This window comes from Polynucleobacter necessarius (assembly GCF_900095205.1).
Taxonomy (GTDB): domain Bacteria; phylum Pseudomonadota; class Gammaproteobacteria; order Burkholderiales; family Burkholderiaceae; genus Polynucleobacter; species Polynucleobacter necessarius_E.
The window spans coordinates 1,884,259-1,934,415 of record NZ_LT606951.1 but is presented as its reverse complement, the minus strand read 5'-3'; the positions used below and the strand labels follow the sequence as shown (position 1 = coordinate 1,934,415).

The 50,157-nt window shown below is 45.6% G+C and carries 59 protein-coding genes, 1 tRNA gene and 1 pseudogene (1 of these 61 only partly in view); 51 read left to right on the top strand and 10 right to left on the bottom strand.

Annotated features, from left to right (window positions below):
• The first annotated feature begins 14 nt into the window (after positions 1–14).
• From tuf (DXE37_RS10680) to dsbD, 45 genes are all read left to right on the top strand, one after another.
• Positions 15–1,205 (top strand): elongation factor Tu, encoded by a 1,191-nt coding sequence (gene tuf, locus DXE37_RS10680; protein ID WP_114637476.1) that lies wholly within the window; start codon positions 15–17, stop codon positions 1,203–1,205.
• 13 nt (positions 1,206–1,218) lie between these two features.
• A tRNA-Trp gene (locus tag DXE37_RS10675) sits at positions 1,219–1,294 on the top strand.
• Positions 1,295–1,314: 20 nt separating this feature from the next.
• Entirely contained in the window at positions 1,315–1,692 is a 378-nt protein-coding gene (gene secE, locus DXE37_RS10670) for a preprotein translocase subunit SecE (RefSeq protein ID WP_114637485.1), read from the top strand.
• Positions 1,693–1,701: 9 nt separating this feature from the next.
• Positions 1,702–2,274, top strand: a complete 573-nt coding sequence (nusG, locus tag DXE37_RS10665) for a transcription termination/antitermination protein NusG (protein WP_114637484.1) — start codon at positions 1,702–1,704, stop codon at positions 2,272–2,274.
• 169 nt (positions 2,275–2,443) lie between these two features.
• Positions 2,444–2,875 carry a 50S ribosomal protein L11 gene (rplK, locus tag DXE37_RS10660; protein ID WP_114637483.1) on the top strand — a complete coding sequence of 144 codons (432 nt, stop codon included), beginning with the start codon at positions 2,444–2,446 and terminating at the stop codon, positions 2,873–2,875.
• Between the two features lie 2 nt (positions 2,876–2,877).
• Complete coding sequence (gene rplA, locus DXE37_RS10655) at positions 2,878–3,579, top strand: 50S ribosomal protein L1 (protein ID WP_114637482.1); 702 nt, start codon at positions 2,878–2,880, stop codon at positions 3,577–3,579.
• A gap of 237 nt (positions 3,580–3,816) precedes the next feature.
• Entirely contained in the window at positions 3,817–4,359 is a 543-nt protein-coding gene (rplJ, locus tag DXE37_RS10650; protein ID WP_114637481.1) for a 50S ribosomal protein L10, read from the top strand.
• Between the two features lie 96 nt (positions 4,360–4,455).
• Positions 4,456–4,830, top strand: a complete 375-nt coding sequence (rplL, locus tag DXE37_RS10645; protein ID WP_114637480.1) for a 50S ribosomal protein L7/L12 — start codon at positions 4,456–4,458, stop codon at positions 4,828–4,830.
• A 230-nt stretch (positions 4,831–5,060) separates the two neighbouring features.
• Complete coding sequence (gene rpoB / locus DXE37_RS10640; RefSeq protein ID WP_114637611.1) at positions 5,061–9,161, top strand: DNA-directed RNA polymerase subunit beta; 4,101 nt, start codon at positions 5,061–5,063, stop codon at positions 9,159–9,161.
• A gap of 1 nt (position 9,162) precedes the next feature.
• Entirely contained in the window at positions 9,163–13,425 is a 4,263-nt protein-coding gene (gene rpoC / locus DXE37_RS10635; protein ID WP_114637479.1) for a DNA-directed RNA polymerase subunit beta', read from the top strand.
• A gap of 176 nt (positions 13,426–13,601) precedes the next feature.
• Positions 13,602–13,982: a 30S ribosomal protein S12 gene (rpsL, locus tag DXE37_RS10630; protein ID WP_114637478.1), complete on the top strand. Its 381-nt coding sequence runs from the start codon at positions 13,602–13,604 to the stop codon at positions 13,980–13,982.
• A gap of 160 nt (positions 13,983–14,142) precedes the next feature.
• A complete protein-coding gene (gene rpsG, locus DXE37_RS10625; protein WP_068320103.1) occupies positions 14,143–14,613 on the top strand; it encodes a 30S ribosomal protein S7 in 471 nt (156 codons plus the stop codon).
• 29 nt (positions 14,614–14,642) lie between these two features.
• Positions 14,643–16,745: an elongation factor G gene (gene fusA, locus DXE37_RS10620; RefSeq protein ID WP_114637477.1), complete on the top strand. Its 2,103-nt coding sequence runs from the start codon at positions 14,643–14,645 to the stop codon at positions 16,743–16,745.
• Positions 16,746–16,795: 50 nt separating this feature from the next.
• Positions 16,796–17,986, top strand: coding sequence for an elongation factor Tu (tuf, locus tag DXE37_RS10615; protein ID WP_114637476.1), 1,191 nt, complete (start codon positions 16,796–16,798; stop codon positions 17,984–17,986).
• A gap of 123 nt (positions 17,987–18,109) precedes the next feature.
• A complete protein-coding gene (rpsJ, locus tag DXE37_RS10610) occupies positions 18,110–18,421 on the top strand; it encodes a 30S ribosomal protein S10 (RefSeq protein WP_011901899.1) in 312 nt (103 codons plus the stop codon).
• Positions 18,422–18,619: 198 nt separating this feature from the next.
• Entirely contained in the window at positions 18,620–19,276 is a 657-nt protein-coding gene (rplC, locus tag DXE37_RS10605; RefSeq protein ID WP_114637610.1) for a 50S ribosomal protein L3, read from the top strand.
• 11 nt (positions 19,277–19,287) lie between these two features.
• Positions 19,288–19,908, top strand: coding sequence for a 50S ribosomal protein L4 (rplD, locus tag DXE37_RS10600; RefSeq protein ID WP_114637475.1), 621 nt, complete (start codon positions 19,288–19,290; stop codon positions 19,906–19,908).
• Positions 19,905–20,219: a 50S ribosomal protein L23 gene (gene rplW, locus DXE37_RS10595; protein WP_068947693.1), complete on the top strand. Its 315-nt coding sequence runs from the start codon at positions 19,905–19,907 to the stop codon at positions 20,217–20,219. Before rplD ends, rplW begins: the two co-directional genes overlap by 4 nt.
• 2 nt (positions 20,220–20,221) lie before the next feature.
• A complete protein-coding gene (rplB, locus tag DXE37_RS10590; RefSeq protein ID WP_114637474.1) occupies positions 20,222–21,052 on the top strand; it encodes a 50S ribosomal protein L2 in 831 nt (276 codons plus the stop codon).
• Positions 21,053–21,071: 19 nt separating this feature from the next.
• Positions 21,072–21,350, top strand: a complete 279-nt coding sequence (rpsS, locus tag DXE37_RS10585; RefSeq protein WP_011901904.1) for a 30S ribosomal protein S19 — start codon at positions 21,072–21,074, stop codon at positions 21,348–21,350.
• A 7-nt stretch (positions 21,351–21,357) separates the two neighbouring features.
• The gene (gene rplV, locus DXE37_RS10580; RefSeq protein WP_197713239.1) at positions 21,358–21,690 is read left to right on the top strand and encodes a 50S ribosomal protein L22; all 333 of its coding nucleotides are present in this window, start codon (positions 21,358–21,360) and stop codon (positions 21,688–21,690) included.
• An 8-nt stretch (positions 21,691–21,698) separates the two neighbouring features.
• On the top strand, positions 21,699–22,526 hold the full coding sequence (gene rpsC, locus DXE37_RS10575) for a 30S ribosomal protein S3 (RefSeq protein WP_114637473.1): 828 nt from the start codon (positions 21,699–21,701) through the stop codon (positions 22,524–22,526).
• Between the two features lies 1 nt (position 22,527).
• Complete coding sequence (gene rplP, locus DXE37_RS10570; protein WP_011901907.1) at positions 22,528–22,941, top strand: 50S ribosomal protein L16; 414 nt, start codon at positions 22,528–22,530, stop codon at positions 22,939–22,941.
• 14 nt (positions 22,942–22,955) lie between these two features.
• Positions 22,956–23,150 carry a 50S ribosomal protein L29 gene (gene rpmC, locus DXE37_RS10565; RefSeq protein WP_114637472.1) on the top strand — a complete coding sequence of 65 codons (195 nt, stop codon included), beginning with the start codon at positions 22,956–22,958 and terminating at the stop codon, positions 23,148–23,150.
• A gap of 12 nt (positions 23,151–23,162) precedes the next feature.
• Complete coding sequence (gene rpsQ / locus DXE37_RS10560) at positions 23,163–23,432, top strand: 30S ribosomal protein S17 (RefSeq protein WP_114637471.1); 270 nt, start codon at positions 23,163–23,165, stop codon at positions 23,430–23,432.
• A gap of 183 nt (positions 23,433–23,615) precedes the next feature.
• Positions 23,616–23,984, top strand: a complete 369-nt coding sequence (rplN, locus tag DXE37_RS10555) for a 50S ribosomal protein L14 (protein ID WP_011901910.1) — start codon at positions 23,616–23,618, stop codon at positions 23,982–23,984.
• A gap of 9 nt (positions 23,985–23,993) precedes the next feature.
• Positions 23,994–24,302: a 50S ribosomal protein L24 gene (gene rplX / locus DXE37_RS10550; RefSeq protein WP_114637470.1), complete on the top strand. Its 309-nt coding sequence runs from the start codon at positions 23,994–23,996 to the stop codon at positions 24,300–24,302.
• Positions 24,303–24,318: 16 nt separating this feature from the next.
• Positions 24,319–24,861: a 50S ribosomal protein L5 gene (gene rplE / locus DXE37_RS10545; RefSeq protein ID WP_062307046.1), complete on the top strand. Its 543-nt coding sequence runs from the start codon at positions 24,319–24,321 to the stop codon at positions 24,859–24,861.
• Between the two features lie 9 nt (positions 24,862–24,870).
• Entirely contained in the window at positions 24,871–25,176 is a 306-nt protein-coding gene (gene rpsN / locus DXE37_RS10540) for a 30S ribosomal protein S14 (RefSeq protein ID WP_071464445.1), read from the top strand.
• 24 nt (positions 25,177–25,200) lie between these two features.
• Positions 25,201–25,596: a 30S ribosomal protein S8 gene (rpsH, locus tag DXE37_RS10535; protein ID WP_114637469.1), complete on the top strand. Its 396-nt coding sequence runs from the start codon at positions 25,201–25,203 to the stop codon at positions 25,594–25,596.
• 10 nt (positions 25,597–25,606) lie between these two features.
• Positions 25,607–26,140, top strand: coding sequence for a 50S ribosomal protein L6 (gene rplF / locus DXE37_RS10530; protein ID WP_068320122.1), 534 nt, complete (start codon positions 25,607–25,609; stop codon positions 26,138–26,140).
• A gap of 13 nt (positions 26,141–26,153) precedes the next feature.
• A complete protein-coding gene (gene rplR, locus DXE37_RS10525; protein WP_114637468.1) occupies positions 26,154–26,507 on the top strand; it encodes a 50S ribosomal protein L18 in 354 nt (117 codons plus the stop codon).
• 19 nt (positions 26,508–26,526) lie between these two features.
• A complete protein-coding gene (gene rpsE / locus DXE37_RS10520) occupies positions 26,527–27,045 on the top strand; it encodes a 30S ribosomal protein S5 (RefSeq protein ID WP_114637467.1) in 519 nt (172 codons plus the stop codon).
• Positions 27,046–27,069: 24 nt separating this feature from the next.
• On the top strand, positions 27,070–27,258 hold the full coding sequence (gene rpmD, locus DXE37_RS10515; RefSeq protein ID WP_114637466.1) for a 50S ribosomal protein L30: 189 nt from the start codon (positions 27,070–27,072) through the stop codon (positions 27,256–27,258).
• A gap of 27 nt (positions 27,259–27,285) precedes the next feature.
• Positions 27,286–27,726, top strand: a complete 441-nt coding sequence (gene rplO, locus DXE37_RS10510; RefSeq protein ID WP_114637465.1) for a 50S ribosomal protein L15 — start codon at positions 27,286–27,288, stop codon at positions 27,724–27,726.
• A 17-nt stretch (positions 27,727–27,743) separates the two neighbouring features.
• On the top strand, positions 27,744–29,081 hold the full coding sequence (gene secY / locus DXE37_RS10505) for a preprotein translocase subunit SecY (protein ID WP_114637464.1): 1,338 nt from the start codon (positions 27,744–27,746) through the stop codon (positions 29,079–29,081).
• Positions 29,082–29,085: 4 nt separating this feature from the next.
• Positions 29,086–29,304: a translation initiation factor IF-1 gene (infA, locus tag DXE37_RS10500; protein ID WP_114637463.1), complete on the top strand. Its 219-nt coding sequence runs from the start codon at positions 29,086–29,088 to the stop codon at positions 29,302–29,304.
• 34 nt (positions 29,305–29,338) lie between these two features.
• Entirely contained in the window at positions 29,339–29,455 is a 117-nt protein-coding gene (gene rpmJ, locus DXE37_RS10495) for a 50S ribosomal protein L36 (RefSeq protein WP_012357167.1), read from the top strand.
• A 24-nt stretch (positions 29,456–29,479) separates the two neighbouring features.
• Complete coding sequence (rpsM, locus tag DXE37_RS10490; RefSeq protein ID WP_114637462.1) at positions 29,480–29,845, top strand: 30S ribosomal protein S13; 366 nt, start codon at positions 29,480–29,482, stop codon at positions 29,843–29,845.
• An 18-nt stretch (positions 29,846–29,863) separates the two neighbouring features.
• A complete protein-coding gene (rpsK, locus tag DXE37_RS10485; RefSeq protein ID WP_114637461.1) occupies positions 29,864–30,271 on the top strand; it encodes a 30S ribosomal protein S11 in 408 nt (135 codons plus the stop codon).
• Between the two features lie 117 nt (positions 30,272–30,388).
• The gene (gene rpsD / locus DXE37_RS10480; RefSeq protein WP_114637460.1) at positions 30,389–31,012 is read left to right on the top strand and encodes a 30S ribosomal protein S4; all 624 of its coding nucleotides are present in this window, start codon (positions 30,389–30,391) and stop codon (positions 31,010–31,012) included.
• Positions 31,013–31,035: 23 nt separating this feature from the next.
• A complete protein-coding gene (locus DXE37_RS10475; RefSeq protein WP_114637459.1) occupies positions 31,036–32,016 on the top strand; it encodes a DNA-directed RNA polymerase subunit alpha in 981 nt (326 codons plus the stop codon).
• A 16-nt stretch (positions 32,017–32,032) separates the two neighbouring features.
• A complete protein-coding gene (gene rplQ / locus DXE37_RS10470; protein ID WP_114637458.1) occupies positions 32,033–32,428 on the top strand; it encodes a 50S ribosomal protein L17 in 396 nt (131 codons plus the stop codon).
• 70 nt (positions 32,429–32,498) lie between these two features.
• Entirely contained in the window at positions 32,499–32,849 is a 351-nt protein-coding gene (gene cutA, locus DXE37_RS10465; RefSeq protein ID WP_114637457.1) for a divalent-cation tolerance protein CutA, read from the top strand.
• Positions 32,846–34,522, top strand: a complete 1,677-nt coding sequence (gene dsbD, locus DXE37_RS10460; RefSeq protein ID WP_114637456.1) for a protein-disulfide reductase DsbD — start codon at positions 32,846–32,848, stop codon at positions 34,520–34,522. Before cutA ends, dsbD begins: the two co-directional genes overlap by 4 nt.
• 36 nt (positions 34,523–34,558) lie before the next feature.
• On the opposite strand, the gene hemB is transcribed toward dsbD, so the two are convergent.
• Together hemB and yihA are read right to left on the bottom strand one after the other, a co-directional pair.
• Positions 34,559–35,581, bottom strand: coding sequence for a porphobilinogen synthase (hemB, locus tag DXE37_RS10455; RefSeq protein WP_114637455.1), 1,023 nt, complete (start codon positions 35,579–35,581; stop codon positions 34,559–34,561).
• A complete protein-coding gene (gene yihA / locus DXE37_RS10450; protein ID WP_114637454.1) occupies positions 35,565–36,230 on the bottom strand; it encodes a ribosome biogenesis GTP-binding protein YihA/YsxC in 666 nt (221 codons plus the stop codon). Before yihA ends, hemB begins: the two co-directional genes overlap by 17 nt.
• Before the next feature lie 114 nt (positions 36,231–36,344).
• On the opposite strand from yihA, the gene DXE37_RS10445 reads away from it, so the two are divergent.
• The gene (locus tag DXE37_RS10445) at positions 36,345–37,076 is read left to right on the top strand and encodes a c-type cytochrome (RefSeq protein ID WP_114637453.1); all 732 of its coding nucleotides are present in this window, start codon (positions 36,345–36,347) and stop codon (positions 37,074–37,076) included.
• Between the two features lie 99 nt (positions 37,077–37,175).
• Here the strand turns inward: DXE37_RS10445 and lysA are convergent, their stop codons facing one another.
• Together lysA and lptM are read right to left on the bottom strand one after the other, a co-directional pair.
• Positions 37,176–38,474 carry a diaminopimelate decarboxylase gene (gene lysA, locus DXE37_RS10440; RefSeq protein ID WP_114637452.1) on the bottom strand — a complete coding sequence of 433 codons (1,299 nt, stop codon included), beginning with the start codon at positions 38,472–38,474 and terminating at the stop codon, positions 37,176–37,178.
• A complete protein-coding gene (gene lptM / locus DXE37_RS13795; protein WP_114637451.1) occupies positions 38,474–38,665 on the bottom strand; it encodes an LPS translocon maturation chaperone LptM in 192 nt (63 codons plus the stop codon). The genes lysA and lptM overlap by 1 nt, the downstream gene beginning before the upstream one ends.
• A gap of 47 nt (positions 38,666–38,712) precedes the next feature.
• Between lptM and cyaY the strand changes: the two genes are divergently transcribed.
• Positions 38,713–39,084, top strand: coding sequence for an iron donor protein CyaY (gene cyaY / locus DXE37_RS10430; protein ID WP_114637608.1), 372 nt, complete (start codon positions 38,713–38,715; stop codon positions 39,082–39,084).
• Here cyaY and aroB read toward each other — a convergent pair.
• From aroB to DXE37_RS10915, 6 genes are read right to left on the bottom strand one after another with little or no spacing between them, the layout of a single operon-like run.
• Positions 39,081–40,163: a 3-dehydroquinate synthase gene (aroB, locus tag DXE37_RS10425; protein ID WP_114637450.1), complete on the bottom strand. Its 1,083-nt coding sequence runs from the start codon at positions 40,161–40,163 to the stop codon at positions 39,081–39,083. The genes cyaY and aroB overlap by 4 nt on opposite strands.
• A gap of 8 nt (positions 40,164–40,171) precedes the next feature.
• On the bottom strand, positions 40,172–40,696 hold the full coding sequence (locus DXE37_RS10420) for a shikimate kinase (RefSeq protein WP_114637449.1): 525 nt from the start codon (positions 40,694–40,696) through the stop codon (positions 40,172–40,174).
• A 12-nt stretch (positions 40,697–40,708) separates the two neighbouring features.
• Positions 40,709–41,134 (bottom strand): type II and III secretion system protein, encoded by a 426-nt coding sequence (locus tag DXE37_RS11835; RefSeq protein WP_231971337.1) that lies wholly within the window; start codon positions 41,132–41,134, stop codon positions 40,709–40,711.
• Complete coding sequence (locus DXE37_RS11830; RefSeq protein WP_231971336.1) at positions 41,131–41,643, bottom strand: secretin and TonB N-terminal domain-containing protein; 513 nt, start codon at positions 41,641–41,643, stop codon at positions 41,131–41,133. The genes DXE37_RS11835 and DXE37_RS11830 overlap by 4 nt, the downstream gene beginning before the upstream one ends.
• A gap of 52 nt (positions 41,644–41,695) precedes the next feature.
• Entirely contained in the window at positions 41,696–41,998 is a 303-nt protein-coding gene (locus DXE37_RS13165; protein WP_231971335.1) for a hypothetical protein, read from the bottom strand.
• A gap of 11 nt (positions 41,999–42,009) precedes the next feature.
• Complete coding sequence (locus tag DXE37_RS10915; protein WP_231971334.1) at positions 42,010–42,183, bottom strand: hypothetical protein; 174 nt, start codon at positions 42,181–42,183, stop codon at positions 42,010–42,012.
• A 482-nt stretch (positions 42,184–42,665) separates the two neighbouring features.
• Here DXE37_RS10915 and DXE37_RS10410 point away from each other — a divergent pair, with 482 nt between their 5' ends.
• The 4 genes and pseudogenes from DXE37_RS10410 to DXE37_RS10395 form a co-directional block, all read left to right on the top strand.
• A complete protein-coding gene (locus tag DXE37_RS10410; RefSeq protein ID WP_114637448.1) occupies positions 42,666–45,002 on the top strand; it encodes a penicillin-binding protein 1A in 2,337 nt (778 codons plus the stop codon).
• Positions 45,003–45,183: 181 nt separating this feature from the next.
• On the top strand, positions 45,184–45,405 hold the full coding sequence (locus DXE37_RS13160) for a transposase (protein WP_331852174.1): 222 nt from the start codon (positions 45,184–45,186) through the stop codon (positions 45,403–45,405).
• Positions 45,375–49,506 (top strand): annotated as a pseudogene (locus DXE37_RS10400) (glutamate synthase-related protein); the annotation flags it as partial. The gene DXE37_RS13160 and the pseudogene DXE37_RS10400, both read left to right, overlap by 31 nt.
• Positions 49,507–49,557: 51 nt before the next feature.
• Positions 49,558–50,157, top strand: the 5' end (the start) of a protein-coding gene (locus tag DXE37_RS10395; RefSeq protein ID WP_114637447.1) for a glutamate synthase subunit beta. The gene runs 864 nt beyond the window's last position; only the first 600 of its 1,464 coding nucleotides appear in the window; its start codon is at positions 49,558–49,560; its stop codon lies beyond the right edge, outside the window.

Genomic DNA, 50,157 nt, shown 5'->3' with positions numbered 1-50,157 from the left:
AAGGCAGATTAAAAATGGCAAAAGAAAAGTTCGAGCGGACAAAACCGCACGTAAACGTAGGCACCATCGGTCACGTTGACCATGGTAAAACCACATTGACAGCAGCGATTGCAACCGTGCTTTCTAAGGCATTCGGTGGCGAAGCAAAAGCATACGATCAAATCGATGCTGCTCCAGAAGAAAAAGCACGTGGTATTACGATTAATACAGCGCACGTTGAGTACGAGACTGCAAATCGTCACTACGCACACGTGGATTGCCCGGGACATGCTGACTACGTAAAAAACATGATTACTGGTGCTGCTCAGATGGACGGCGCAATTTTAGTTTGTTCTGCTGCTGACGGCCCAATGCCACAAACTCGTGAGCACATCCTCTTGGCACGCCAAGTGGGCGTTCCTTACATCGTTGTGTTTCTCAACAAGTGCGACATGGTAGATGATGCTGAGTTGTTAGAGCTCGTTGAAATGGAAGTTCGTGAGCTTTTATCTAAGTACAACTTCCCTGGTGATGACACACCAATCATCCAAGGTTCTGCTAAGTTAGCGCTTGAAGGCGACGAAGGCCCATTGGGTAAAGAAGCCATCATGAAGTTGGCTGAAGCTCTTGACTCATACATCCCAACTCCAGAGCGTGCTGTTGACGGTGCGTTCTTGATGCCAGTAGAAGACGTGTTCTCTATTTCCGGTCGCGGTACTGTTGTTACAGGCCGTATCGAGCGCGGTATCGTTAAGGTTGGTGAAGAGATCGAAATCATCGGTATCAAGCCAACACTCAAGACCACTTGTACTGGTGTTGAAATGTTCCGCAAATTGCTCGACCAAGGTCAAGCAGGCGATAACGTTGGTATCTTGTTACGCGGTACAAAACGTGAAGAAGTTGAGCGTGGCCAAGTATTGGCTAAGCCAGGTTCAATCACCCCACATACTCACTTTACAGCCGAGGTTTATATCTTGGGTAAAGACGAAGGTGGTCGTCATACTCCATTCTTTAACAACTATCGTCCACAGTTTTACTTCCGTACTACGGACGTAACTGGTTCAATCGAGTTGCCAAAAGACAAAGAAATGGTGATGCCTGGTGATAACGTCACAATTACCGTAAAACTCATCGCTCCGATTGCGATGGAAGAAGGTTTACGTTTTGCGATCCGTGAAGGTGGCCGTACTGTAGGCGCCGGCGTGGTTGCAAAGATTTTGGCTTAAGTAGTTTTTATAAAGGGGTGTAGCTCAATTGGCAGAGCGTTGGTCTCCAAAACCAAAGGTTGGGGGTTCGATGCCCTCCGCCCCTGCCACGATTTGAACTGAAAGCAAAATGTCTCATCAAACGGCAAGTCATACTGAAGAAAAAAGCGGCTGGGTCTCTGGACTCGCTGCTTTAATCGTCGTTGCAGCGTTAGTTCTTTACTACACGTTGGTTGATCAATCTTTATTGGTCCGCCTTGCTGTTTTATTTGGTGGCATTGCAGCTGCTGTTTTAATTGTGGCGATTTCACCTGATGGGCGTCGTTTCATCGCCTATGCAAAAGATTCTTGGTATGAGGTAAAAAAGGTTGTTTGGCCAACTCGTAAAGAGACTACCCAAATGACTCTAGTCGTATTTGGCTTTGTTCTGATCATGTCCTTGTTTTTGTGGATTGCAGACAAATTAATTGAATGGCTAGTTTTTTCAGTCTTTTTAGGCTGGAAGTGAGTAAGAAAAATGATTGATTCTGAAGTAGCCGCAAATCCACAAGCTACCGGCAATATGCGTTGGTATGTTATCCATGCATATTCCGGCATGGAAAAGAGTGTAAAAAAAGGTCTCGAGGAGCGAATTGCTCGTTCAGGCATGCCAGAGAAATTTGGTCGCATTTTGGTTCCATCCGAGGAAGTTGTAGAGATCAAATCTGGCACCAAGTCTGTATCTGAGCGTCGTTTTTTTCCCGGATATGTCTTAATTGAGATGGAAATGACCGACGAAAGCTGGCACTTGGTGAAAAACACGCCAAAAGTAACTGGTTTTGTAGGTGGCGTTCGTAATCGTCCAAGCCCGATTTCTACAGCAGAAGTTACCAAAATCATGGATCAAATGCAAGCTGGTGTTGATAAGCCGAAGCCTAAGACCCTGTTTGAGGTGGGTGAGATGGTCCGAGTTAAGGAAGGTCCGTTTACAGACTTCAACGGAAACGTTGAGGAAGTGAATTACGAGAAGTCAAGATTACGCGTTTCTGTTACAATTTTTGGCCGCGGTACCCCAGTTGAACTGGAGTTCGGTCAAGTAGAAAAGATGTAAAAACAAGGACTTAGTCCAGTTTTGCAGTAGGGTAGTAAATGTAGTTTTAGATGGTTATTTAGATTTTGTAATTAACCGAGGAGCGGAGCTAGAAAGCCAAAAACTGGCGAAGCGTTAACTCAACGGCGGTCTTTCCTAATGAGGTCAGGCGCGCTTTAAGGAGCAACACATGGCAAAGAAGGTTATTGGCTTTATTAAGCTGCAGATCCCTGCAGGTAAAGCAAATCCATCACCACCCGTAGGTCCGGCTTTGGGTCAACGCGGTCTTAATATTATGGAATTCTGTAAGGCGTTTAATGCTCAAACTCAGAGCATGGAACCTGGCCTCCCAATTCCAGTCGTGATTACAGCGTTCGCTGACAAGAGCTTCACATTCATTATGAAGACTCCTCCAGCAACCATCATGATTAAGAAGGCTGCAAAGATCGAAAAAGGATCACCACGTCCCCATACCGATAAGGTAGGAAAAATTACTCGTGCTCAAGCGAAAGAAATCGCTAAAGCAAAAATGCCAGATTTGACAGCAGCCGATATGGATGCAGCTGTAAGAACAATCGCTGGCAGCGCCCGTTCCATGGGCATTACTGTGGAAGGTCTCTAATCATGACTAAGTTATCTAAGCGCGTAAAAGCAATTCAATCTAAAGTAGATCGCAACAAATTCTACCCATTGGACGATGCATTGAACCTCGTTAAAGAGTGTGCAACTGCTAAGTTCGATGAGTCTATCGACGTTGCTGTTCAGCTGGGTATTGATGCCAAAAAATCTGACCAAGTTGTGCGTGGCGCAGTAGCGCTACCAGCTGGTACAGGTAAGCATGTTCGTGTAGCTGTTTTTGCTCAAGACGAGAAGGCTGAACAAGCTAAAGCCGCTGGCGCAGAAATCGTTGGCATGGAAGATTTGGCTGAACAAATTAAGGGCGGCAAAATCGATTTCGATATTTTGATTGCATCCCCAGACACAATGAAAATTGTTGGTACTTTGGGTCAAGTATTGGGTCCACGTGGCTTGATGCCAAATCCAAAAGTTGGAACAGTTACTCCTGATGTTGCTACTGCAGTGAAGAATGCAAAAGCAGGTCAAGTTCAGTTCCGCGTGGACAAAGCGGGCATCGTGCACGCTAGCATTGGCCGTCGTTCATTCGAACCAGCTGCATTGAAATCTAACTTGCTCGCATTGCTTGAGGCTTTGAATAAAGCAAAACCTCCAGCATCTAAGGGCGTTTATTTAAAGAAGGTCGCCGTAAGCAGCACCATGGGTGCAGGCGTACGTGTAGACCAAGCATCGTTACAGGCAGCGGCTTAATTAGCCTGTAGCAAAAAAGAACTTTGGGTCGACTTTCGCTCTTTGAGTGAGGGTCGAACATCAAAGACCGTTGGTGAGTTAAATGCTTGTAAAGAGTTAATTCTTAATCGTTACGAAAGTAATAACCAGCGCAGATGGCGACCCTGAAAAGATTTTCACAAGATTTTTTGTGAACAAATGATCAGACGCTGGTGTGTAACCCCAACTGGAAACAGTTGGTTTTTATGGAGTTAAACCGTGCCTTTGAATGTACAAGACAAAAAAGCGATTGTTGCTGATGTCGGCGCTCAATTGGCTGGAGCCCAAACTGTCGTGCTCGCTGAATACCATGGTATTCCAGTAGAGCAGTTGACAAAGCTACGTGCTAGCGCACGTGACCAAGGTGTGTATCTTCGCGTTTTGAAGAACACATTGGCACGTCGTGCTGCACAAGGCACACAGTTTGAGCCTCTTGCTGATTCGATGGTTGGCCCCTTGATTTACAGCATTTCTGCTGATCCGATTGCTTCGGCAAAAGTTTTGCAGAACTTTGCTAAGACTCAAGACAAGTTAGTCATTACTGCTGGCTTATATAACGGCAAGTTGTTGGACGTTGCAGGCGTAAAAGCCCTCGCAACAATTCCAAGCCGCGACGAGTTGTTATCTCAGTTGTTGGGTGTGATGTTGGCACCTGTCTCTGCGATGGCTCGCGTATTGGGCGCAGTAGTAGCGCCTGCAGAAGGAGCCCCGGCTCCCGTAGCCGCAGCACCTGCAGAAGAGGTAGCCCCAAGCAGCCGCTGAGCCTGCAGCCGCAGCCCAGAAGCTGGAACAGAAGCAAACAAAACCCCTGCCGCTGAATAAGCGACAGATTAACTATTTAAGTATTAGGAGCTAAAAATGGCGATTACTAAAGAAGAAATCATTGAAGCAGTAGGTAGCATGTCCATTATGGATTTGAATGACTTGGTTAAAGCGTTCGAAGAAAAGTTTGGTGTATCAGCTGCAGCGATGGCTGTTGCTGGTCCTGCTGGTGCTGGTCCTGCTGCTGGTAGTGAAGAGCAAACAGAATTCACTGTTAACTTGCTCGAAGCTGGCGCAAACAAGGTTTCAGTAATTAAGGCAGTTCGCGAAATTACTGGTCTTGGCTTGAAAGAAGCTAAGGACTTGGTTGACGGTGCACCGAAGCCAATCAAAGAAGCTGTTGACAAGAAGACTGCTGAAGAAGCTAAGAAGAAGCTTGAAGAAGCTGGCGCTAAAGCAGAACTCAAGTAATACCCATCACACTGCTGGCGCCTCTCAAAAAGGGGTGTTAGCCATGTTGGGTTTGACCTCTAGAGGTCAAACCCGATTTCATTTCTGATTGAAATCGGGTTTGCCTTCTGATACGACTGCAGAATGCAAGTTTGGTCGGACACTAGATCGAAACGGTTTGGTGTTGTCCGCCAGTGATTGGTAGTGGCCAATCGCCAAATCTTTGTACAGTCGCTGAATTCGGAGATGAAATGAACTATAGCTTCACCGAACGCAAGCGAGTCCGTAAAAGCTTTGCTAAGCGAGTAAACAACCACCAGGTTCCGTACCTGATCGCAACGCAGCTGGAATCCTACGCTAAATTTTTACAGGCTGATAAGCCGCCAATGTCTCGTCTAACCGAGGGACTTCAGGCTGCCTTTACATCAGCATTCCCAATTGTGTCTAACAACGGCTATGCACGTATGGAATACGTGTCTTACCAGTTATCACAACCACCATTTGACGTAAAAGAATGTCAACAATGTGGCTACACATACCACTCTGCCTTGCGCGCCAAGGTTCGCTTGATTATTTATGATCGCGAAGCGCCTACCAAGGTTAAAGAGGTAAAAGAGAGCGAAGTCTACATGAGTGAAATTCCACTTATGACAGAAAATGGCTCTTTTGTGATCAATGGTACTGAGCGCGTGATCGTTTCTCAGTTGCACCGTTCCCCAGGCGTGTTCTTTGAACACGATAAGGGTAAAACACACAGCTCAGGTAAGTTGCTGTTCTCTGCACGCATCATTCCTTACCGTGGTTCATGGCTCGATTTCGAGTTTGATCCAAAAGATATTCTCTATTTCCGCGTTGACCGTCGTCGTAAGATGCCTGTCACCATTTTGCTCAAAGCAATTGGTCTAAACAACGAACAGATTCTTGCAAACTTCTTTAACTTTGATCATTTCTCATTGACCGCTAATGGTGCCTCAATGGAATTTGTTCCAGAGCGTTTGCGTGGCCAGTTGGCCAGCTTTGATGTGCTCGATAAGAATGGCGTAGTGGTCATTCAAAAAGACAAGCGCATTAATGCAAAACATATTCGTGAACTCGAAGCTGCCAAGACAAAAACAATCGCTGTACCTGATGACTATTTAGTTGGTCGTGTGGTTGCTCGCAATATTGTTGATCCAGATTCTGGTGAAATTTTGGCTTACGCTAACGATGAAATCACTGAAGAGTTGTTGGCAACATTGCGCGATGCAGGCATCAAGCAATTGGAAACTATTTACACCAATGATTTGGATTCTGGTGCGTATATTTCTCAGACGTTACGTACTGATGAAACAGCCGACCAAATGGCTGCTCGTATCGCTATTTATCGCATGATGCGCCCTGGCGAGCCTCCAACAGAAGATGCTGTTGAGGCCTTGTTCCAACGTCTGTTCTACAACGAAGATAGCTACGATTTATCACGCGTTGGCCGTATGAAGGTGAATAGCCGTTTGAACCGTCCAGAAATGGAAGGTCCAATGGTTCTGTCAAATGAAGATATTCTCGACACCATTAAGTCCCTCGTAGATCTGCGTAACGGTAAAGGCGAAGTAGACGATATCGACCATTTGGGTAATCGTCGTGTACGTTGCGTTGGTGAGTTAGCTGAAAACCAATTCCGTGCTGGTTTGTCACGTGTTGAGCGTGCGGTTAAAGAGCGTCTCGGCCAGGCCGAAACAGAAAATCTCATGCCGCATGACTTGATCAACAGCAAGCCAATCTCTTCGGCGATTCGTGAGTTCTTTGGTTCTTCGCAGTTGTCCCAGTTTATGGACCAAACTAATCCACTTTCAGAGATCACGCACAAGCGTCGTATTTCTGCATTGGGGCCTGGTGGTTTGACCCGCGAGCGTGCAGGCTTCGAAGTGCGCGACGTGCATCCAACCCACTACGGACGTGTTTGCCCAATCGAAACTCCAGAAGGACCAAACATTGGTTTGATCAACTCACTCGCGTTGTTTGCGCGCTTGAATGAGCATGGTTTCTTAGAGACCCCATATCGTAAGGTTTCCAATGGCAAGGTAAGCGATGAAGTGGTTTACCTCTCTGCAATTGAAGAGGCCAAGTATGTAATCGCTCAGGCAAACGCAACAATCGACAAGAGCGGTAAGTTGGCCGACGAATTGGCTTCTGCTCGTCAAGCTGGCGAGACCATGATGGTAAGCCCAGAGCGTATCGATTTCATCGATGTTGCTCCTAGCCAGATCGTTTCTGCTGCTGCTTCACTCGTTCCATTCTTAGAGCACGATGATGCAAACCGTGCATTGATGGGTGCGAACATGCAGCGTCAAGCAGTTCCTTGCTTGCGTCCAGATAAGCCATTAGTTGGTACAGGTTTAGAGCGTATTGTTGCGGTTGACTCCGGCACTGTTGTATTAGCAGCGCGTGGCGGTATTGTTGATTACGTTGATGCGAATCGTGTTGTGATTCGTGTGAACGATGATGAGACTGTAGCTGGTGAAGTCGGTGTGGATATTTATAACCTCATCAAGTACACCCGTTCAAATCAAAACACCAACATCAACCAACGTCCTATCGTGAAGGTTGGCGATCGTGTAGCCCGTGGTGACGTAGTTGCTGACGGCGCATCTACCGATTTAGGTGAATTGGCTTTGGGTCAAAACATGACTGTGGCGTTTATGCCATGGAACGGTTACAACTTCGAAGATTCAATCTTGATCTCTGAGAAAGTTGTTGCTGATGACCGCTACACCTCTATTCATATTGAAGAGTTGTCAGTAGTTGCGCGTGATACTAAGCTTGGTTCAGAAGAAATTACTCGCGATATTTCCAATTTGGCAGAGTCACAACTCTCCCGTTTGGATGAGAGCGGTATTGTGTATATCGGTGCTGAAGTTGAAGCTGGCGACGTATTGGTTGGTAAGGTAACTCCAAAGGGCGAGGCAACGCTCACTCCTGAAGAGAAGTTACTGCGTGCGATCTTCGGTGAAAAAGCATCAGACGTAAAAGATACTTCTTTGCGCGTTCCATCAGGAATGATCGGCACTGTTATCGATGTTCAAGTGTTCACCCGTGAAGGTATTGAGCGCGATGCCCGTGCACAGTCAATCATTCAAGAAGAATTGCAACGCTATCGTTTGGACTTAAACGACCAGTTGCGTATTGTTGAAGGCGATGCCTTCATGCGTTTAGAAAAACTATTGATTGGCAAAGTTGCCAACGGCGGTCCTAAGAAATTAGCTAAAGGCACCAAGATCGACAAGGAATACCTTGCTGATTTAGATAAATACCATTGGTTTGATGTTCGTCCAGCAGATGATGAGGTTGCCTCACAAGCTGAAGCGATTAAATCTTCTATTGAAGCGAAACGTAAACAGTTTGATGAAGCTTTTGAAGAGAAGCGCATCAAGCTTACCCAGGGCGATGATTTGCAATCTGGCGTAACCAAGATGGTTAAGGTGTACTTGGCTGTTAAGCGTCGCTTGCAGCCTGGTGACAAGATGGCTGGTCGTCACGGTAACAAAGGTGTGGTTTCTAAAATCGCTCCTGCGGAAGACATGCCATTTATGGCTGACGGACGCCCTGTTGACATCGTCTTGAACCCATTGGGCGTTCCTTCCCGTATGAACGTTGGTCAGATATTAGAAACCCACCTAGGTTGGGCTGCTCAAGGTATTGGTAAGCGTATTGACGAGATGGTTCGTCAACAAGCTAAACAAGCTGAGTTACGTAAGTTCCTCAAACAACTTTACAACGAAACAGGTCGCATTGAAGACATCGACAACTTCACTGATGAACAAATCACAGTATTGGCTGAGAATCTCCGCCAAGGCTTGCCATTTGCAACCCCAGTGTTTGATGGTGCTACAGAAGCCGAAATCGGACGCATGCTCGAGTTGGCCTATCCAGAAGAAGTAGCTACTTCTTTGAAGATGACGCCTTCACGTCAGCAAATGATTTTGTGCGACGGCCGTACTGGTGATCAGTTTGAACGTCCAGTAACTGTTGGCGTAATGCACGTCTTGAAACTCCACCATTTGGTCGATGACAAGATGCATGCTCGCTCAACCGGACCTTACTCTTTAGTAACGCAACAGCCATTGGGTGGTAAAGCTCAGTTCGGTGGTCAGCGCTTTGGTGAGATGGAAGTCTGGGCCCTCGAAGCATACGGTGCTTCATATGTCTTGCAGGAAATGCTGACAGTGAAGTCCGATGACGTCGCAGGCCGTACCAAGGTTTATGAAAACATCGTCAAGGGCGAGCACACGATTGATGCTGGCATGCCCGAATCCTTCAACGTGCTGGTAAAAGAAATCCGTTCGTTGGGCATTGACATTGACATGGAGCGCAACTGATATGAAAGCATTGCTCGATTTATTTAAGCAAACGCAGGGTGATGAGCAGTTTGATGTCATCAAGATTGGCCTCGCATCTCCTGAGAAAATTTGCTCATGGTCTTTTGGTGAAGTACGCAAACCAGAAACCATCAACTACCGGACTTTTAAGCCCGAGCGTGATGGTTTGTTCTGCGCCAAGATTTTTGGACCAACCAAAGACTACGAGTGCTTATGCGGCAAGTACAAGCGCTTAAAGTTCCGTGGCATAATCTGCGAGAAGTGCGGCGTTGAAGTTACTCTAGCTAAGGTACGTCGTGAGCGTATGGGCCATATTGAGTTGGCAGCCCCTGTAGCGCACATCTGGTTCTTGAAGTCCCTGCCGTCCCGTTTGGGTATGGTTCTCGATATGACATTGCGTGATATCGAGCGCGTTCTCTACTTTGAAGCATACGTAGTTGTTGATCCTGGCGTGACTCCTGAAGGCGCCATGAAACGTGGTCAGATCATGTCTGAAGACGAATACATTGCCAAGACTGAAGAGTATGGTGACGGCGCATTTACCGCCATCATGGGCGCGGAAGGTATTCGTGATCTTTTGCGCTCGATTGATATCGATCGTGAAGTAGAAACTATTCGTGCTAAATTGAAAGCTACTGGTAGCGATGCCAAGATCAAGAAATACGCTAAGCGCTTAAAAGTGCTTGAGGCGTTCCAGACTTCAGGTATTAAGCCTGACTGGATGATCATGGAAGTGTTGCCAGTATTGCCACCAGGGTTGCGCCCATTGGTGCCGTTGGATGGCGGTCGCTTTGCTACCTCTGATTTGAACGATCTCTATCGCCGTGTGATCAACCGCAACAACCGCCTCAAGCGTTTGTTAGAGTTGCGCGCACCAGAGATCATCGTTCGCAACGAGAAACGTATGTTGCAAGAAGCGGTTGACTCATTGCTCGACAACGGTCGTCGCGGTAAGGCTATGACTGGCGCTAACAAGCGCCCTCTCAAGTCTTTGGCTGAGATGATTAAAGGTAAGAGCGGTCGTTTCCGTCAAAACTTGTTGGGTAAACGCGTTGACTACTCAGGCCGTTCAGTCATCGTGGTTGGCCCTACATTGAAATTGCATCAGTGCGGCTTGCCAAAACTGATGGCCTTGGAGTTATTCAAGCCATTCATTTTCAATAAGCTTGAGACTTTAGGAATTGCAACCACAATTAAGGCTGCGAAGAAAGAAGTTGAAAGCCAGACTCCAGTCGTTTGGGATATCCTCGAAGAAGTGATTCGCGAACATCCAATCATGTTGAACCGTGCTCCTACATTGCACCGTCTCGGTATTCAGGCTTTCGAGCCAATGTTGATTGAAGGTAAAGCAATCCAATTGCACCCATTAGTCTGCGCGGCATTTAACGCTGACTTTGACGGTGACCAAATGGCGGTTCACGTTCCTTTGTCGCTCGAAGCGCAAATGGAAGCGCGTACATTGATGTTGGCTTCGAACAACGTATTGTTCCCAGCTAACGGCGAACCATCTATCGTTCCTTCACAGGACGTAGTGTTGGGTCTGTATTACGCTACACGTGACAAGATCAACGGTAAAGGCGAAGGTATGGTTTTCGCCAACATTACTGAAGTGGTACGCGCATACGAAGCAGGTCAAGTTGAATTGGCTTCTCGTGTGGCTGTGCGTATTACTGAGTATGAGGTCGTGGATAAAAAAGCAGAAGGCGATGCGCGTTTTGCAGAAAAGACCAAGATCTATCAAACATCAGTTGGCCGTGCAAGCTTGTCTGAGATTTTGCCGAAAGGCATGTCTTTCGAGGAAATCAACAAGCCTTTGAAGAAAAAAGAAATCTCACGTTTGATCAACACATCATTCCGTAAGTGCGGTTTGCGTGAAACAGTGATTTTTGCTGACCGCCTCTTGCAGTCCGGTTTCCGCTTGGCGACTAATGCCGGTATCTCTGTTGCGATCGACGATATGTTGATCCCAACCTCTAAGGATCGCATCATCACCGAAGCTTCCGCTAAGGTTAAAGAGTATGACAGGCAGTTCATGTCAGGTCTCGTGACCAATCAAGAGCGTTACAACAACGTGGTTGATATTTGGGGCGCCGCAGGCGACCAAGTTGGTAAAGCGATGATGGATGAGTTGTCACACGTTGACGTGCTCGACCGTAACGGTAAAACTGTTCGTCAAGAATCTTTTAATTCCATCTACATGATGGCGGATTCCGGCGCGCGTGGATCTGCAGTGCAGATTCGTCAGTTGGCTGGTATGCGTGGTTTGATGGCTAAGCCTGAGGGCTCCATCATTGAGACCCCAATTACCGCGAACTTCCGTGAAGGTTTGAACGTGTTGCAGTACTTCATCTCAACCCACGGTGCTCGTAAAGGTCTGGCTGATACAGCGTTAAAGACAGCGAACTCTGGTTACTTGACACGTCGTTTATGCGACGTAACTCAAGACCTCGTGGTTATTGAAGAAGATTGTGGTGCAACTTCTGGTGTAACTATGAAGGCGCTTGTTGAGGGCGGCGAAATCATCGAAGCATTGCGTGACCGCATTTTGGGTCGTGTATGTATCGGCGACATCGTTCACCCTGACACACAAGAAGTCATCGTTCCTAACGACACTTTGCTCGACGAAGATCATATTGATCAAATCGTTGCATTAGGTATCGATGAAGTTAAAGTTCGTACCGTATTGTCATGCTTAACTCGTTTTGGTTTATGTGCTAAGTGCTACGGACGTGACTTAGGTCGTGGTGGTTTAGTGAACGTTGGCGAAGCAGTTGGTGTGATCGCCGCTCAGTCCATCGGTGAACCAGGTACACAGTTGACTATGCGTACCTTCCACATCGGTGGTGCAGCGTCACGCGCCTTGGTTGCAAGTAATATCGAAGCCAAATCGAACGGTGCTTTGAAGTTCTCCGGTACGATGTGTGTTGTGAAGAACGCGAAGGGTGAGCAGATCGTGATTTCACGCTCTGGTGAAGCCTTGATCGTTGACGAAAATGGTCATGAGCGCGAGCGTCATAAGGTGCCTTACGGTGCAACTCTCTTGTTGAAAGAAGGTGCAGCAGTCAAAGCTGGCGCAAGTTTAGCTACATGGGATCCACTAACACGTCCTATTATTTCTGAGTACGCTGGTATCGCTCGCTTCGACAACGTTGAAGAAGGCGTAACTGTTGCTAAGCAGGTTGACGAAGTTACTGGTCTTTCCACTTTGGTGGTTATTGACGGTAAGCGTCGCTCTGCAGCAAGTAAAGGCGTTCGCCCAGTGATCAATTTAGTTGATGACAAGGGTAGTGATGTGATGATCGCTGGTACTGATCATCCTGTAAACATCGGCCTCCAAGTTGGCGCTTTGATTACGGTTAAAGATGGTCAGAAGGTCGAAGTTGGTGAAGTGTTGGCGCGTATTCCAATCGAATCACAGAAGACTCGCGACATTACAGGTGGTTTGCCACGCGTTGCAGAATTGTTCGAAGCGCGTTCACCAAAAGATGCAGCTGTTTTGGCGAAAGTTACTGGAACCGTTTCTTTCGGCAAAGAAACCAAAGGTAAGCAACGTTTGGTGATTACCGATATGGATGGTGAAGCCAATGAATTCTTGATTCCTAAAGAGAAGCAAGTTCTCGTTCATGACGGTCAAGTTGTGAACAAGGGCGAGATGATTGTGGAAGGCCCTGCTGACCCGCATGACATCTTGACGCTTAAAGGTATCGAAGAGTTGGCCATCTACATCGTTGACGAGGTTCAAGACGTTTATCGTCTCCAAGGTGTGAAGATTAATGACAAGCACATTGAAGTTATCGTGCGTCAGATGTTGCGTCGTGTTCAGGTAACTGAACCAGGCGACACATCCTTCATTACCGGTGAGCAAGTTGAGCGTTCTAAGTTGTATGACGCGAACGATGCGGCAATCGCCCAAGGTAAGCACCCAGCTCAATTCGACAACGTATTGCTTGGTATTACTAAGGCATCCTTGTCGACCGACAGCTTCATTTCAGCGGCTTCTTTCCAAGAAACCACCCGTGTATTGACCGAAGCGGCAATTATGGGCAAAACCGATACACTCCGTGGCCTCAAGGAAAACGTCATTATTGGTCGTCTGATCCCTGCCGGTACCGGCCTGTCTTATCGCCGTGCACGCAAGGTCAGAGAGCAATTCGAGCGTGATCGCGCTCAAATGATTGCCGCCGAAGAGGAAGCAATGGCCAATATGCCTGTAGAAATCGAGGCTGAAGTCGTTGCTCCTACTGGGGAGGCTGATCCGAGCTAATTTGGTAATTCTGGCCAGAAATGGCCAGTTTTTTCCTTCGAGGTTGACGGAAAAGGCTGGCCAAGCTAGAACGCTGAGTTCTACTGATTCAGAAGAGGGTCTCTTTGACCTAGAAATTCTCTAAGCCATTGATTTTCTTGAAGAAAGCAACAAAGAAGTACTAACCGAGCTATTTTATGCCAACAATTAATCAATTATTACGCAAGCCAAGAACAAGGCTTACCGTTAAAAGCAAGAGCCCTGCGCTGCAAAACAGCCCGCAGCGCCGTGGCGTATGTACACGTGTGTACACAACCACTCCTAAAAAGCCTAACTCTGCGCTTCGTAAAGTAGCCAAAGTTCGTTTAACCAATGGTTTTGAAGTGATTTCATACATTGGTGGTGAAGGCCATAACCTCCAGGAACACTCAGTAGTATTGATCCGCGGCGGTCGTGTAAAGGACTTGCCAGGCGTGCGTTATCACATCGTTCGCGGTTCTTTGGACTTACAAGGCGTTAAAGATCGTAAGCAAGCCCGTTCTAAGTATGGTGCTAAGCGCGCTAAGAAAGTTGCTTAATCTTTAAAAATTAAGTAGCTGTAGTTTTGTATTAAGTCATTGTTTGTCAGACTCAAAAGACAAGTAAGTGGTTGTTCCGTCTAGGAATCAACTTAGATAGTAGGGCAACTGGAGCGGATGATTCATGTGAATCATCCCTAACTGAACTGAAGGAGTAGTTATGCCACGTCGTCGTGAAGTTCCCAAACGGGAAATTTTGCCGGATCCAAAATTCGGTAATGTAGAAGTAGCTAAATTCATGAACGTCCTCATGTTGGACGGCAAGAAATCGGTTGCAGAGCGTATCGTTTACGGTGCCTTTGATCACATCGAGAAAAAAGCAAATAAAGAACCTCTCGAAATTTTTTCAACAGCCATGGGCAATGTTAAGCCAATGGTTGAGGTGAAGAGCCGTCGAGTTGGTGGTGCTAACTATCAAGTTCCTGTTGAAGTTCGTCCATCACGTCGTTCCGCTTTGGCAATGCGCTGGTTGCGTGAAGCCGCTAAAAAGCGTGGCGAGAAATCAATGGCTCAACGTTTGGCCAACGAATTATTAGAAGCTGCTGAAGGTCGTGGTGGCGCAATGAAGAAGCGTGAAGAAGTTCACCGTATGGCAGAAGCTAACAAAGCTTTCTCACATTTCCGCTTCTAATCCAATAGTTAAGAAAAGAGGTACCAACAGTGGCACGTAAAACCCCCATCGACAAATACCGCAATATTGGTATATCTGCGCACATTGACGCAGGTAAAACAACAACTACAGAACGCGTTTTGTTCTACACCGGCGTTAATCACAAAATTGGTGAAGTGCATGATGGCGCTGCAACCATGGACTGGATGGAACAAGAGCAAGAGCGTGGTATTACCATTACCTCTGCGGCTACAACTACCTTCTGGAAGGGCATGGCTGGTAATTTTCCAGAGCACCGTATCAATATTATTGATACCCCAGGACACGTAGACTTTACGATTGAAGTTGAGCGTTCAATGCGCGTATTGGATGGCGCTTGCATGGTTTACTGTGCGGTAGGTGGTGTACAACCACAATCTGAAACTGTTTGGCGTCAAGCTAACAAGTATCAGGTTCCACGTTTAGCATTCGTTAACAAGATGGACCGTACTGGTGCGAACTTCTTCAAGGTCTACGACCAAATGAAGATGCGTCTAAAAGCGAATCCAATCCTGATCCAAATACCTATCGGCGCAGAAGAAAACTTCAAAGGCGTTGTTGATTTGGTAAAGATGAAAGCCATCTATTGGGATGAAGCTTCACAAGGCACTAAATTTACATACGAAGATATTCCTGCTGAATTACAAGCTTCTGCAGAAGAGTGGCGCGAGAAGATGCTCGAAGCTGCCGCAGAAAGCTCAGAAGAGTTGATGGAAAAGTATCTCGGTGGCGAAGGCTTGACTGAAGAAGAAATCAAGGGCGCATTGCGTCAACGTACTATTGCTAACGAAATCGTTCCAATGTTGTGCGGAACTGCTTTTAAAAACAAAGGCGTTCAGGCAATGTTGGATGCGGTTGTTGAATTATTGCCTTCTCCATTGGATGTTCCTCCAGTACCTTGCGAAGAAGAAGACGGTACACCAACAACACGTAAAGCTGATGATGCTGAGAAATTCTCTGCATTGGCATTCAAGATTATGACTGACCCATTTGTTGGTCAGCTCATCTTCTTCCGCGTCTACTCAGGCGTAATGAAATCTGGCGACACAATCTACAACCCCATTAAGGACAAGAAAGAGCGTGTTGGTCGTTTGTTGCAAATGCATGCAAACGAACGTGAAGAAATTAAAGAAGTATTCGCTGGTGATATCGCAGCTGCGGTTGGTCTAAAAGATGCGACTACAGGCGAAACATTGTGTGATCCAGATAGCATCGTTATTTTGGAGCGCATGGTATTCCCAGAGCCAGTGATCTCTCAAGCTGTTGAGCCAAAGACAAAGGCTGACCAAGAAAAAATGGGTCTTGCTTTGAATCGCTTGGCACAAGAAGATCCTTCTTTCCGCGTGAAGATAGATGAAGAATCAGGCCAAACCATTATTTCTGGTATGGGCGAACTCCATTTGGAAATTTTGGTTGACCGTATGAAGCGTGAATTCGGCGTTGAGGCTACTGTTGGTAAACCACAAGTTGCTTACCGTGAAACTATTCGTAAGACTTGCGACGAAGTTGAAGGTAAGTTCGTTAAGCAATCTGGTGGTCGTGGTCAATATGGTCATGTTGTATTGAAACTTGAGCCACAAGCTCCAGGCAAAGGTTTTGAATTCGTTGACGCTATTAAGGGCGGTGTGGTTCCACGTGAATACATCCCTGCAGTTGAAAAAGGCATCATCGAAACATTGAATTCCGGTATTTTGGCTGGCTATCCAGTGGTTGATGTTAAGGCAACATTGTTCTTTGGTTCTTACCATGATGTTGACTCTAATGAAAACGCATTTAAGATGGCGGGTTCAATGGCATTCAAAGACGGTATGCGTAAAGCATCTCCAGTATTGCTTGAACCAATGATGGCTGTTGAAGTAGAAACGCCTGAAGATTTCATGGGTAACGTAATGGGTGATCTTTCATCCCGTCGCGGTATTTTGCAGGGCATGGATGACATTCCAGGCGGCGGCAAGATTGTTCGCGCTGAAGTGCCATTAGCAGAGATGTTTGGCTATTCAACTGGCTTGCGCTCGTTGACCCAAGGTCGCGCTACCTACACTATGGAATTTAAGCATTATTCCGAAGCACCTAAGAACGTTGCTGAAGCAGTTATGGCTACTAAAGCGAAGTAATTTATCCGCATTAATTTTGAATATTGACTAGCTAAGAAGGCAGATTAAAAATGGCAAAAGAAAAGTTCGAGCGGACAAAACCGCACGTAAACGTAGGCACCATCGGTCACGTTGACCATGGTAAAACCACATTGACAGCAGCGATTGCAACCGTGCTTTCTAAGGCATTCGGTGGCGAAGCAAAAGCATACGATCAAATCGATGCTGCTCCAGAAGAAAAAGCACGTGGTATTACGATTAATACAGCGCACGTTGAGTACGAGACTGCAAATCGTCACTACGCACACGTGGATTGCCCGGGACATGCTGACTACGTAAAAAACATGATTACTGGTGCTGCTCAGATGGACGGCGCAATTTTAGTTTGTTCTGCTGCTGACGGCCCAATGCCACAAACTCGTGAGCACATCCTCTTGGCACGCCAAGTGGGCGTTCCTTACATCGTTGTGTTTCTCAACAAGTGCGACATGGTAGATGATGCTGAGTTGTTAGAGCTCGTTGAAATGGAAGTTCGTGAGCTTTTATCTAAGTACAACTTCCCTGGTGATGACACACCAATCATCCAAGGTTCTGCTAAGTTAGCGCTTGAAGGCGACGAAGGCCCATTGGGTAAAGAAGCCATCATGAAGTTGGCTGAAGCTCTTGACTCATACATCCCAACTCCAGAGCGTGCTGTTGACGGTGCGTTCTTGATGCCAGTAGAAGACGTGTTCTCTATTTCCGGTCGCGGTACTGTTGTTACAGGCCGTATCGAGCGCGGTATCGTTAAGGTTGGTGAAGAGATCGAAATCATCGGTATCAAGCCAACACTCAAGACCACTTGTACTGGTGTTGAAATGTTCCGCAAATTGCTCGACCAAGGTCAAGCAGGCGATAACGTTGGTATCTTGTTACGCGGTACAAAACGTGAAGAAGTTGAGCGTGGCCAAGTATTGGCTAAGCCAGGTTCAATCACCCCACATACTCACTTTACAGCCGAGGTTTATATCTTGGGTAAAGACGAAGGTGGTCGTCATACTCCATTCTTTAACAACTATCGTCCACAGTTTTACTTCCGTACTACGGACGTAACTGGTTCAATCGAGTTGCCAAAAGACAAAGAAATGGTGATGCCTGGTGATAACGTCACAATTACCGTAAAACTCATCGCTCCGATTGCGATGGAAGAAGGTTTACGTTTTGCGATCCGTGAAGGTGGCCGTACTGTAGGCGCCGGCGTGGTTGCAAAGATTTTGGCTTAAGTAGTAAGTTTTAATTAGTAAAAATATTTAGCAGTTTGCTAACCGGTGACATCAGTGCTGCTGATGTCATCGTGCTCTTTAGATGTATAACGTGGCAGCACCACAACGCCCTTTGGAATTAGTATGCAAAACCAAAAAATTCGTATTCGCCTTAAAGCATTTGATTACCGTTTGATCGACCAGTCTGCAGCTGAAATCGTAGATACAGCTAAGCGAACTGGTGCAGTTGTTAAGGGTCCAGTGCCTTTGCCAACGCGTATCGAGCGTTTTGATATCTTGCGTTCACCACACGTGAACAAGACATCTCGTGATCAGCTAGAGATCCGTACTCATCTCCGTTTGATGGATATCGTTGATCCTACAGAGAAAACTGTAGATGCGTTGATGAAATTAGACCTTCCAGCAGGTGTAGACGTCGAAATTAAGTTGCAGTAATTTGTTGTTTCCAGTCTTTTCGCTTGTCAAGATTGATTTTTCGGGATAGAATCCAAAAATTCGCTCAATAATTTGAGCGAAAATCTTAGTTTTATCAGCATTAAAAAACGTTGTAAGTTATTGATTTAGAAGTACTTTTACTTGTAAATCCCTTAAATTAATTTTGCCGACCAATCGAAGTCGGCGTGGAGCATGAATATGAGCTTAGGCTTAATCGGCCGCAAGGTCGGCATGATCCGTCTATTTACGGACGAAGGGGAAGCAGTTCCTGTCACCGTAATTGACGTGAGCGATAACAGAGTCGCTCAAATCAAGACCCAGGCAACTGATGGCTATGATGCTATCCAGTTGACACATGGCACACGTAGAGCTACTCGCGTTACCAAGGCAACGGCTGGTCACTTCGCTAAAGCGGGAGTGATGGCTGGTAACGGACTCAACGAATTTCATTTAGACGCAGCAAAAATCGCAGAAATGATGCCAGGACAAGTAATTCCTGCTGAAACTGCATTTACTGCTGGTCAAAAAGTGGACGTTCAAGGTGTTTCTATCGGTAAGGGCTACGCAGGCACCATCAAGCGTTATCACTTCGCTTCTGGTCGTGCATCTCACGGTAACTCACGTTCACATAACGTACCAGGCTCTATTGGTATGGCGCAAGATCCAGGACGTGTTTTCCCTGGTAAGCGTATGACAGGTCACTTGGGTGACGTCACACGAACAGTTCAAAATTTAGTCATCGCACGCATTGATGCAGAACGTAATCTCATCATGGTTAAAGGCGCTATTCCAGGTGCCCCAGGCGGTAAAGTTATTGTTACTCCAGCGGTTAAGACACCGTTGAAGAAGAAATAAGGAGAGCGAGTATGGAGCTTAAGCTTCTCCAAGATAACGGTACTTTAGGTGCAGGCGTACAAGCTTCACCAGAAGTATTCGAACGCGAATATAATGAAACATTGGTACACCAAGTTGTAGTGACATACCAAGCAAATGCACGTAGCGGTAACCGTGCACAAAAAGACCGTGAGCAAGTTAAGCACACTACCAAGAAACCTTGGCGTCAAAAAGGTACTGGTCGTGCACGTGCTGGTATGAGCACTTCCCCGCTGTGGCGTGGAGGTGGTCGTATATTCCCGAATTCTCCAGAAGAGAATTTCAGCCAAAAAGTAAACAAGAAAATGTATCGCGCTGGTATGAGATCTATTTTGTCTCAGTTAGCACGCGAAGGTCGTTTGAATGTAGTCGATCAATTTTCTCTTGACGCTCCAAAGACTAAAGTATTAGCTGATAAAATTAAAGCAATGGGCTTGGATTCAGTCTTGATCATCGTTGATCAGGTTAGCGAGAATTTGTACTTGGCATCACGTAACTTGCATAAGGTTGCCGTGGTTGAGCCACAGCACGCTGATCCATTAGCTTTGGTTCAATACAAAAAAGTATTGGTAAGCAAAGCAGCGATCGCAAAAATTGAGGAGCTGCTGAAATGAGCCAAGTCCGTAAAAACGATCACAACCTGATGAAGGTTCTGCTTGGTCCCGTTATCTCTGAAAAAGCGACTATGGTTGCAGAGAAAAACGAACAAGTAGTTTTCCAAGTAGCTCGCGACGCAAACAAGAGCGATGTAAAACAAGCAGTTGAATTGCTCTTCAAAGTGCAAGTTGACTCAGTTCAAATCGTAAATCAAAAGGGAAAGCCTAAGCGCTATGGCCGTTTTGAAGGTCGTCGTGACCACACTAAGAAGGCCTATGTGAATTTGAAACCAGGTCAAGAAATTAACTTTGAAGCGGAGGCGAATTAATCATGCCTTTGATGAAGACAAAACCGACCTCACCAGGTCGTCGCTCAATGGTCAAGGTGGTCAATCCAGACCTCCATAAAGGTAAGCCTTTTGCACCATTGTTAGAGCCACAGTTTCAAAAAGCGGGCCGTAATAACAACGGCCACATCACTACCCGTCATAAAGGGGGTGGTCATAAGCATCACTATCGTGTTGTTGACTTCAAACGCAACGACAAAGATCATATTCCAGCAAAAGTTGAACACTTGGAATACGATCCAAACCGCAGTGCAAATATCGCATTGATCGTGTTTGCCGATGGTGAGCGTCGCTATATTCCTGCTGCTAAAGGTATGTCTGTTGGACAGGCAATCATGAATGGCTCAGAAGCGCCAATCAAGTCCGGCAACAACTTGCCTATTCGTAATATTCCTGTTGGTAGCACTATTCACTGCCTTGAAATCCTCCCAGGCAAAGGTGCACAAGTTGCACGTTCAGCCGGTGGTTCAGCAGTATTGTTAGCTCGTGAAGGCGTATATGCTCAAGTGCGTTTGCGCTCCGGTGAAGTACGTCGTGTTCTGATTGAGTGCCGCGCCACTATTGGTGAAGTTGGTAACGAAGAACACAGCTTGCGTCAAATTGGTAAAGCAGGCGCAAATCGCTGGCGTGGTATTCGCCCAACCGTTCGCGGTGTGGTAATGAACCCAGTAGATCACCCACACGGTGGTGGTGAGAGTAGAACTGGCGAAGGCCGTGTACCTGTATCTCCATGGGGCACTCCAACCAAAGGTTATCGCACGCGTCGCAATAAGCGCACAACTTCGATGATCGTTCAACGTCGTCAAAAACGTTAAGCGATAGGGATAAATACATATGACACGTTCAGCTAAAAAAGGCCCATTTTGCGACGCCAGCTTAGTAAAAAAAGTTGAAGTTGCGCAAGCCAACAAAGACAAAAAGCCGATCAAAACTTGGTCACGCCGTTCAACAATCCTCCCAGACTTTATTGGTCTGACGATTGCTGTACATAACGGTCGTCAACACGTTCCGGTTTATGTATCAGAAAACATGGTGGGTCATAAGTTAGGCGAATTTGCCTTGACCCGTACTTTCAAAGGTCACGCTGCTGACAAGAAAGTAACGAAGAAGTAAGGGGATGATGATGGAAGTTAAAGCTATTTACAAGAGCGCCCGCATTTCTGCGCAAAAGACACGTTTGGTCGCTGACCAAATTCGTGGTTTGCCAATTGCACGCGCATTAAACATTTTGAACTTCAGCCCCAAGAAAGCTGCCTTCATTGTTAAGAAAGTTGTTGAGTCCGCAGTGGCCAACGCTGAACACAATAAAGGGACTGATATTGATGAGCTCAAAGTTGCAGCAATTATTGTTGATAAAGGCACTTTATTGAAGCGCTTTACCGCACGCGCTAAGGGTCGTGGCAATCAAATTAAAAAACAAACTTGTCACATTAGCGTGACCTTGAGTAACTAAGGAAAAATATGGGCCAAAAGATAAACCCCACCGGATTCCGACTCGCGGTAACGAAGAATTGGACATCACGTTGGTATGCAAACAATGCTGACTTTGCAAAGATGCTGAAAGAGGACGTAGATGTCCGTAGCTATCTTAAGAAGAAGTTGAAGAATGCATCTGTAAGTAAAGTTGTGATCGAGCGTCCTGCTAAGAATGCACGCATCACTATCTATAGCTCACGTCCAGGCGTTGTAATTGGTAAAAAAGGCGAAGACATTGAAGTGCTCCGCCGCGAATTACAAAAGCGTATGGGCGTTCCAGTTCACGTGAATATCGAAGAAATTCGTAAGCCGGAAGTTGACGCACAATTGATCGCTGATTCTATTACTCAGCAGTTAGAGAAGCGCATCATGTTCCGTCGTGCAATGAAGCGTGCAATGCAAAGTGCAATGCGTCTTGGTGCACAAGGTATCAAGATCATGTCTTCTGGTCGTTTGAACGGCGCTGAAATTGCTCGTTGCGAATGGTATCGTGAAGGTCGCGTTCCACTTCATACGTTGAAGGCGGATATCGATTACGCAACATCAGAAGGTGAAACAACATACGGCATCATCGGTGTAAAAGTTTGGGTATACAAAGGCAACACATTGGGTCGTGGTGCGGAAGCTCAAGTTGCTGCGCAAGCTGCTGAACCAGCTGCCGAAGAAAAGAAAACTCGTCGCGCTCCAAGCAAAACAGCTGCTCGTAAACCAGCCGCTGGCACAGACAAGCCATTAGTTGCTGCTAAACCAGCAGTAAAGCGTGTGCGTAAGGTCGAAACACCAGCCGCAGATACGCAGAAGTCAGGAGAGTAACATGCTACAACCAAAGCGTCGCAAGTATCGTAAGGAACAAAAGGGCCGTAACACTGGCGTGGCAACACGCGGTAGTTCTGTAGCCTTTGGTGACTTTGGATTGAAGGCCGTTGGCCGTGGTCGTTTGACTGCTCGTCAAATTGAGTCAGCACGTCGTGCGATGACTCGTCACATTAAACGTGGTGGCCGTATTTGGATTCGTATTTTCCCAGATAAGCCAATTTCACAAAAACCCGCTGAAGTACGTATGGGTAACGGTAAAGGTAACCCAGAGTACTACGTAGCTGAAATTCAACCAGGCAAAGTGCTCTACGAGATGGACGGTGTTGATGAGCAATTGGCGCGCGAAGCATTCAAGCTTGCTGCTGCTAAGTTGCCTTTACAGACCACTTTCGTGATTCGCCACTTAGGTTGATCGGGATAGAAATTATGAAAAATACAGAATTAGCTTCAAAAGATCTGGCTGCTTTGAATGCAGAATTAACCGAGTTGCTTAAGACCGGTTTCAAACTACGCATGCAAAAAGGCACTCAGCAACTCACTAATACCAGCCAATTGGGTAAGAATAAGCGCGACATCGCTCGTGTGAAAACTTTTATTGCCCAAAAGACTGCACAGAAATAAGGAAAAAGGGATATGACAGAATTATCTAAACCCTTGCGCCGCACCCTTGTGGGACGCGTTGTTAGCGACAAAATGCAAAAAACTGTGACGGTGTTGGTTGAGCGTCAAGTTAAGCATCCAGTGATTGGTAAGTATGTTGGCCAATCCAAAAAGTACCATGCTCATGACGAAGCTGGCACATACAAGATGGGTGATACCGTTGAAATTGCTGAATCTAAGCCAATTTCACGTACTAAATCTTGGGTTGTGGCCCGTTTAATAGAGGCTTCAAAGGGCATTTAAAGAAATATTAGGGATTTTGGTGAAGTTTCTTCCCAAATCCCTGTTTTACGTAGTAGAATAAAAGGCTTCTCTGGTTTTATTGGAGAAGCAGTGTTTTTCATTAATTCCGGGTTTCAGCTTTCGCTAAAACCCATAGACGGAACCAAAACTGTTTGCCTTTGGCCAATAAGTTGGGGATTAGAAATGATACAAACCGAAAGTAGATTACAGGTTGCCGATAACACAGGCGCCAGTGAAGTTTTGTGCATCAAGGTATTGGGCGGCTCTAAGCGTCGTTACGCCAGTATCGGTGATGTCATCAAAGTCAGCGTTAAGTCTGCTGCTCCACGTGGCCGTGTAAAAAAAGGTGACATTTATAACGCCGTTGTAGTGAGAACTGCAAAGGGTGTTCGCCGTCCAGACGGTTCATTGATTAAGTTCGACGCAAACGCTGCGGTATTGCTCAACGCTAAGTTAGAGCCAATTGGCACACGTATCTTTGGACCTGTCACACGCGAGTTGCGTACTGAGAAGTTCATGAAGATCGTTTCTCTCGCCCCCGAAGTTATTTAAGAGGCTGACATGAAAAAGATTCGTAAAGGGGATTCCGTAGTTTTGTTGGCTGGCCGCGATAAGGGCAAGCAAGGGACTGTAACGGCCGTTCTCGAGAACAAATTAGTAATCGAAGGCGTGAATACCTATAAAAAGAGCGTTAAACCTAATCCAGCTGCTGGTGTTACTGGCGGCATGATTGATAAGACGATGCCTGTTCACATTTCTAATGTGGCTTTGGTTGACGGTAACGGCAAACCATCACGTGTTGGCATCAAACTCGTTGATGATAAAAAGCAGCGTTTCCTCAAAACCACTGGCGCAACTTTAAGCGCATAAGGGGCACGGAGAAATTATGAGCACACGTTTTCAAGAACACTATCAATCTAAAGTTGTTGCAGATTTGATCGCCAAATTTGGTTACAAGTCTGTAATGGAGGTTCCACGTATCACCAAGGTAACCCTGAACATGGGCTTGGGCGATGCAGTGAACGATAAGAAAATTATCGAAAATGCAGTTGGTGATTTAACCAAGGTTGCGGGCCAAAAGCCAGTTGTAACTAAGGCTAAAAAAGCGATTGCTGGTTTCAAAATTCGTCAAGGCTACCCAATCGGTGCCATGGTGACATTGCGTGGTGCACGCATGTACGAATTCTTGGATCGTTTCGTTACTGTTGCATTGCCACGCGTACGCGATTTCCGCGGTATCTCTGGTAAAGCATTTGATGGCCGTGGTAACTACAACATCGGCGTTAAAGAACAGATCATTTTCCCTGAAATTGAATACGACAAAATTGATGCCCTCCGTGGTCTCAATATCAGTATTACGACGACTGCTAAAACCGACGAAGAAGCAAAAGCTTTGTTGGCAGCATTCAAATTCCCTTTCCGCAATTAAGAGGCTAACGTGGCAAAACTATCCCTAATTGAGCGTGAAAATAAGCGCGCAAAAACTGTAGAGAAGTACGCTGCCAAGCGTGCTGAACTCAAAGCGATCATTGCTGATCAATCACGTAGCGATGAAGAGCGCTATGAAGCTCGCTTGAAGCTACAGGCACTTCCACGTAACGCAAGCCCGATTCGTCAAAGAAATCGTTGTTCATTAACCGGTCGCCCACGTGGCACATTCCGTAAGTTCGGTTTGGCTCGTAGCAAGATTCGTGAAATCGCCTTCCGTGGCGAAATCCCCGGTTTAACCAAGGCCAGCTGGTAAGCGGCGAAAGAATTAGGAAAACTCATGAGTATCAGCGATCCAATCGCCGACATGTTGACCCGGATCCGCAATGCGCAAGCAGTGCAAAAGCCGATCGTCACAATGCCGTCGTCAAAAGTTAAAGTAGCTATCGCAAAAGTTTTGCAAGATGAAGGCTATATCGAAAGTTTCGAAATCAAAGGTGAAGCAACTAAACCAGTGCTCCACATTGATCTCAAATACTATGCAGGCCGTCCTGTTATTGAGCGTATTGACCGTGTTTCGACACCAAGTCTGCGTATCTATAAAGGCCGCCATGACATTCCAGAAGTAATGAATGGCTTGGGCATTGCAATTATTTCAACCCCTCAAGGCGTAATGACAGACCGTAAAGCACGTGCAACAGGCGTGGGCGGCGAAGTTATTTGCTACGTAGCTTAAGGAGCGAAATATGTCCCGCGTAGGTAAATCACCCATTACGGTTCCAAAAGGTGCTGAGATCAGCATCAATGGTGCAAACATTACTGTTAAAGGCCCATTGGGTACATTGACACATAACTTGCACCCTTCAGTTGGTTTGAAGCAAGAAGATGGTGTACTGACAGTTGTTTTAAATAACGACTCACCGGAGGCTGGTGCTCAGTCAGGTACAGCACGTGCTTTAGTAAACAACATGGTTGTTGGCGTAACGACTGGCTTTGAGCGCAAGCTTAGCTTAGTTGGCGTTGGTTATCGTGCTGCTGCTCAAGGCGAAACATTGAAATTACAGTTAGGTTTCTCGCACGACATCATTTACAACCTGCCAAAGGGTGTAAAGGCTGAGACTCCAACTCAAACTGAAATCATCATCAAAGGTTCCAACAAGCAGCAAGTTGGCCAGGTCGCTGCTGAAGTTCGCGCATACCGTTCACCAGAGCCATATAAAGGCAAAGGCGTTCGCTACGTGGATGAAGTTGTGCATTTGAAAGAAACTAAGAAGAAGTAAGCGAGATTAGAAAATGAATAAAGACGAATCCAGACAAAGACGTGCTCGGCAGACTCGTATTCGCATTGCTGAGGCTCAAGCAAATCGCTTAACAGTTATCCGTAGTAATACACATATTTCTGCTCAGGTTTATAGCCCATGCGGAACCAAAGTTGTAGCAGCTGCTTCAACAATGGAAAAAGATTTGCGCCAAGCGATCAAAAACGGCGGTAACGCTGAAGCGGCAAAACAAATCGGCAAATTAGTTGCTAAGCGTGCTGTTAAAGCAGGCGTAGTTGATGTTGCTTTTGATCGTTCCGGTCATCGTTACCACGGCCGTATTAAGGCCTTAGCTGAAGCTGCGCGTGAAGCCGGCCTGAAGTTCTAATAGGGGGTTTAGAAAAAACATGGCAAAAATGCAAACTAAGATGCAAAACGAAGAGCGTGATGATGGTCTTCGCGAGAAGATGATCGCTGTTAATCGTGTAACTAAAGTGGTTAAAGGTGGTCGTATTCTCGGCTTCGCTGCACTTACCGTAGTTGGCGATGGCGATGGCCGCATCGGCATGGGTAAAGGCAAATCAAAAGAAGTTCCAGTCGCTGTTCAAAAAGCAATGGATGAAGCTCGTCGCAAGATGATCAAGGTTTCTTTGCGCAAGGGTACTTTGCAACACACTGTTACTGGTCAACATGGCGCGTCACGCGTTTTGATTTCACCAGCTAAAGACGGTACTGGAATTATTGCTGGTGGCCCAATGCGCGCGATTTTCGACGTAATGGGTGTAACCAATGTAGTTGCTAAGTCACTTGGCTCAACAAATCCTTACAACTTGGTTCGTGCAACGATTGATGGTTTAAGCAAGATGAGTGCTCCTGCTGAGATTGCTGCTAAACGCGGTAAGTCAGTTGAAGAGATTCTCGGCTAAGACCAAAAGATTAGGAATCTATAAATGACAACATCTAACTCCAAAGTCAAACTGCAATTAATACGCAGCTTGATCGGTACACGCGAAAGCCATCGTGCAACTGTACGTGGCTTAGGCCTTGGTCGCATCAATTCAGTTTCCGAATTGGAAGACACTCCAGCTGTTCGCGGCATGATTAATAAAGTTTCTTATCTAGTTAAAGTTATTGGCTAATAACTAGCAAGTAAATAGGCGAAGAATATGCAACTCAACACAATTAAACCTGCAGAAGGCTCTAAGAAAAACCGTCGTCGCGTTGGACGCGGCATTGGTTCGGGTCTTGGCAAAACTGCTGGCCGTGGTCACAAAGGTCAAAAATCCCGCTCAGGTGGTTTCCACAAGGTTGGATTTGAAGGCGGTCAGATGCCTATGTGTCGTCGTTTGCCTAAACGTGGTTTTGTGTCTTTGACACGCCGTCACGTTGGTCAAATCACTTTGAACGACTTAGCAAAAATCAACTTGCCGGAAGTGGACTTATTGGTATTGAAAGCACACGGCTTTGCTGGTGAGCAAATCAATGCAATTAAGGTTATCAAGACTGGTGAACTTAAGATTGCTGTAACCCTCAAGGGCATTACAGCAACTGCCGGTGCAAAAGCAGCTATTGAAGCAGCTGGCGGCAAATTGGTTGAGTTGGCTTAATAGGTCTATTAGTAGATATGGCATTAGCACCTACCAATAACGCAGGCACTGCAGCAACAGGCGGCAAGTTTGGCGAATTACGCCAACGCTTGATCTTCCTGGTGTTGGCTCTGCTCGTGTTCCGTTTGGGTGCTCACATTCCAGTTCCTGGAATTGATCCAGACCAATTGGCGCAGTTGTTCTCGGGCCAAAAAGATGGCATCTTGGGAATGTTCAATCTGTTCTCTGGTGGCGCCTTATCTCGCTTTACGGTATTTGCACTAGGAATCATGCCTTACATTTCTGCGTCGATCATCATGCAGCTGATGACGATTGTTGTGCCTTCTTTGGAGTCTTTAAAAAAAGAAGGTCAAGCAGGTCAGCGTAAGATTACTCAGTACACACGCTACGGCACTGTGCTCTTGGCTACATTCCAGGCATTAGGCATTTCTGTTGCGCTGCAGGCTCAACCGGGTTTGGTTATTAATCCAGGTTTGATGTTTGAGTTAAACACCGTTGTTACATTAGTAACTGGCACGATGTTCTTAATGTGGTTGGGTGAACAAATTACTGAACGTGGTTTAGGTAACGGTATTTCGATTATTATTTTTGGCGGCATCGTTTCTGGATTGCCAAATGCATTAGCTAGCTTGTTAGAGTTGGTTCGTACTGGCTCAATGAATATTATTTCTGCATTGCTCATCGTTGTAATTTGCGTAGCAGTGACTTACTTTGTGGTGTTTGTAGAACGCGGTCAGCGCCGTATTTTAGTGAACTACGCTAAGCGTCAAGTTGGCAACAAGATCTACGGTGGCCAGTCTTCTTACTTTCCATTGAAGTTAAATATGGCAGGCGTGATTCCTCCAATTTTTGCTTCTTCAATCATTTTGTTCCCTGCAACGATTGCAGGCTGGTTTACTTCAGGCGAGCCAACCAATATGTTTAGCAGAATTATTAAAGATTTGGCTGCCACTTTGGCACCAGGTCAGCCTGTGTACACCATTCTGTATGCAGCAGCCATTATTTTCTTCTGTTTTTTCTATACCGCGTTGGTGTTTAACAGTCGTGAGACTGCTGAGAATTTGAAGAAGAGTGGCGCATTTGTCCCAGGTATTCGCCCAGGCGATCAAACGGCACGCTATATCGACAAGATCTTGGTGCGTTTGACTCTGGCAGGCTCAATTTATATGGTTCTGGTTTGCTTGTTGCCAGAATTCTTGGTGTTGAAGTACAACGTGCCGTTTTATTTCGGTGGTACTTCATTATTGATTATTGTTGTTGTTGCAATGGATTTCATGGCGCAAGTTCAGTCATTTGTCATGCAGCAGCAATACGGCTCTTTGATGAAAAAAGCCAACTTTAAGATGGGCGCTTAACTGAATGTCTAAAGACGATGTAATTCAGATGGCGGGAGAAGTTGTAGAGAATTTGCCGAACGCGATGTTTCGCGTAAAGCTTGAAAACGGACATGTGGTTCTTGGGCACATTTCTGGAAAGATGCGGATGCATTACATCCGTATTTTGCCGGGAGATGAGGTGACGGTGGAGATGACTCCTTACGACCTGACACGTGCCAGAATCATTTTCCGTGCGAAGTAAAGATTAAGTAGTACCTATTTTTAAGAGGTGAGTTATGAAAGTTTTAGCATCCGTTAAGTGTATTTGCAGAAATTGCAAGATCATTAAGCGCAAACGCGTTGTGCGCGTGATCTGTTCTTCAGACGCACGTCATAAGCAGCGTCAAGGCTGATCTGGTTAATTAAGAGGAAATCTCATGGCACGTATCGCTGGGGTAAACATCCCAAATTATCAACATACTGTTATCGGTTTAACAGCAATTTTTGGCATCGGCACAACTCGTGCGCGCAAAATTTGTGAAACTACAGGCGTTGCAATCGACAAAAAAGTTAAAGACCTTACCGATGGTGACTTGGAAAAGTTGCGTGATGAAGTAGGTAAATTCATCACTGAAGGTGACCTTCGTCGTGAAGTAACTATGAGCATCAAGCGTTTGATGGACTTAGGTTGCTACCGTGGCGTGCGTCATCGCAAGGGCTTGCCTGTGCGTGGTCAACGTACTAAGACTAATGCGCGTACCCGCAGGGGCCCACGTAAGTCTGGCGTGCAACTGAAGAAATAATCAAGAAGGTTTATTGACATGGCAAAACAACAATTCGCTTCCGCCGCTTCACAGCGCGCTCGTAAGAAGGTTAAAAAGAACGTTGCTGACGGTATTGCACACGTTCATGCTTCTTTTAACAACACCATTATTACGATCACTGATCGTCAAGGAAATGCGCTTTCATGGGCAACTTCTGGAGGCCAGGGTTTCAAAGGCTCACGTAAATCAACACCTTTTGCTGCTCAGGTAGCTGCAGAAGTTGCTGGGAAAGTAGCAATTGAATGCGGTATCAAGAACTTGGAAGTTCAGATCAAGGGTCCAGGCCCAGGTCGTGACTCAGCAGTTCGCGCATTGAACTCATTAGGGATCAAAATCACTGAGATTCAAGACGTAACTCCAGTTCCTCACAACGGTTGCCGTCCTCCTAAGCGTCGTCGTATCTAAGCTAGGAAGTTGGCAGTACAAGTTTTAGTAGTTTTTTTATTAAAGCCCACTGTTCGCCTGATTTAAAGCGCGAACTCACCGCCGGTCGCGAGACTGCGGCAAAGAAAGGAAAGCATCGTGGCACGTTACTTAGGGCCTAAGGCCAAATTAGCACGTCGGGAAGGTACCGACTTATTTTTAAAGAGCGCACGTCGCGCCTTGTCAGACAAGTGCAAGTTAGATACTAAGCCTGGTCAACATGGCCGTACATCCGGCTCAAGAACATCTGATTACGGTAATCAATTGCGTGGAAAGCAAAAGGTTAAGCGTAGCTATGGCGTATTAGAGCGTCAATTCCGTCGCTACTTCGCAGAAGCTGAGCGTCGCAAGGGCAATACTGGTGAAACTTTGCTGCAGTTGCTTGAGTCACGTTTAGACAACGTGGTATATCGCATGGGCTTTGGTTCAACACGCGCAGAAGCACGTCAGTTAGTTTCTCATTGCGCAATCTTGCTCAATGGCAACCCTGTAAATATTCCATCTATTCAGGTTAAACCTGGTGATGTAGTTGCTATTCGTGAAAATGCGAAGAAGCAAACGCGTATTACAGAATCACTCAAGTTAGTTGGACAAATGGCAGCTGTTACTTGGGTTTCAGTCGACGCAGCTAAGCTCGAGGGAACATTTAAGCAAGTGCCTGACCGTGAAGATATTAGCGGTGAAATTAATGAAAGTTTGATCGTCGAATTGTATTCACGCTAATTAGGCACTCTCAAGGAAAAAATATGCAAACAAATTTGCTCAAGCCAAAGATTATTTCTGTTGAAGCGCTTACCGCCAACCAAGCTAAGGTTATTATGGAGCCATTCGAGCGTGGCTATGGCCACACACTCGGAAATGCATTACGTCGCGTACTCTTGTCCTCGATGGTTGGTTATGCGCCAACTGAAGTAGCTATTGCTGGTGTTGTTCATGAGTACTCCACATTGGATGGAGTTCAAGAGGACGTTGTAAACCTCTTGTTGAACCTCAAGGGTATCGTATTTAAGTTGCAATCACGCGACGAAGTTACTATCAATTTGCGTAAAGAAGGTCTAGGCGTTGTTACTGCAAAAGATATCGACTTGCCACATGATGTAGAAATCATGAATCCTGATCACGCGATCGCCCACTTGTCAGCTGGTGGCAAGTTAGACATGCAGATCAAGGTTGAAAAAGGCCGTGGTTATGTACCAGGTAACGTACGTCAATATAGCGACGAAACTACTAAGATTATTGGTCGTATCGTATTGGATGCTTCATTCAGCCCAGTAAGCCGTGTTAGCTACGCAGTTGAGTCTGCTCGTGTTGAACAACGTACCGACCTCGATCGTTTGGTAATGACTATCGAAACAAACGGTGTGTTGTCTCCTGAAGAAGCAATTCGTCAAGCGGCTAGCATCTTGGTTGATCAATTGGTTGTATTCGCAGCCCTCGAAAGCAGTGAAGTTTCTGGTGATTTAGCACCAAGCCGCTCTTCAATGGTTGATCCAATGTTGATGCGTCCGGTTGATGATCTCGAGCTCACAGTTCGCTCTGCAAACTGCTTGAAGGCTGAGAACATTTACTACATTGGTGACTTGATTCAACGTACAGAGAATGAATTGTTGAAGACGCCTAATCTAGGCCGTAAATCTTTGAATGAAATCAAAGATGTATTGGCGGCTCGTGGCTTAAGTCTTGGCATGAAGCTCGAAAGCTGGCCTCCAGCTAACCTCGAGAAATAATTAGAAAGGAAGCATCATGCGTCACGGAAACGGCTTACGCAAACTAAATAGAACATCATCACATCGCTTGGCGATGCTGCGCAACATGTCCAATTCACTCTTGGAGCACGAAGTCATTAAAACGACTTTGCCAAAAGCTAAGGAATTGCGCATGGTTGTTGAGCCTTTAATTACCTTGGGTAAAAAAGATAACTTAGCAAACCGTCGCTTAGCATTCAATCGCACACGTGATCGCGACATCGTGACTAAGCTCTTTACAGAACTCGGCCCACGTTATGCAACACGTCCAGGCGGCTACCTTCGCATTTTGAAGTTTGGCTTCCGTCATGGCGACAATGCACCAATGGCTTTGGTTGAATTGGTAGATCGCCCAGAAGTTGAAGAAACAGCAGTTGTAGCTGAAGAGGCTTAAGTCTCGCGGTTATGGTAAAAAGCCAGGCTTCGGTCTGGCTTTTTTCATTTATCAGGTTATAAATAACAGAATGTCTGAAAACATCCCAGTCAATTCCAGCAAGCTTTTGGTGGTTATGACCAGCCTTCCAAATTTCGAGGTTGCCAAGGAATTAGCTCGAGCATTAGTGGAGCAAAATTTAGCTGCTTGCGTTCAAATCACGAGTGGCGTTCAATCAATATATCGCTGGGAAGGTAAGATTTGCAAAGAGCAAGAAGTATTGCTTTCTGCAAAAACAACCGAATTCAAGTGGTTTGAGATCTCTACTTTTATTGAAAGTGCACACCCATACGATCTTCCTGAAATTTTGGCATTCTCTCCAGATTATTGTGAGAGTCAGTACGGCAGGTGGGTAGAGTCTGAGGTAAATTCGAAGTCATGAAATTACATTCTTTCTTGGCAAGAATAATTGCACTCTTGTTGCTGATCTCCGCACAAGTATTTGCTGCTCAAGACTTCTTGCCTCCAGAAAAAGCATTTAGAGTTCAAGCTATTTGGTTGGAAAATTCTAATCAGATTGAGCTTGAATTCTTGCCTGCTAAAGGCTATTACATCTATCAAGAATCCCTCAAGTTCCAAGCTGGTAATCAGGCTGGGAAGCTAAGTAATATAAGGCCTGCACTCCCTTTGGGTTTAGAAAAATTTGATGAAACTTTTCAGAAGAAGTTACAAGTTTATAAAGGGCCATTTTTAGTTTTTTTAGATATCAAGCCCGCAGTTAGTCAGCCTGTTCATTTGGAGATTACTCTTCAGGGATGTGCAGAGGCGGGTATTTGTTATCCGCCGATGACACTTCGATTTTTACTTGCTGGGCCTGGCGTTAAGGCTGGCCCGATACCAGGTGTTTTAGAAATCGTTACAATGTCTAACGCTAAAACTAATGCCGAAATTAGTTTGGCAGATTTATGGCGTGAACGCGATGATGTGAATGCTATTAGTCGTTTTTTAGAGAGCACTTCAACTGCCTATTTATTTTTAGCCTTCTTTGTGCTGGGCCTCGCCTTGGCGTTTACCCCTTGCGTACTCCCCATGTTGCCAATTTTGTCGAGCGTAATTTTCGGTACTCAAGGCGGCAAAGCGATATCTAAGAGTCGCGCTAGTATTTTGGCGATGGCCTATGTTATGGGTATGGCTTTGGTATATGCCTTAGCTGGTGTACTCATGGCCGCACTCGGGGGAAGCATCCAGCGCATATTGCAAAGCCCTTTTGCACTAACCACTTTTGCCTTACTGCTCTTGGTGCTTTCGGGTAGTTTGTTTGGTTTGTACGACTTGCGCTTACCAAATTCATGGCATCACCACGTGAATAAGCTGGCTGGACGCCAAAAGGGTGGCAGCGTATTTGGCGTATTTGTTTTGGGGGGCATTTCAACCATGGTCGCAAGCCCATGTATCACAGCCCCATTGGCAGGTGTCTTAGCCTTCATTGCCCAAACAGGCTCCATGAGCTTGGGCGCAGGCTTGCTCTTTGTAATGGCCTTAGGAATGGGCCTGCCGTTGCTATTTATTGCAGTTGAAGCGCGCATATTGATTCCATCCACCGGAATTTGGATGGTTTATTTGCAGCGCACTTTGGGGGTATTGTTGGTTGCTACCGCAGCTTGGATTGCCTCGCCACTCATTCAAAAAAATGAACCTGTTAGATCTGTAAAAACAATCAATGGACTGAGTATTCATCAAGTTGGCGATTTATCTTTTTCGGTGATTCATTCACCAGCAGAACTAGATGCGCAATTTATTAAAGCTAAGCAAGAGCAAAAATTAGTTCTTCTCGATTTTTATGCGGATTGGTGTATCAGCTGTAAAGAAATGGAAGTTAATACTTTTACAAATCCAGATGTTGCTGATCAGCTCAAGCAAATGGTTTTATTGCAAGCGGATGTCACAGCAAATAGCGCTGAGAACCAGGCATTACTCAAGCGCTTTGGTTTGTTTGGTCCACCAGGCATTTTGATTTTTAATCAAAATTCAGAAGACCAAAAAGATCAAAGGGTAATTGGCTATATGCCACCACAGCGCTTTATTGAGCGATTAAGAAATGTATTGAAAAACTAAAGCAGCTACAAAGTAATTTAGTAATTATTGATTTAATTATTTGTTGATTGCTTTAATTAGACGCGCTGCTTCAAGCGCAAAATAAGTGAGCATACCATCTGCGCCAGCGCGTTTAAAAGCTAGCAGAGATTCCATCATGACGGCATCGTGATCTAGCCAACCATTTTGTGCAGCAGCTTTAAGCATGGCATATTCACCGCTTACTTGGTAGGCGTAAGTAGGGTAGTCAAATTCATCTCTCACACGACGGACTATATCCAAATATGGCATGCCTGGCTTGACCATTACCATATCAGCGCCTTCACTGATATCAAGTACAACCTCCCGCAAAGCCTCGTCACCATTGGCGCAATCCATCTGATAGGTTTTTTTATCTGCCTTGCCCAGGTTTTTGGCAGAGCCTACTGCATCTCTAAATGGACCATAGAACGCAGAAGCATATTTTGCTGAGTAAGCCATGATTCGCGTGTGAATTAATTTCTTCTGCTCAAGTGCTTCACGAATTTTTCCGATACGCCCATCCATCATGTCTGAAGGAGCAACGATATCAACGCCTGCCTCGGCTTGAGCTATAGCTTGCTGTATCAAAATAGCAGTTGTATCATCATTCAGAATACGACCTTGAACATCGAGAACGCCATCTTGACCGTGACTCGTGTAGGGATCAAGCGCCACATCAGTCATGATGCCTAAATTGGGGAAACGCTTTTTGAGTTCACGAACAGCAGATGGAATGAGTCCATTTGGGTTGAATGCTTCTTTACCATCTGGTGTTTTTAATGCGCTATCGATTACTGGAAACAGTGCAAGGACAGGAATGCCCAGATCGACACATTCTTGTGCAACCGGAAATAGAAAATCTAAAGAAACTCGATTTATGCCTGGCATTGAGGCAACAGCTTCAGCTTTCCCTTGACCCTCGAGCAAAAATACAGGGTAGATCAAATCATTTGTAGAAACATTGTTCTCTTGCATCAAACGACGTGACCAGTCTTCACGACGCATGCGGCGGGGTCGATGCCCTGGAAAGTTAAGCAACGAATTAGTTGGTGATTTCATCTTCTTTAGTTTCTGCTTCAAATAACCATTTAAGAACAATATTGTCGGCCTCTTCAAGACCAATACGTTTGGTGCTTGAAAATAATTGTGCCGTAAGTTGTTTGGATTCACCATTGCCATCGGGTAGGGCCGGGTCATATTGTTGTAATTGCTTGCGTACCGCCTCTAGCGCATGCTTGCACTCACTTTTGTTCAGTTTGTCGCATTTGCTCAGTAGAACGTGAATAGGCTTGCCAGTAGGTACAAACCACTCAATCATTTGCTCATCTAAATCAGTAATGCCGCGCCGAGAGTCGACAATCAGAATTATGCCCACCAGTTGCTCTCGCTCCTGTAGATAGTCGCTCAGGAGGGCATTCCAGTGGTATTTGGTCTCATGGTTAACGGCTGCGTAGCCGTAGCCTGGTAGGTCCACTAAATAGGCTAAAAGGTCGTCTTTGGCAAAAAGTCCAAAATAGTTGATATGTTGGGTGCGTCCAGGCGTTTTACTAGCAAAAGCGAGCCTTTTTTGGTTACAAAGGACGTTTATGGCGCTAGATTTACCCGCATTTGAGCGTCCAGCAAAGGCTACCTCACGCAGCGGGGTGGCAGGCAGATAATGGGTGTCATTGACTATGGTGGCGAATCGGGCTTGAAAGAGTTTAGACATGTCCAGAAGCTATTGTAAAATCACGCAAAATCATGAAATATCTCATGGTGTTGGGTAAAAGGTTATAAATGCAGGGCCCAAACACTTTTAGGAATTTTTGCCAAGGTAAACATAATGCGTCAAACCTCTCAAATCTCCAAATTAACTAGCCTACGTGCTGGTTTTGCGACTCTATCTATTTTCGCCTTGATTGGCATTTTTGGTGCAGCTTTTGCATCCGATGCCGCTCCAATGGCCCCTCCTGCTGCAGATGCTAAGGCTGTCGTTCCAGGTAAGCCAAAAGTCGATGCCGCAGCTGGTGAAGCTCTATATTCAAATGGCGATTCATCACGAGGTGTAACAGCCTGTTTGACCTGTCATGGACCTAAGGGTCAAAGTGCCGTTAGCACATGGCCCAAGTTATCGGCTCAGCATGCTGCTTACACTGCTAAGCAATTGAAAAACTTTAAAGAGGGTACTCGTGCAAATCCAGTGATGATGGGTATGGCCGCAACCTTGACCGATCAAGATATGCAAAACATCGCGGCTTACTTGGTTAAACAGCCTGTTTCATTGGGTGTCGCACAAGACAAAGCAACCATTGAATTAGGTCAAAGTATTTATCGCGGTGGTATCGCAGCAAAAGGCGTTCCAGCTTGTGCTGCTTGTCATGGCCCAACTGGCGTTGGTATTCCGGCGCAGTATCCACGCTTGGGTGGTCAGTGGGCTGAATACACTAATGCGCAGCTGCTTGCGTTCCGTGATGAAGGTGCTCGTAAAAATAGTACTCAAATGACTACTATAGCTACCAAGATGTCTGATCTAGAAATGAAAGCAGTATCTGATTACATCGCTGGTTTGCGTTAATTTCTAAAGCTTCAAAAACAAAATCCCGCTACTTGAGCGGGGTTTTTATTTGTCTAAAATTCTAGAACAGTTTTTTCAAACAGATTTCTAATGCCAGTTTTAGTTTGGTAAAACAGATTCTGAAGAGAATAAATCAGCAGTTTTTTCACGCACGCGAATGACGTAAGCATTTTTTCCGTCAACCATGACCTCTGCAGGCTTTGGGCGCGTGTTGTAGTTCGATGCCATTACAAAACCATAGGCACCAGCAGACAGAATAGCAAGAAGATCGCCCTCTTCTACTGCAAGGTGACGATCTCTGCCAAGCCAATCGCCGGATTCGCAGACGGGACCAACAACGTCATAAGTGAAGGCTTTTGCTGCTTTCTTTTGAATGGGCACTATGCCGTGATGGGCTTCATACAAGGCTGGACGCATCAATTCAGTCATGGCCGCGTCAACAATGCAGAAATTCTTTTCGGCGCCTGGCTTTAAATATTCAACAGTCGTTAAAAGCACGCCAGCATTGCCAACTAATGATCTACCTGGCTCAAGAACAACATCCAGATGACTAAAACCACGCTCAGCTACTCGATTCAGCAAGGTATTTGTAAACTCAGTTATGTCTGGCGGTGTTTCATCGCCATAAGAAATTCCGAGGCCTCCACCCAGGTCGAGATGGTGAATCACAATACCCTCTCTTTTCAGGTGCTCCACCAAATCTAAAACTTTATCGAGCGCATCTAAGTAGGGGGCAGTGGTGGTGATTTGTGAGCCGATGTGACAATCAATACCTACTACATCAATTTGTGAAAGTTGAGACGCTTCACGGTAGGTTTTTAAAACTTTGTGATAGGCGATGCCAAATTTATTTCCCTTTAATCCTGTAGAAATATAGGGGTGAGTTTGTGCATCCACATCAGGATTAACGCGCAACGAGATTGGTGCGCGCAGATTGAGTTCAGTTGCCACTCGATTAATCTTATGGAGTTCAGCAATTGATTCAACATTAATACATTTGGCGCCAGCCTTTAGGGTAGAAGCGATTTCTAAGGCAGACTTTCCTGCACCCGCAAATACTAGGCTTTTAGGATCTGCACCAATTGCTAATGCACGCGCTAATTCACCGCCGCTGACTAAATCAAATCCAGCACCCAGTCTTTTAAAACAATCAATCACAGCTAAATTGCTGTTGGCTTTCATCGCATAGTGCACGCGCGCACGACGTTTACCGTTACCATCAACACAGGCTTTGTCGTATGCTTGATAGGCTTCAGTTAACGCCTTTTTGCTGTAGACATATAGTGGTGTCCCAAATTTCTTTGCCAAATCTGAAAGTGGAATTTCTTCGACATACCAATTGCCATCACGTTCGGTGTAACCGGATAACTTAGGGATTGGAGTTATTTTGCCTGTCATTACTTGGTCGATAAAGGACTGCTAGGGCTGGCAGGCGTTTGTGGTGGATAGAGTTTGCCTTTGGGTTCTGGCTCTGTAGGAGCTAGCGGAACTGGTGGTACATTTGGCATATATAGCGGACCTCTTACCCCACACCCAACAAGGGATATTAAAAGGCTAAAGCAGAGGGTTCTATTAAGAATCGCTATCATGAATGTTTCTAAAACAAATGGTTGAATATAGCATACAGGACTCCGATATGAACCCAAATAATTCAGGCGTAGAAACCATCGATGGCAGGCAGTTCTATGCGCTCGGAAGCCATTTATTGCACTCTATCGAAGTAGCATTAGAGGCTGCCGATGACGAGCTAGATCTAGACGTTGAGCGTCAGGGTGGTAATGTCATCAATATTCGTTTTAAGGATAAAAGCGTCATTGTGGTCAATACTCAGCCGCCTTTGCATGAAATTTGGGTGGCTGCTAAATCTGGTGGTTATCACTATCGCTGGGCTGGCACCATGACAAAGCCGTTATGGTTGGATACCAAAACTGGGAATGAGTTATTAAGTGATTTGGCCAAGTTTGCTAGCACTCAGGCCGGGCATCCCATTAAGATTGATTTGATTTAGGCGGCGCCAGTAGCGCTTAAAGTTTCGATCACTTGGGCATCAGCCACACTTTTAATTTGGGCTTTACCAATCTTTTCTAAAACAACATAACGGATTTGCCCGCTTTCAGTTTTTTTATCAACCTGCATGAGCTCCATGTAGCGCTTTGCACCAAACTTAGGGGGTGTAATTGGTAAATTCATGGATTGAATAATTTTGGTGAGGCGCTGCACGTCGGCTTCGCTGATGTAATTGAGGCGACGTGATAAGTCTGCGCCAAGTACCATGCCACAACCAACGGCTTCGCCGTGTAACCATTCGCCGTAACCCATGCCTGCTTCAATTGCGTGACCAAAAGTGTGTCCAAAGTTCAGAGTTGCACGAATACCACCCTCTCTTTCATCGGCAGAAACTACGGCAGATTTAATTTCGCATGAACGTAAAACTGCGTGCCCCATCGCCTCAGTGCTGCAAGCCAACAATGCCTTTGCATTAGTTTCAATCCAGTCTAAAAATTGAGCATCCGCGATGGCGCTATGTTTAATCACTTCTGCAAGTCCGGCAGAAAGCTCTCTCGGGGGAAGTGTCTTGAGGGTATTAAAATCGGCAATCACAGCAACTGGCTGATAAAAGGCTCCAATCATATTTTTACCAAGCGAATGGTTGATGCCAGTCTTGCCGCCGACTGAAGAATCCACTTGAGAAAGTAAGGTTGTTGGCACTTGAATAAAGCGAACGCCACGCATGAAGCTGGCGGCAGCAAATCCAGTCATGTCGCCAATAACTCCCCCACCTAAGGCTACCAACATGGTTTGGCGATCAGCGCCAAACTTTAAAAGATCATCAAAAATTAACTGGAGATTTTTCCAGTCTTTATAAGACTCGCCATCAGGCAACACAATCGTTCTAACTGACTTGCCAAATGTATTGAGCGTTTTGGTCAGCCGTTCAGCATAAAGCGGGGCAACTGTGGTGTTGCTCACAATGTAGATTGAGGTGGCTTTTTCACATGCGCTGAATAAGCTAGGTTGATCAATTAGATCGGTGCCAATATAGATTGGATAACTTCGATTACCTAGGTCAACTTCAAGTATTTTCATTGTTCTATTCAAGCGGAAAGTTCAAGTTGCATGATTAAGGTGTTGACCAGTTGATTAACGCTAGGTTTGCCGGTTTCAATTACATGGTCAGCGATTTCACGATACAGTGGATCGCGAATTGCATATAAATTCTCTAAGATCTTCTTGGCATCACCGTTTTTTAGCAGAGGGCGCCCCTCACTACCTTTGGTGCGATGCCAAAGCTCGCTGGGGTTTGCGTGTAAATAAATAACAGTGCCACGTTCACTTAGCGCTTGACGATTTTCTGGCAACAAAATAGCGCCTCCGCCAGTGGCCAAAATAATATCCTGTTCGCCGGTAATGTTTCGAATGGCTTGGGCTTCCCGTTTGCGAAAACCTTCCTCACTTTCCATTTCAAAAATGACCGGTATTTTTACCCCACAGCGTTCTTCAATGACATGGTCGGCATCCAAAAAACGACGCCCTAGTTTTTTTGCTAAGACTTTGCCAACAGTCGATTTCCCAGCACCCATTAGGCCGATTAGAAAGATATTGTTTGTCGCAGAGTTCACCCTTCGATTTTATTAGGGTTTATCTAGAACGGTCGGAGTTAAAAAGACAAGAAGCTCCGTTTTGTCTTGTAACTTGGATTTATGACGAAAAAAATGACCAATTAGAGAGATATCTCCTAGCAATGGGATTTTGACTTCATCCTCTCGTTCGGTGGTTTGGTAAATTCCACCAATAATGGCTGTTCCACCGTTTTCCACGGTGACCTCCGAACTTAGGCTCTTAGTATCAATGGCATAACCTTGCTCTGTTTTCATGCCCACTGTGTTTTTGTTGATGCCCGCTAGTAACGATATCCTGCCGTCTGGATGAATTTTGGGTAGAACCTCTAGGCGCAAGTTGGCCTTTCTGAATTGCAGTTTGCTGCCATTTTGGTTGGAGGTTTGGTAGGGTAACTCCGTCCCTTGCTCAATAGTAGCCTTTACCTGGTCACCAGTCATGATGCGTGGATTGGAAAGTGTTTTTCCGTGCCCCTCTGATTCAAGGGCTGAAAGCTCAGCTTGAAGGATCCGGCTGGCATTTTGGATACCAAGGTAGCAGCCATGGTGGCCGGATTAAATCCGTTTAGACCTGTGCCTCCTAGATCCATATTGCCCACTATTTTTTTCTCTGCATTCCCATTAATCCCTTGAGCTTGGTAACCCAGTTTTATCCCCAGCTCTCCGGCAAAACGCTCATCGGCCTCGACAATACGTGCTTCAATGAGGATTTGCCTTGGACTGTTGATATGGTCGCCTCCAAACGGCAGGGCTGCGTCTTCTCGGCGGTATTTTTGAAATGCTTGAATTTCCCCATGGGGTCCAATCCAATAGATATCCTCGTTTCGAACCAGGCGCAAACCCCGGCCGGCCAAAATCGAATGGAGCGCATTTTCCCATGGGGTGTTTTTGAGATCAACCGAAATCCTGCCCTTAATTGACTCACTTAATAAAAAATTGGTATTTCCCAATTTAGCCAGCGCTTGTAAAAGTTCGGCTATTTCAATATCAGTAAATTGAAGACTAATAGAGTTTAGAAAATGATTTTGTGAGGATGAATTTCCAGCCGCATTGTTGGTCGACGAGAGCATCAAAACAGCCAACCAAATCCAGAAAGGTTTTAAGTATTTCTGGGTGTAATTTGCGATAACCTTCATTCGCTTTTGGATGCCTCTTCAGAGCGAGAGATTTGCCAAGATGGTGGGTGAAGGTCGCGAACTCCTTTTCGATATTGCTCAGACGCCATTCCCCTAAAGCTTGCGCACCCTTTTCAAAGACAAGATAGTTTTTGCCGGAATGGAAATAGGCCTTTTGAGAGGCGCCCATTTGGGATGTTCCTAGGTAGAGCGCCAGCGGCGCAATTCAGTTTCATGATTGAGCGCTTGCGGCTTGCTGAAAACTCGGATTTCAGGCTTCTTATCCTTTAAAGAGTGAATACTTACTTCTAATTTTTCTATTAATAAATATAGGTCATCTTGGTCTTGCTCAAGCTCAGCACGCATTAGCGACATTTCCTTTTTTAACTCCAAAATCGACTTTTTAGATTCCTCTAAAGCGACCTGTGCATGATCATCGGTCGCATTGGTTGCAACAAAAAAATGCTAAAAGTCCAGCAAGCAACACCCCCATAAGGGCTGCTAAATTACCCAATCTAGGGATCAATTTTTGAATTTGAAAGTCATTTAAGGGCTCGGTGAACGACCTACTTTTGCCCTGATTTATTGGTGTAGGGGGGGTTATTTTTCGGGATGCGAGGTTTTCGAATCCCATGGGGATCGGGGATGGCGGGGTCATCTCCAAGGCCGCTCAAAATTTCATCAAAGAATTGGGTGGAAATATGGCGTGTGGGCATGCCATATTCTTTCGTTTTGAGTATTGAAAATCTATCAGTTCAGCTTGAACCCTGCGTCAGAAATTTGAACCCCATTTATTGGCAAATCAAGGATTTTGTAGCTTTTAGGGAAATTGTCTAAGCACCCTATAATTTGGGAATATGGCCTTACCTCCTAAAGACAAGCCGCCTGTAAATCAGCGATCCATTCGTCAACCCGATAGGCGTCCTCGGCATCAGCGACATGATCCTGCCCCATCTCGGAAGGGTTTAAGCAATCCGCTGGTAAAGGCTTTGTTAATTATTGGTGTTGTTTTTGCTTTGGTGGTTGCTTTATTACTCGGCTATGCGTTTTTGGTCGCTAAGCCCAACCTTCCCAAAATTTCTGCCTTAACCGATTACAACCCTAAGACCCCTTTACGTATTTATACGGCTGACAAGGTCTTAATTGGTGAGTTTGGGGAAGAGCGTCGCAAAGTCATTCCGCTAAATGAAATACCTCAAAATATGCGCAATGCTGTTTTGGCAATCGAAGATGATCGTTTTTATTCTCATGGCGGCGTGGACTATGTGGGGATTTTGCGAGCGGCAGTCACGAACTTACGTGGGCATCTTTCACAAGGAGCTTCCACTATCACCATGCAGGAGGCCCGCAATTTTTTCCTTAGTAATGAGAAAACTTTTAGCCGAAAAATTTATGAAGTCCTATTGGCATGGGAAATTGAGTCTCAACTCACTAAAGATAAGATTCTGGAAATCTACATGAACCAGATTTTCTTGGGTCAGCGGGCATTTGGCTTTTCAAGTGCAGCGCAGATCTATTTTGGTAAAGAGTTAAAAGACATCACTATTGCTGAGTCGGCAATGTTGGCAGGTTTGCCAAAGGCTCCATCAGCCTATAACCCTGTTAGCAATTTCCGCCGGGCGAAGATTCGTCAAGAGTACATTCTTCAGCGTATGCGCGATCTTGGCTATATCACTCCAGAAGAATACCAAAAAGCAATGATTGAGGAATTGCATATTCGTGGCTTAGGTAATGAGTTCGCAGTTCGAGCGGATTTCCCGGCTGAGATGGTTCGTCAATTACTATTCACGCAGTATGGGGAGGTAATCTACTCTCAAGGGATAGATGTCTACACAACCATATTGAAGGCTGATCAAGATGCTGCTTATAAAGCAGTCCGTCGCGGTATTTTTGAATACGACTTGCGTCATGCTTATCGTGGACCAGAAGGTTTTATTGATCTTCCAGAGGATCCAGTGAAACGCCAGCGTGCGATTGATGAGGCATTGCTTGCATATCCGCAACTGGATAATTTGCAGTCTGGGGTTGTGCTTGATGTGAAACCAAAGGAAATGCAGGTCATGATCGCAACTGGTGACACAATCACCGTTAAAGGCGAAGGTATGAAATTGGCAGCTGCATCGATTACTGATAGCACTCAACCTAAAAAGCATTTGCGTCCCGGAGCAGTCGTACGTCTTTTATCGGATGGGGGAGTTTGGAAGTTGGCGCAACTACCGCAAGTGGAGGCAGCCTTTGTATCTATGAATGCAGAGACGGGTGCGATACTTTCTTTGGTAGGCGGATTTGATTTCCGCCGCAATCAATTTAATCACGTGACACAAGCTTTGCGTCAACCTGGTTCATCATTTAAGCCTTTTATCTATGCTGCCGCACTTGAAAAAGGCTTCGCCCCAAGCACGATGGTTAATGATGCACCTCTGTCTATTGGTAGCATGGAAACAGGCAGCCAGGCATGGGAACCTAAAAACTACGATGATAAGTACGACGGCATGATGCGTTTGCGCAATGCTTTAGCAAAATCAAAAAACTTAGTTTCAGTTCGTATTATTCGAGCGATTGGCCCATCCTATGCACAAGAATATATTCAGCGTTTTGGCTTTGAGCCAGAAAAACACCCACCCTATCTGACGATGGCCTTGGGCGCAGGTTCCGTAACACCATTGCAAATGGCATCGGCTTATAGCGTCTTCGCAAATGGCGGCTATCGTGTTGATCCATTTTTGATCGACAAGATAGTCGATTCCAAAGGCGCTGTTTTGTTTGAGGCTAAACCTACTCATGCACGTGAAGATGCGACTCGTGTATTAGATGCTCGTACAGCTTTCGTCATGGATAGCATGCTCCAAGAAGTCGCCAAAACGGGTACTGCAGCATCTGCACGCGGAAAATTGGGTCGTTCAGATATTGCTGGAAAAACAGGTACAACGAATGATTCTCATGATGCTTGGTTCGCTGGCTATAACCCCAAAGTAGTTGCTATAGCGTGGATTGGTTTTGATAAGCCTGCAAGCTTGGGTGACCGTGAGACTGGCGGTGGCCTTGCATTGCCAATGTGGATTTCCTATATGTCGACCGCATTAAAAGATGTCCCACAAGAGGCGCGTGAAGTGCCTAGTGGCGTCACGCAAGTTGATGGTGACTGGTTTATTCCAGAGTTTTCTAACAGTGGCGGTGCACGCGAGCTGCAATAGTTCGTATTCAAAATGGCACGGCAAGCGCGCACCGTTATACCTGGCCAAGCAATGCATGTCATGGTTCGCGGGAATAATCGCGAAATACTTTTCTTTGGCGAGTCAGATCGGCGAGTTTATTTAGAGTGGCTGCGAGAAGCTGCTAGACAATTTGGTTGGTGCTGTACATGCATTCGCATTGATGCCTAACCATGTGCATTTACTGATGACGTCACAAAATGAAGATTCGCTCGCCAGAACGATGCAATCTTTAGGGCGTAGGTATGCGCAGTACTTCAATCAACAGCATCGTCGTTCAGGAACTATTTGGGAAGGGCGTTATCGATCATCCTTAATTGATTCAGATTATTTTCTTCGTTGCCAACGCTATATAGAGCCATTGTTTACAAGGGTTTGCTGTTAGCAAATCAAGTTGGCGCGTATTACCAAGACTTGCAAGACAAACGCACTGTATCTGCCCTTGCATTAGTGCATCAGCGTTTCTCTACTAACACCTTCCCTGCATGGGAGTTAGCGCATCCGTATCGCATGATTGCACACAACGGCGAAATTAACACTGTTAAGGGTAACGTTAACTGGGTTAATGCACGCGAGGGTGCAATTAGCTCACCAGTGCTTGGCGATGATTTGCAAAAACTTTGGCCATTGATATATCCGGGTCAATCAGATACAGCCTATTTTGATAACTATTTAGAGTTATTGGTCATGTCAGGCTATCCACTTGCTCAAGCCATGATGATGATCCCGGAGGCATGGGAAAACAACATGCATTGGTGGATGACAATCGCCGTGCTTTCTATGAGTACCATGCAGCAATGATGGAGCCATGGGATGGTCTCGCAGCAATGGCATTTACTGATGGCCGTCAGATTGGGGCGACATTAGATCGCAATGGTTTGCGTCCAGCGCGCTATTACGTAACTGATGATGATTTGGTGATTATGGGATCTGAGGCGGGTGTTTTGCCAATTCCTGAAAGCAAGATTGTTCAGAAATGGCGTTTACAACCAGGCAAGATGTTCATGATTGACATGGAGCGGGGTCGCATTATTGACGATATCGAGTTGAAGGACGCGGTATCTAAAGCTAAACCATATAAGAGTTGGATTGATGCCGTTCGTGTGAAATTGGATGAAGTTGATGCAAGCAAAGCCGACTTGGTTGATGAAAAAACGAATATCCGTCCAGCAGCGAAGTTATTAGATCGTCAGCAAGCATTTGGTTATACCCAAGAGGGGATATTAAGTATCCAATGGCTCCAATGGCCATGAATGGCGAAGAGGCTATCGGGTCCATGGGAAATGACAGTCCATTGGCGGTGCTTTCTAATAAAAATAAGCCGCTTTATAACTACTTCAAGCAACTTTTTGCGCAAGTTACTAATCCTCCGATTGATCCGATTCGCGAGAACATGGTGATGTCATTGGTTTCTTTCATTGGACCCAAACCAAATTTATTAGATACAAACAACATCAATCCACCAATGCGCTTAGAAGTTAGTCAGCCTATTTTGAATTTTGATGACATGACGAAAATTCGTCACATTGATCATTACACCAATGGGAAGTTCCGCTCTTATGAGTTGGACATTTGCTATCCAGCGTCTTGGGGTAAAGCAGACATTGAAGCTCGTCTGGCATCTTTATGCGCTGAAGCAGCTGATGCTGTTCGCTCCGGTTACAACATTTTGATCGTGAGTGATCGTCAGGTTGATGAGAAGCATGTAGCCATTCCTGCGTTGTTAGCTACCTTAGCAATTCATCAGCACTTGGTACAAAAAGGTTTGCGTACAAGCGTTGGTCTAGTTGTTGAGACTGGTAGTGCTCGTGAGACTCACCACTTTGCACTCTTGGCAGGTTATGGCGCAGAAGCCGTTCATCCATACCTTGTAATGGAAACTTTGGCAGAAATGGCTAAAGGTTTATCGGGTGACTTATCTGCTGAAAAAGCAGTGAAGAACTTTGTTAAAGCAGTTGGTAAGGGCTTGCAAAAGGTCATGTCCAAAATGGGCATCTCAACTTATATGTCTTACACTGGCTCCCAGATTTTTGAAGCGATTGGTTTGAATCGCGACATTATTGATCAGTACTTTAAGGGCACACCTTCCAATGTAGGCGGAATTGGTGTTTTTGAAGTGGCCGAAGAGGCATTGCGTATGCATACCGCTGCTTTTGGCAATGACCCAGTCTTGACTAACATGCTTGATGCTGGTGGAGAGTATGCATTCCGTATTCGTGGCGAAAACCATATGTGGACTCCTGACACGATTGCGAAATTACAGCATTCCACGCGCATTGGTCCAGAAAAAGGCTGCCAAACGTATAAAGAGTACGCCAATACCATCAATGACCAAACAAAACGTCAAATGACATTGCGTGGTTTATTTGAATTCAAGATTGATCCAGCAAAAGCAATTCCATTAGATGAAGTTGAGTCTGCAAAAGAAATCGTTAAACGATTTGCAACTGGTGCCATGTCCTTAGGTTCAATCTCAACTGAAGCGCATGCGACTCTAGCGATTGCTATGAACCGTATCGGTGGAAAGTCCAATACTGGCGAAGGCGGCGAAGATCCAAATCGTTATGTGAACGAACTCAAGGGCATTCCTATTAAGAAGGGCGAGACTTTAGCCAGCATTTTGGGTAGCGATGTAGTTGAGGCCAACATTCCTTTGTTGGACGGCGATTCATTGCGCTCTAAGATTAAGCAGGTTGCTTCAGGTTGTTTTGGCGTTACTACAGAATATTTACGTTCTGCTGATCAAATTCAGATCAAGATGGCACAAGGTGCTAAACCTGGCGAGGGCGGTCAATTGCCTAGCAGTAAGGTTTCTGATTACATTGGTAAGTTACGTTTCTCAGTACCAGGCGTCGGATTAATATCACCTCCTCCACATCACGACATTTATTCAATTGAAGATATCGCTCAATTGATTCATGACTTGAAGAACGTTAATCCAAAAGCTGACGTATCTGTGAAGTTGGTTTCAGAAGTAGGTGTTGGCACAGTTGCTGCGGGTGTTGCAAAAGCAAAAGCAGATCACGTTGTGATCGCTGGCCATGATGGCGGAACTGGCGCATCACCACTCTCTTCTATTAAGCATGCTGGTTCTCCATGGGAGCTAGGCTTGGCGAAAACGCAACAGACTTTGGTGCTCAATGGCTTACGTAGTCGTATTCGTGTTCAGGCTGACGGACAAATGAAGACTGGTCGCGATGTAGTGATCGGTGCTTTATTGGGTGCAGATGAATTTGGATTTGCAACGGCACCATTGGTAGTCGAAGGTTGCATCATGATGCGTAAGTGTCATTTGAATGCATGCCCAGTTGGTGTTGCTACATAAGATCCAGAATTGCGTAAAAAATTCTCAGGCAAGCCAGAGCATGTTGTGAACTTCTTCTTCATTGCTGAAGAAGCTCGCGAAATCATGGCGCAATTGGGTATTCGCAAGTTTGATGACTTGATTGGTCGAGTTGATTTATTAGATACCCGTAAAGGCATTGAGAACTGGAAAGTGCATGGCTTGGACTTTAGCAAGATTTTTGCAGAGCCACAGGTTGCTGCAGAAGTGCCACGTTATCAAGTGCTCACACAAGATCATGGTTTAGCAAATGCGCTTGACAATAGTTTGATCGAGAAGAGTGAGCCTGCACTAGAACGAGGTGAAAAAGTCTCATTCATTGTTCCAGTGAAAAATGTTAATCGTACCGTAGGTGCAATGCTCTCAGGAGAGGTTGCTCAGCGTTATGGTCATGCAGGCTTACCTGATGACACTATTTATATTCAATTAAATGGCACTGTTGGACAAAGCTTCGCAGCTTTCTTGGCTCGCGGTATCACTTTGGATTTGGTTGGCGACGGCAATGACTACGTTGGCAAGGGATTGTCTGGTGGTCGTGTCATCGTTCGTGCTCCACATGAGTTCCGCGGGGATACAGCGAAGAACATTATTGTTGGCAATACTGTTCTATACGGCGCAATTGCTGGTGAAGCATTCTTTAATGGTGTTGCTGGCGAGCGTTTCGCAGTTCGTAATTCTGGAGCAACTACGGTTGTTGAAGGTGCCGGGGATCACGGTTGTGAATATATGACTGGTGGAACAGTGGTGGTATTGGGGGCTACAGGGCGCAACTTTGCAGCAGGCATGAGTGGTGGTATCGCTTATGTTTACGATGAAGATGAGATGTTTGATAAGCGCCGCAATACTAGCATGGCGTCCTTGGAAAAGGTGCTTCCTTCTGTAGAGCAAATCGCGAAGACGCTGAAATCTGAATGGCATGCCCCTGTTGATGTAAAAGATGGCGGTGAGCGTTTAACTGACGAACAAATTTTGAAGAGCTTGATTGAAAAGCACTTCCGTCATACGGGCTCTGAGCGTGCCAAAGCAATCTTGGCCGATTGGGAAAATGCCCGCGGTCGTTTTGTGAAAGTTCTCCCAACAGAGTACAAGCGTGCTTTGGGTGAATTGTGGGAAAAAGCACAAAACAACACGGTTGCTGCTTAATTTACTGAATCAACACAGATATATATTAAGAAAAGATACTAAGGATTAGATGTGGGTAAGGTCACTGGATTTATGGAGTTTGAGCGCGTCGATGAAACGTACGAAGCGCCGGTTAAACGTCTCCATCATTACAAAGAGTTTGTTGCTGCTTTGACTGATGAAGAAGCCAAGATTCAGGGTGCGCGTTGTATGAATTGCGGCATTCCGTTTTGCAACAATGGCTGTCCTGTAAATAACATCATCCCTGACTTCAACGATTTGGTGTTTCATAGTGATTGGAAGAATGTATTAGATGTCTTGCAATCTACCAATAACTTTCCTGAGTTCACCGGTCGTATTTGCCCGACTCCTTGCGAAGCTGCTTGCACATTAGGAATTAATCGTGCGCCAGTGGGTATTAAGTCTATTGAGCATGCCATTATCAATAAAGGCTGGGAAAGTGGATGGGTTAAGCCTCAGCCTTCTAAAATTAAGACCGGTAAAAAAGTGGCCGTCGTTGGCGGTGGTCCTGCAGGGATGGCAGCCGCCCAGCAGTTGGCGCGTGTTGGTCATGACGTTACCGTATTTGAAAAGAATGATCGTATTGGTGGCTTGCTTCGGTATGGTATTCCTGATTTCAAAATGGAAAAGTGGTTAATTGATCGTCGCGCA

Excerpts from the sequence above, each read along its gene's own strand:
- tuf (WP_114637476.1), top strand. The coding sequence starts at position 15 with ATGGCAAAAGAAAAGTTCGAGCGGACAAAACCGCACGTAAACGTAGGC.
- secE (WP_114637485.1), top strand. The coding sequence starts at position 1,315 with ATGTCTCATCAAACGGCAAGTCATACTGAAGAAAAAAGCGGCTGGGTC.
- nusG (WP_114637484.1), top strand. The coding sequence starts at position 1,702 with ATGATTGATTCTGAAGTAGCCGCAAATCCACAAGCTACCGGCAATATG.
- rplK (WP_114637483.1), top strand. The coding sequence starts at position 2,444 with ATGGCAAAGAAGGTTATTGGCTTTATTAAGCTGCAGATCCCTGCAGGT.
- rplA (WP_114637482.1), top strand. The coding sequence starts at position 2,878 with ATGACTAAGTTATCTAAGCGCGTAAAAGCAATTCAATCTAAAGTAGAT.
- rplL (WP_114637480.1), top strand. The coding sequence starts at position 4,456 with ATGGCGATTACTAAAGAAGAAATCATTGAAGCAGTAGGTAGCATGTCC.
- rpoB (WP_114637611.1), top strand. The coding sequence starts at position 5,061 with ATGAACTATAGCTTCACCGAACGCAAGCGAGTCCGTAAAAGCTTTGCT.
- rpoC (WP_114637479.1), top strand. The coding sequence starts at position 9,163 with ATGAAAGCATTGCTCGATTTATTTAAGCAAACGCAGGGTGATGAGCAG.
- rpsL (WP_114637478.1), top strand. The coding sequence starts at position 13,602 with ATGCCAACAATTAATCAATTATTACGCAAGCCAAGAACAAGGCTTACC.
- rpsG (WP_068320103.1), top strand. The coding sequence starts at position 14,143 with ATGCCACGTCGTCGTGAAGTTCCCAAACGGGAAATTTTGCCGGATCCA.
- tuf (WP_114637476.1), top strand. The coding sequence starts at position 16,796 with ATGGCAAAAGAAAAGTTCGAGCGGACAAAACCGCACGTAAACGTAGGC.
- rpsJ (WP_011901899.1), top strand. The coding sequence starts at position 18,110 with ATGCAAAACCAAAAAATTCGTATTCGCCTTAAAGCATTTGATTACCGT.
- rplC (WP_114637610.1), top strand. The coding sequence starts at position 18,620 with ATGAGCTTAGGCTTAATCGGCCGCAAGGTCGGCATGATCCGTCTATTT.
- rplD (WP_114637475.1), top strand. The coding sequence starts at position 19,288 with ATGGAGCTTAAGCTTCTCCAAGATAACGGTACTTTAGGTGCAGGCGTA.
- rplW (WP_068947693.1), top strand. The coding sequence starts at position 19,905 with ATGAGCCAAGTCCGTAAAAACGATCACAACCTGATGAAGGTTCTGCTT.
- rplB (WP_114637474.1), top strand. The coding sequence starts at position 20,222 with ATGCCTTTGATGAAGACAAAACCGACCTCACCAGGTCGTCGCTCAATG.
- rpsS (WP_011901904.1), top strand. The coding sequence starts at position 21,072 with ATGACACGTTCAGCTAAAAAAGGCCCATTTTGCGACGCCAGCTTAGTA.
- rplV (WP_197713239.1), top strand. The coding sequence starts at position 21,358 with ATGATGGAAGTTAAAGCTATTTACAAGAGCGCCCGCATTTCTGCGCAA.
- rpsC (WP_114637473.1), top strand. The coding sequence starts at position 21,699 with ATGGGCCAAAAGATAAACCCCACCGGATTCCGACTCGCGGTAACGAAG.
- rplP (WP_011901907.1), top strand. The coding sequence starts at position 22,528 with ATGCTACAACCAAAGCGTCGCAAGTATCGTAAGGAACAAAAGGGCCGT.
- rpmC (WP_114637472.1), top strand. The coding sequence starts at position 22,956 with ATGAAAAATACAGAATTAGCTTCAAAAGATCTGGCTGCTTTGAATGCA.
- rpsQ (WP_114637471.1), top strand. The coding sequence starts at position 23,163 with ATGACAGAATTATCTAAACCCTTGCGCCGCACCCTTGTGGGACGCGTT.
- rplN (WP_011901910.1), top strand. The coding sequence starts at position 23,616 with ATGATACAAACCGAAAGTAGATTACAGGTTGCCGATAACACAGGCGCC.
- rplX (WP_114637470.1), top strand. The coding sequence starts at position 23,994 with ATGAAAAAGATTCGTAAAGGGGATTCCGTAGTTTTGTTGGCTGGCCGC.
- rplE (WP_062307046.1), top strand. The coding sequence starts at position 24,319 with ATGAGCACACGTTTTCAAGAACACTATCAATCTAAAGTTGTTGCAGAT.
- rpsH (WP_114637469.1), top strand. The coding sequence starts at position 25,201 with ATGAGTATCAGCGATCCAATCGCCGACATGTTGACCCGGATCCGCAAT.
- rplF (WP_068320122.1), top strand. The coding sequence starts at position 25,607 with ATGTCCCGCGTAGGTAAATCACCCATTACGGTTCCAAAAGGTGCTGAG.
- rplR (WP_114637468.1), top strand. The coding sequence starts at position 26,154 with ATGAATAAAGACGAATCCAGACAAAGACGTGCTCGGCAGACTCGTATT.
- rpsE (WP_114637467.1), top strand. The coding sequence starts at position 26,527 with ATGGCAAAAATGCAAACTAAGATGCAAAACGAAGAGCGTGATGATGGT.
- rpmD (WP_114637466.1), top strand. The coding sequence starts at position 27,070 with ATGACAACATCTAACTCCAAAGTCAAACTGCAATTAATACGCAGCTTG.
- rplO (WP_114637465.1), top strand. The coding sequence starts at position 27,286 with ATGCAACTCAACACAATTAAACCTGCAGAAGGCTCTAAGAAAAACCGT.
- secY (WP_114637464.1), top strand. The coding sequence starts at position 27,744 with ATGGCATTAGCACCTACCAATAACGCAGGCACTGCAGCAACAGGCGGC.
- infA (WP_114637463.1), top strand. The coding sequence starts at position 29,086 with ATGTCTAAAGACGATGTAATTCAGATGGCGGGAGAAGTTGTAGAGAAT.
- rpmJ (WP_012357167.1), top strand. The coding sequence starts at position 29,339 with ATGAAAGTTTTAGCATCCGTTAAGTGTATTTGCAGAAATTGCAAGATC.
- rpsM (WP_114637462.1), top strand. The coding sequence starts at position 29,480 with ATGGCACGTATCGCTGGGGTAAACATCCCAAATTATCAACATACTGTT.
- rpsK (WP_114637461.1), top strand. The coding sequence starts at position 29,864 with ATGGCAAAACAACAATTCGCTTCCGCCGCTTCACAGCGCGCTCGTAAG.
- DXE37_RS10475 (WP_114637459.1), top strand. The coding sequence starts at position 31,036 with ATGCAAACAAATTTGCTCAAGCCAAAGATTATTTCTGTTGAAGCGCTT.
- rplQ (WP_114637458.1), top strand. The coding sequence starts at position 32,033 with ATGCGTCACGGAAACGGCTTACGCAAACTAAATAGAACATCATCACAT.
- cutA (WP_114637457.1), top strand. The coding sequence starts at position 32,499 with ATGTCTGAAAACATCCCAGTCAATTCCAGCAAGCTTTTGGTGGTTATG.
- dsbD (WP_114637456.1), top strand. The coding sequence starts at position 32,846 with ATGAAATTACATTCTTTCTTGGCAAGAATAATTGCACTCTTGTTGCTG.
- hemB (WP_114637455.1), bottom strand. The coding sequence starts at position 35,581 with ATGAAATCACCAACTAATTCGTTGCTTAACTTTCCAGGGCATCGACCC.
- yihA (WP_114637454.1), bottom strand. The coding sequence starts at position 36,230 with ATGTCTAAACTCTTTCAAGCCCGATTCGCCACCATAGTCAATGACACC.
- DXE37_RS10445 (WP_114637453.1), top strand. The coding sequence starts at position 36,345 with ATGCGTCAAACCTCTCAAATCTCCAAATTAACTAGCCTACGTGCTGGT.
- lysA (WP_114637452.1), bottom strand. The coding sequence starts at position 38,474 with ATGACAGGCAAAATAACTCCAATCCCTAAGTTATCCGGTTACACCGAA.
- lptM (WP_114637451.1), bottom strand. The coding sequence starts at position 38,665 with ATGATAGCGATTCTTAATAGAACCCTCTGCTTTAGCCTTTTAATATCC.
- cyaY (WP_114637608.1), top strand. The coding sequence starts at position 38,713 with ATGAACCCAAATAATTCAGGCGTAGAAACCATCGATGGCAGGCAGTTC.
- aroB (WP_114637450.1), bottom strand. The coding sequence starts at position 40,163 with ATGAAAATACTTGAAGTTGACCTAGGTAATCGAAGTTATCCAATCTAT.
- DXE37_RS11835 (WP_231971337.1), bottom strand. The coding sequence starts at position 41,134 with ATGACTGGTGACCAGGTAAAGGCTACTATTGAGCAAGGGACGGAGTTA.
- DXE37_RS13165 (WP_231971335.1), bottom strand. The coding sequence starts at position 41,998 with ATGGGCGCCTCTCAAAAGGCCTATTTCCATTCCGGCAAAAACTATCTT.
- DXE37_RS10915 (WP_231971334.1), bottom strand. The coding sequence starts at position 42,183 with ATGTCGCTAATGCGTGCTGAGCTTGAGCAAGACCAAGATGACCTATAT.
- DXE37_RS10410 (WP_114637448.1), top strand. The coding sequence starts at position 42,666 with ATGGCCTTACCTCCTAAAGACAAGCCGCCTGTAAATCAGCGATCCATT.
- DXE37_RS13160 (WP_331852174.1), top strand. The coding sequence starts at position 45,184 with ATGCCTAACCATGTGCATTTACTGATGACGTCACAAAATGAAGATTCG.